Source organism: Actinomadura monticuli, from assembly GCF_041463655.1.
In the GTDB taxonomy this organism is placed as follows: Bacteria; Actinomycetota; Actinomycetes; order Streptosporangiales; family Streptosporangiaceae; genus Spirillospora; species Spirillospora monticuli.
On sequence record NZ_JAXCEI010000001.1, the window covers coordinates 283062 to 339851 of the forward strand.

General features: G+C 71.3%; 47 protein-coding genes, 1 tRNA gene, 2 rRNA genes, 2 pseudogenes and 1 riboswitch (2 of these 53 running past the window's edge). Of the genes and pseudogenes, 18 read left to right on the forward strand and 34 right to left on the reverse strand.

The window, feature by feature from the left end:
• From SM611_RS01360 to SM611_RS01390, 7 genes and pseudogenes are all read right to left on the reverse strand, one after another.
• Window positions 1-1791 (reverse strand): 23S ribosomal RNA (locus SM611_RS01360) (it extends 1275 nt beyond the left edge of the window).
• 416 nt (window positions 1792-2207) lie between these two features.
• A 16S ribosomal RNA gene (locus SM611_RS01365) occupies window positions 2208-3725 on the reverse strand.
• Together the 16S and 23S rRNA genes form the textbook arrangement of a ribosomal RNA operon.
• A 1150-nt stretch (window positions 3726-4875) precedes the next feature.
• Window positions 4876-5382, reverse strand: a complete 507-nt coding sequence (locus SM611_RS01370; RefSeq protein ID WP_371947401.1) for a phospholipid scramblase-related protein — start codon at window positions 5380-5382, stop codon at window positions 4876-4878.
• 574 nt (window positions 5383-5956) lie between these two features.
• Window positions 5957-7960, reverse strand: a pseudogene (locus SM611_RS01375) (DUF4132 domain-containing protein); the annotation flags it as partial.
• A 66-nt stretch (window positions 7961-8026) separates the two neighbouring features.
• Entirely contained in the window at window positions 8027-9658 is a 1632-nt protein-coding gene (gene groL / locus SM611_RS01380; RefSeq protein WP_371946913.1) for a chaperonin GroEL, read from the reverse strand.
• A 473-nt stretch (window positions 9659-10131) separates the two neighbouring features.
• Window positions 10132-11109 carry a hypothetical protein gene (locus SM611_RS01385; protein WP_371946914.1) on the reverse strand — a complete coding sequence of 326 codons (978 nt, stop codon included), beginning with the start codon at window positions 11107-11109 and terminating at the stop codon, window positions 10132-10134.
• A 549-nt stretch (window positions 11110-11658) separates the two neighbouring features.
• The gene (locus SM611_RS01390; RefSeq protein ID WP_371946915.1) at window positions 11659-12006 is read right to left on the reverse strand and encodes a hypothetical protein; all 348 of its coding nucleotides are present in this window, start codon (window positions 12004-12006) and stop codon (window positions 11659-11661) included.
• 134 nt (window positions 12007-12140) lie between these two features.
• Between SM611_RS01390 and SM611_RS01395 the strand changes: the two genes are divergently transcribed.
• A complete protein-coding gene (locus SM611_RS01395; protein ID WP_371946916.1) occupies window positions 12141-12398 on the forward strand; it encodes a hypothetical protein in 258 nt (85 codons plus the stop codon).
• A gap of 24 nt (window positions 12399-12422) precedes the next feature.
• Here the strand turns inward: SM611_RS01395 and SM611_RS01400 are convergent, their stop codons facing one another.
• The 4 genes from SM611_RS01400 to SM611_RS01415 all read right to left on the reverse strand — a co-directional run bounded on the left by SM611_RS01400 (window position 12423) and on the right by SM611_RS01415 (window position 15665).
• On the reverse strand, window positions 12423-12827 hold the full coding sequence (locus SM611_RS01400) for a DUF5959 family protein (RefSeq protein ID WP_371946917.1): 405 nt from the start codon (window positions 12825-12827) through the stop codon (window positions 12423-12425).
• 92 nt (window positions 12828-12919) lie between these two features.
• A complete protein-coding gene (locus tag SM611_RS01405; protein WP_371946918.1) occupies window positions 12920-13195 on the reverse strand; it encodes a MoaD/ThiS family protein in 276 nt (91 codons plus the stop codon).
• Window positions 13196-13208: 13 nt separating this feature from the next.
• On the reverse strand, window positions 13209-14453 hold the full coding sequence (gene thrC / locus SM611_RS01410) for a threonine synthase (RefSeq protein ID WP_371946919.1): 1245 nt from the start codon (window positions 14451-14453) through the stop codon (window positions 13209-13211).
• Window positions 14454-14469: 16 nt separating this feature from the next.
• A riboswitch (SAM riboswitch) is annotated at window positions 14470-14611 on the reverse strand.
• A gap of 115 nt (window positions 14612-14726) precedes the next feature.
• Complete coding sequence (locus SM611_RS01415) at window positions 14727-15665, reverse strand: cation diffusion facilitator family transporter (protein WP_371946920.1); 939 nt, start codon at window positions 15663-15665, stop codon at window positions 14727-14729.
• 145 nt (window positions 15666-15810) lie between these two features.
• Here SM611_RS01415 and SM611_RS01420 point away from each other — a divergent pair, with 145 nt between their 5' ends.
• The gene (locus SM611_RS01420; protein WP_371946921.1) at window positions 15811-17310 is read left to right on the forward strand and encodes an alpha,alpha-trehalose-phosphate synthase (UDP-forming); all 1500 of its coding nucleotides are present in this window, start codon (window positions 15811-15813) and stop codon (window positions 17308-17310) included.
• A gap of 87 nt (window positions 17311-17397) precedes the next feature.
• Here the strand turns inward: SM611_RS01420 and SM611_RS01425 are convergent, their stop codons facing one another.
• Entirely contained in the window at window positions 17398-18420 is a 1023-nt protein-coding gene (locus tag SM611_RS01425) for a sulfotransferase family protein (RefSeq protein WP_371946922.1), read from the reverse strand.
• 151 nt (window positions 18421-18571) lie between these two features.
• Complete coding sequence (locus SM611_RS01430) at window positions 18572-19123, reverse strand: RNA polymerase sigma factor (RefSeq protein ID WP_163061338.1); 552 nt, start codon at window positions 19121-19123, stop codon at window positions 18572-18574.
• Here SM611_RS01430 and SM611_RS01435 point away from each other — a divergent pair.
• Window positions 19117-21273 carry a serine/threonine-protein kinase gene (locus SM611_RS01435; RefSeq protein WP_371946923.1) on the forward strand — a complete coding sequence of 719 codons (2157 nt, stop codon included), beginning with the start codon at window positions 19117-19119 and terminating at the stop codon, window positions 21271-21273. The two genes, SM611_RS01430 and SM611_RS01435, sit on opposite strands and share 7 nt — an antisense overlap.
• 181 nt (window positions 21274-21454) lie before the next feature.
• Window positions 21455-22075, forward strand: a complete 621-nt coding sequence (locus tag SM611_RS01440) for a PadR family transcriptional regulator (RefSeq protein WP_371946924.1) — start codon at window positions 21455-21457, stop codon at window positions 22073-22075.
• Window positions 22076-22126: 51 nt separating this feature from the next.
• On the opposite strand, the gene SM611_RS01445 is transcribed toward SM611_RS01440, so the two are convergent.
• The 3 genes from SM611_RS01445 to napA form a co-directional block, all read right to left on the reverse strand.
• On the reverse strand, window positions 22127-23308 hold the full coding sequence (locus SM611_RS01445; RefSeq protein ID WP_371946925.1) for a hypothetical protein: 1182 nt from the start codon (window positions 23306-23308) through the stop codon (window positions 22127-22129).
• 179 nt (window positions 23309-23487) lie between these two features.
• Window positions 23488-24309 carry a trehalose-phosphatase gene (otsB, locus tag SM611_RS01450; protein WP_371946926.1) on the reverse strand — a complete coding sequence of 274 codons (822 nt, stop codon included), beginning with the start codon at window positions 24307-24309 and terminating at the stop codon, window positions 23488-23490.
• Between the two features lie 19 nt (window positions 24310-24328).
• Window positions 24329-24667: a nucleoid-associated protein NapA gene (gene napA / locus SM611_RS01455; RefSeq protein WP_371946927.1), complete on the reverse strand. Its 339-nt coding sequence runs from the start codon at window positions 24665-24667 to the stop codon at window positions 24329-24331.
• Window positions 24668-24992: 325 nt separating this feature from the next.
• Here napA and SM611_RS01460 point away from each other — a divergent pair, with 325 nt between their 5' ends.
• On the forward strand, window positions 24993-25685 hold the full coding sequence (locus SM611_RS01460; RefSeq protein WP_371946928.1) for a MarR family winged helix-turn-helix transcriptional regulator: 693 nt from the start codon (window positions 24993-24995) through the stop codon (window positions 25683-25685).
• A gap of 127 nt (window positions 25686-25812) precedes the next feature.
• Here SM611_RS01460 and SM611_RS01465 read toward each other — a convergent pair whose 3' ends face one another.
• The 4 genes from SM611_RS01465 to SM611_RS01480 all read right to left on the reverse strand — a co-directional run bounded on the left by SM611_RS01465 (window position 25813) and on the right by SM611_RS01480 (window position 30477).
• Window positions 25813-26100, reverse strand: coding sequence for an SHOCT domain-containing protein (locus tag SM611_RS01465; RefSeq protein WP_371946929.1), 288 nt, complete (start codon window positions 26098-26100; stop codon window positions 25813-25815).
• 110 nt (window positions 26101-26210) lie between these two features.
• The gene (locus SM611_RS01470) at window positions 26211-28298 is read right to left on the reverse strand and encodes a S8 family peptidase (protein ID WP_371946930.1); all 2088 of its coding nucleotides are present in this window, start codon (window positions 28296-28298) and stop codon (window positions 26211-26213) included.
• A gap of 230 nt (window positions 28299-28528) precedes the next feature.
• Window positions 28529-30193 carry a monocarboxylic acid transporter gene (locus SM611_RS01475; RefSeq protein WP_371946931.1) on the reverse strand — a complete coding sequence of 555 codons (1665 nt, stop codon included), beginning with the start codon at window positions 30191-30193 and terminating at the stop codon, window positions 28529-28531.
• Window positions 30190-30477, reverse strand: coding sequence for a DUF485 domain-containing protein (locus tag SM611_RS01480; protein WP_371946932.1), 288 nt, complete (start codon window positions 30475-30477; stop codon window positions 30190-30192). The genes SM611_RS01475 and SM611_RS01480 overlap by 4 nt, the downstream gene beginning before the upstream one ends.
• 173 nt (window positions 30478-30650) lie before the next feature.
• Here SM611_RS01480 and SM611_RS01485 point away from each other — a divergent pair, with 173 nt between their 5' ends.
• The gene (locus SM611_RS01485) at window positions 30651-31772 is read left to right on the forward strand and encodes a beta propeller repeat protein (RefSeq protein WP_371946933.1); all 1122 of its coding nucleotides are present in this window, start codon (window positions 30651-30653) and stop codon (window positions 31770-31772) included.
• Between the two features lie 21 nt (window positions 31773-31793).
• Here SM611_RS01485 and SM611_RS01490 read toward each other — a convergent pair whose 3' ends face one another.
• Both SM611_RS01490 and SM611_RS01495 read right to left on the reverse strand, forming a co-directional pair.
• On the reverse strand, window positions 31794-32078 hold the full coding sequence (locus SM611_RS01490; protein ID WP_371946934.1) for a GlsB/YeaQ/YmgE family stress response membrane protein: 285 nt from the start codon (window positions 32076-32078) through the stop codon (window positions 31794-31796).
• A gap of 30 nt (window positions 32079-32108) precedes the next feature.
• Window positions 32109-32768, reverse strand: coding sequence for a TetR/AcrR family transcriptional regulator (locus SM611_RS01495; RefSeq protein WP_371946935.1), 660 nt, complete (start codon window positions 32766-32768; stop codon window positions 32109-32111).
• A 183-nt stretch (window positions 32769-32951) separates the two neighbouring features.
• Between SM611_RS01495 and SM611_RS01500 the strand changes: the two genes are divergently transcribed.
• Complete coding sequence (locus tag SM611_RS01500; RefSeq protein ID WP_371946936.1) at window positions 32952-34124, forward strand: FAD-binding oxidoreductase; 1173 nt, start codon at window positions 32952-32954, stop codon at window positions 34122-34124.
• Between the two features lie 27 nt (window positions 34125-34151).
• Window positions 34152-35597, forward strand: a complete 1446-nt coding sequence (locus tag SM611_RS01505) for a DHA2 family efflux MFS transporter permease subunit (protein WP_371946937.1) — start codon at window positions 34152-34154, stop codon at window positions 35595-35597.
• Between the two features lie 38 nt (window positions 35598-35635).
• Here SM611_RS01505 and SM611_RS01510 read toward each other — a convergent pair whose 3' ends face one another.
• Window positions 35636-36874 carry a cytochrome P450 gene (locus SM611_RS01510; protein ID WP_371946938.1) on the reverse strand — a complete coding sequence of 413 codons (1239 nt, stop codon included), beginning with the start codon at window positions 36872-36874 and terminating at the stop codon, window positions 35636-35638.
• 177 nt (window positions 36875-37051) lie between these two features.
• Window positions 37052-37594, reverse strand: a complete 543-nt coding sequence (locus tag SM611_RS01515) for a hypothetical protein (RefSeq protein ID WP_371946939.1) — start codon at window positions 37592-37594, stop codon at window positions 37052-37054.
• 190 nt (window positions 37595-37784) lie between these two features.
• Between SM611_RS01515 and SM611_RS01520 the strand changes: the two genes are divergently transcribed.
• Complete coding sequence (locus SM611_RS01520; protein ID WP_371946940.1) at window positions 37785-38672, forward strand: helix-turn-helix domain-containing protein; 888 nt, start codon at window positions 37785-37787, stop codon at window positions 38670-38672.
• A 61-nt stretch (window positions 38673-38733) separates the two neighbouring features.
• Window positions 38734-38806: transfer RNA gene (locus tag SM611_RS01525), tRNA-Thr, on the forward strand.
• 384 nt (window positions 38807-39190) lie between these two features.
• On the opposite strand, the gene SM611_RS01530 is transcribed toward SM611_RS01525, so the two are convergent.
• The gene (locus SM611_RS01530) at window positions 39191-41041 is read right to left on the reverse strand and encodes a DUF8189 domain-containing protein (protein WP_371946941.1); all 1851 of its coding nucleotides are present in this window, start codon (window positions 41039-41041) and stop codon (window positions 39191-39193) included.
• 142 nt (window positions 41042-41183) lie between these two features.
• A complete protein-coding gene (locus SM611_RS01535) occupies window positions 41184-42224 on the reverse strand; it encodes a dipeptidase (protein ID WP_371946942.1) in 1041 nt (346 codons plus the stop codon).
• A 94-nt stretch (window positions 42225-42318) separates the two neighbouring features.
• Between SM611_RS01535 and SM611_RS01540 the strand changes: the two genes are divergently transcribed.
• From SM611_RS01540 to SM611_RS01555, 4 genes are all read left to right on the forward strand, one after another.
• Window positions 42319-42984, forward strand: a complete 666-nt coding sequence (locus SM611_RS01540; RefSeq protein ID WP_371946943.1) for a metallophosphatase domain-containing protein — start codon at window positions 42319-42321, stop codon at window positions 42982-42984.
• A 129-nt stretch (window positions 42985-43113) separates the two neighbouring features.
• Entirely contained in the window at window positions 43114-43683 is a 570-nt protein-coding gene (locus SM611_RS01545; protein ID WP_371946944.1) for a dihydrofolate reductase family protein, read from the forward strand.
• Window positions 43680-44027: a YciI family protein gene (locus SM611_RS01550; RefSeq protein WP_371946945.1), complete on the forward strand. Its 348-nt coding sequence runs from the start codon at window positions 43680-43682 to the stop codon at window positions 44025-44027. The genes SM611_RS01545 and SM611_RS01550 overlap by 4 nt, the downstream gene beginning before the upstream one ends.
• Complete coding sequence (locus tag SM611_RS01555; protein ID WP_371946946.1) at window positions 44024-45298, forward strand: RNA polymerase sigma factor; 1275 nt, start codon at window positions 44024-44026, stop codon at window positions 45296-45298. The genes SM611_RS01550 and SM611_RS01555 overlap by 4 nt, the downstream gene beginning before the upstream one ends.
• Window positions 45299-45335: 37 nt before the next feature.
• On the opposite strand, the pseudogene SM611_RS01560 reads toward SM611_RS01555, so the two are convergent.
• From SM611_RS01560 to SM611_RS01585, 6 genes and pseudogenes are all read right to left on the reverse strand, one after another.
• Window positions 45336-46127, reverse strand: a pseudogene (locus SM611_RS01560) (EamA family transporter); the annotation flags it as partial.
• 108 nt (window positions 46128-46235) lie between these two features.
• A complete protein-coding gene (gene rlmB, locus SM611_RS01565) occupies window positions 46236-47147 on the reverse strand; it encodes a 23S rRNA (guanosine(2251)-2'-O)-methyltransferase RlmB (RefSeq protein ID WP_371946947.1) in 912 nt (303 codons plus the stop codon).
• A gap of 177 nt (window positions 47148-47324) precedes the next feature.
• Window positions 47325-48719 (reverse strand): cysteine--tRNA ligase, encoded by a 1395-nt coding sequence (cysS, locus tag SM611_RS01570; protein ID WP_371946948.1) that lies wholly within the window; start codon window positions 48717-48719, stop codon window positions 47325-47327.
• A gap of 84 nt (window positions 48720-48803) precedes the next feature.
• The gene (locus SM611_RS01575) at window positions 48804-50048 is read right to left on the reverse strand and encodes an RNA polymerase sigma factor (RefSeq protein WP_371946949.1); all 1245 of its coding nucleotides are present in this window, start codon (window positions 50046-50048) and stop codon (window positions 48804-48806) included.
• Window positions 50045-50401 (reverse strand): YciI family protein, encoded by a 357-nt coding sequence (locus SM611_RS01580; RefSeq protein ID WP_371947402.1) that lies wholly within the window; start codon window positions 50399-50401, stop codon window positions 50045-50047. The genes SM611_RS01575 and SM611_RS01580 overlap by 4 nt, the downstream gene beginning before the upstream one ends.
• A gap of 103 nt (window positions 50402-50504) precedes the next feature.
• Window positions 50505-51239, reverse strand: coding sequence for a DUF6585 family protein (locus SM611_RS01585; RefSeq protein ID WP_371946950.1), 735 nt, complete (start codon window positions 51237-51239; stop codon window positions 50505-50507).
• A gap of 214 nt (window positions 51240-51453) precedes the next feature.
• Between SM611_RS01585 and SM611_RS01590 the strand changes: the two genes are divergently transcribed.
• Genes SM611_RS01590 through fahA form a run of 3 tightly spaced genes read left to right on the forward strand, consistent with a single transcriptional unit; the run spans window position 51454 to window position 54774 of the window.
• Window positions 51454-52731 (forward strand): DUF2637 domain-containing protein, encoded by a 1278-nt coding sequence (locus SM611_RS01590; protein ID WP_371946951.1) that lies wholly within the window; start codon window positions 51454-51456, stop codon window positions 52729-52731.
• A gap of 28 nt (window positions 52732-52759) precedes the next feature.
• Entirely contained in the window at window positions 52760-53560 is an 801-nt protein-coding gene (locus tag SM611_RS01595; RefSeq protein WP_371946952.1) for a hypothetical protein, read from the forward strand.
• The gene (gene fahA / locus SM611_RS01600) at window positions 53557-54774 is read left to right on the forward strand and encodes a fumarylacetoacetase (protein ID WP_371946953.1); all 1218 of its coding nucleotides are present in this window, start codon (window positions 53557-53559) and stop codon (window positions 54772-54774) included. The genes SM611_RS01595 and fahA overlap by 4 nt, the downstream gene beginning before the upstream one ends.
• On the opposite strand, the gene ispF is transcribed toward fahA, so the two are convergent.
• Both ispF and SM611_RS01610 read right to left on the reverse strand, forming a co-directional pair.
• Window positions 54771-55232, reverse strand: a complete 462-nt coding sequence (ispF, locus tag SM611_RS01605) for a 2-C-methyl-D-erythritol 2,4-cyclodiphosphate synthase (protein WP_371946954.1) — start codon at window positions 55230-55232, stop codon at window positions 54771-54773. The two genes, fahA and ispF, sit on opposite strands and share 4 nt — an antisense overlap.
• 34 nt (window positions 55233-55266) lie before the next feature.
• On the reverse strand, window positions 55267-55749 hold the full coding sequence (locus SM611_RS01610; RefSeq protein WP_089328581.1) for a CarD family transcriptional regulator: 483 nt from the start codon (window positions 55747-55749) through the stop codon (window positions 55267-55269).
• Window positions 55750-56098: 349 nt separating this feature from the next.
• On the opposite strand from SM611_RS01610, the gene SM611_RS01615 reads away from it, so the two are divergent.
• Window positions 56099-56790, forward strand: partial view of a hypothetical protein gene (locus SM611_RS01615; protein ID WP_371946955.1) — the 5' portion only. 82 nt of this gene lie beyond the right edge of the window; the window shows 692 of its 774 coding nt (coding positions 1-692); it begins with the start codon at window positions 56099-56101; the stop codon falls past the right edge of the window.

Genomic DNA, 56790 nt, shown 5'->3' on the forward strand with positions numbered 1-56790 from the left:
TACACTCGCTAGAGGCTTTTCTCGACAGCATGGGATCACTCACTTCACCTAAAACGGCTCGGCATCAGCTCTCAGGATATACAAGAGACGGATTTACCTATCTCTCTCCCTACAGCCTTACCCCGGGACAACCACCGCCCGGGCTGAGCTACCCTCCTGCGTCACCCCATCACTCACCTACTACCCCCTCGGGTCCCACGCTCCCCGCAACACAGGCCCGAAGGCCCACACCACGGATCGGGTGGTTAGCATCAGAGGGTTCAGCGTTGGCGCATACCAGCGGGTACGGGAATATCAACCCGTTGTCCATCGACTACGCCTGTCGGCCTCGCCTTAGGTCCCGACTTACCCTGGGCGGATTAGCCTGCCCCAGGAACCCTTGGTCATCCGGCGCACACGTTTCTCACGTGTGATTCGCTACTCATGCCTGCATTCTCACTCCCACAGCCTCCACCACTCGATCACTCGGCGGCTTCACCGGCTGCAGGACGCTCCCCTACCCATCCCGAACCTAGTTCGGAATGCCACGGCTTCGGCGGTGTGCTTGAGCCCCGCTACATTGTCGGCGCGGAATCACTTGACCAGTGAGCTATTACGCACTCTTTCAAGGATGGCTGCTTCTAAGCCAACCTCCTGGTTGTCAGAGCAACTCCACATCCTTTCCCACTTAGCACACGCTTAGGGGCCTTAGCCGATGATCTGGGCTGTTTCCCTCTCGACTACGAAGCTTATCCCCCGCAGTCTCACTGCCACGCTCTCACTTACCGGCATTCGGAGTTTGGCTGACGTCAGTAACCTTGTAGGGCCCATCAGCCATCCAGTAGCTCTACCTCCGGCAAGAAACACGCGACGCTGCACCTAAATGCATTTCGGGGAGAACCAGCTATCACGGAGTTTGATTGGCCTTTCACCCCTAACCACAGGTCATCCCCCAGGTTTTCAACCCTGGTGGGTTCGGGCCTCCACACCGTCTTACCGGCGCTTCACCCTGCCCATGGCTAGATCACCCCGCTTCGGGTCTACAGCATGCGACTAAAAACGCCCTATTCAGACTCGCTTTCGCTACGGCTACCCGCCACCGGTTAACCTCGCCACACACCATAACTCGCAGGCTCATTCTTCAAAAGGCACGCCATCACGAACAACACCCAAAGGCGCTGAGGACGCTCTGACGGCTTGTAGGCACACGGTTTCAGGTACTATTTCACGACCCCTCACCGGGGCACTTTTCACCATTCCCTCACGGTACTGATCCGCTATCGGTCACCAGGAAGTATTCAGCCTTACCACGTGGTCGTGGCAGATTCACACGGGATTTCACGGGCCCCGTGCTACTCGGGAACACACCCAAGAGACACCGCAATTTCGTCTACCGGACTCTCACCGTCTACGGTCGGCCTTCCCATGCCATTCGACTATCACGATGCTTTATAACTCTTCGGCCCAGCGGCAGCTGAACCAGGATGGTCCCACAACCCCGCACACGCAACGCCTGCCGGCTATCACACGCGCACGGTTTAGGCTCCTCCGCTTTCGCTCACCACTACTCACGGAATCACAATTGTTTTCTCTTCCTGCGGGTACTGAGATGTTTCACTTCCCCGCGTTCCCACCAACCTGCCTATACATTCAGCAGGCGGCGACACCCCATAACGGGTGCCAGGTTTCCCCATTCGGAAATCCCCGGATCAAAGTCTGGTTGCCGACTCCCCGAGGCATATCGCAGGCTCCCACGTCCTTCATCGGCTCCTGATGCCAAGGCATCCACCGTATGCCCTTAAAAACTTGAACACACAAAACGATCAAAACAAATCGCAGACAAGAACACGATCCAAAGACCGCATTCTCGCCAGAGATGCTCGCGTCCACTGTGCAGTTCTCAAAAAACAACCGGGCCCACCAGCACCGCCACACCCAAAACGAGTGAGGCGGTGTCCGGTCCCGCAGTCCGAGGCCACCAGGCATACGCCCGTTCCCTCAGGACCCAACAGCGTGTCCAACCTGCCAGCCGCCCGGAACTCGTCGTTCCCACTCCCCACAGAACCCGAAGACCCCAGGGGCGGTACTTACCGAGCCGCGCAACCGACAGACTGAATAACCAGTGCTCCACATCTATGAGCAGCCACCTGACGAACATTCGCCGTCAACAGCGGCCACCGACCACGACCCCCCACAAGTGAGGCGGCCTGGCCAGCTGTGCTCCTTAGAAAGGAGGTGATCCAGCCGCACCTTCCGGTACGGCTACCTTGTTACGACTTCGTCCCAATCGCCGGCCCCACCTTCGACCGCTCCCCCCATTACTGGTTGGGCCACGGGCTTCGGGTGTTGCCGACTTTCGTGACGTGACGGGCGGTGTGTACAAGGCCCGGGAACGTATTCACCGCAGCGTTGCTGATCTGCGATTACTAGCGACTCCGACTTCACGAAGTCGAGTTGCAGACTTCGATCCGAACTGAGACCGGCTTTAAGGGATTCGCTCCACCTCACGGTATCGCAGCCCTCTGTACCGGCCATTGTAGCATGTTTGCAGCCCAAGACATAAGGGGCATGATGACTTGACGTCATCCCCACCTTCCTCCGAGTTGACCCCGGCGGTCTCCCATGAGTCCCCACCCGAAGTGCTGGCAACATGGAACGAGGGTTGCGCTCGTTGCGGGACTTAACCCAACATCTCACGACACGAGCTGACGACAGCCATGCACCACCTGTCACCGGCCCAAAAAGGACCCCGCATCTCTGCGAGTTTTCCGGCGATGTCAAGCCTTGGTAAGGTTCTTCGCGTTGCGTCGAATTAAGCAACATGCTCCGCCGCTTGTGCGGGCCCCCGTCAATTCCTTTGAGTTTTAGCCTTGCGGCCGTACTCCCCAGGCGGGGCGCTTAATGCGTTAGCTACGGCGCGGAATCCGTGGAAGAACCCCACACCTAGCGCCCAACGTTTACGGCGTGGACTACCAGGGTATCTAATCCTGTTCGCTCCCCACGCTTTCGCTCCTCAGCGTCAGTACAGGCCCAGAGAACCGCCTTCGCCACCGGTGTTCCTCCCGATATCTGCGCATTTCACCGCTACACCGGGAATTCCATTCTCCCCTACCTGCCTCTAGTCTGCCCGTATCCACCGCAGACCCACGGTTAAGCCGTGGGCTTTCACGACAGACGCGACAAACCGCCTACGAGCTCTTTACGCCCAATAATTCCGGACAACGCTTGCGCCCTACGTATTACCGCGGCTGCTGGCACGTAGTTAGCCGGCGCTTCTTCTGCAGGTACCGTCACGTTAGCTTCGTCCCTGCTGAAAGAGGTTTACAACCCGAAGGCCGTCATCCCCCACGCGGCGTCGCTGCGTCAGGCTTCCGCCCATTGCGCAATATTCCCCACTGCTGCCTCCCGTAGGAGTCTGGGCCGTGTCTCAGTCCCAGTGTGACCGGTCGCCCTCTCAGGCCGGTTACCCGTCGTCGCCTTGGTAGGCCATCACCCCACCAACAAGCTGATAGGCCGCGAGCCCATCCCCAACCGAAAAACTTTCCACCAGCACTCCATGCGAAGGCCGGTCATATCCGGTATTAGACCCAGTTTCCCAGGCTTATCCCAGAGTCAGGGGCAGGTTGCTCACGTGTTACTCACCCGTTCGCCGCTCGAGTACCCCCGAAGGGGCCTTTCCGCTCGACTTGCATGTGTTAAGCACGCCGCCAGCGTTCGTCCTGAGCCAGGATCAAACTCTCCATTAAGGTCCGAAACGACCAACCAGGGGGCGAACCCCAGCCGGCCAAACCTCGAAGAAAATCCCAGCAAAAGCACGACTCCGAAGAGCCGCACATTGCCTCAAAGAAATCCCCACCAACCCCCCGAAAGAGGATGGCCACGGGGCGACCCGGCCAACAGACCGAGCCGATAAAGGCACTGGCTTTTAACACGCTGTTGAGTTCTCAAGAAACGGACACCCACCGCGCTGGATCCGCTTTCGCGTTTCCCGCTCCGGGGCGACTCGCCCTACTTTATCGGATTCCGCCGGCCTGTCAATTTCGACTTTCTCCGATAACGCCCGTCCAATGCCGCTTCCGCGGCACCTTCGAGGCGGTGCAGCTATTTCACCAGATCCGGCCCGATTGTCAAAACCGAGCCCTTTCCGACACCGCCAGCGCACAGCAGACACGGCAAAGCCGCATCGGCTGATTCGTTGATGGTTTCCCGCGGAGTCGGCCGCCGTGAGGCGTCCCGCACTCCCGTGGGGCGAAGTGAACAGTATGCCCACGAGGAAGGAACGTCAAACCGGCTCGCGGGAACGGAACGCATCCGGATCGGTCTGCCGACCGGTGGTGACTGGACGCGACCGGGACATGCCACCCGTTCTACCTCGGTCTTTGCCCGTTTCCGTCCCACTTCGACCGGTCGATCGGCGCAGTGCGGTCCGCGAATGTTTCTTTTCGGCAACGCCGCGTACACGCGGGAAACCTCACGGCTGGGCCAGGTAGCCGCCGACGAAAAGGACCGCCTCGGCGAGCACCCAGGCGAAGGCCGCCACGGTCAGCAGCGCGTCCAGCCGTTCGGGCCGGCGCCGGACGGTGTGGACGGCCCAAGCGGTGAGCGCGATGGCCGCGGCCAGGAGGGCGGCCGGGGACGAGAGCCTCACCGCGTCGTCGAAATCCGCGCCGCATCCCGGGTCGCGGCGTCCGTCCTCGCCGCAGAACGCGGCGTCGCCCCAGCCGCCGAGCGCGGAGAAGAACCAGAGTGCGGCCAGCGCGCAGTTCGCGATCGTCGGAATGGCCGGCGAGATCCGCCAGCTGTTCGCACGCCCCGGCATGGCCTGCACGCACGGAACGTACCTCGGCCCGCGTGAGCCGTGAAGGCCCAGTCGCGGGGCCGCGCCCCGGCCGCGGGTCAGGTGATCTCTTTGGCCTCGTGGAGGTTCATGTCCATGACGATGGCGGTCATGACGGCCATCGTCCGCAATGGCTCGGAGACGGGATCGGCGATCTCGACCGCGTACTTGTCCGCCGTTGTCAGCAGGTGCGTGGCGAGGCCCGCCCATTTCTTGCGCACGTGGGCCACCTTGCTGCCGTCCGCGTCCTTCACCGCGAAGTTGTTGCGCGGTACGTCGACGTCCACCGCTCCGATCAGGGTGCCGTCGTCGTCGTAGATGATGTACCGGCGTCCGACGCGTTCGGTGACGAACGACCCGATCCGCTCGCCGTCCGGCTTGAGGATCTCGGTGTATTCGCGCCCGCTCTCCTTGTCCACCATCAGGAGCGGCTCGCCGTCCGGTGTGGTCACCAGGACGGCGCGGGCGTCCAGGTTCGACTTGCCGGGGAAGAGGCCCCGCATCTCGGAACGGCCTTCGTCGTTCGTCTGCCCGGCGATCGCGAGGACGGTCCCGTCGCCGTCCATCACCTTGTACTGCGATTTCGCGAACGGGCCCCTGCGGGGCTGTTCGACCTTGAGCACCGGGGAGCTGAACACTTCGCTCACGTGTTCTTCCGCCTTCCCGACCCGGAACCGTGGGCCGCATCCGTGGACGTGGCGGCGCGGTGCGCGCGCCGTTCAAGCGGTGATCCTGCCCGGTTCGGGACGGAAGGGAAAGCGCCCCCGCGAACGCCCTGCACGTGCGGCCCTGCCCGCCCCTCGCACGACCTGCGGTTGTGCGGGACGGGCCGCCGGAACGGCGAGGAACATCTGGCGTCCGCGTCCGGTGCCGAGGCGAATCCGGCGCCGGACACGGTGCCGTGTCAGCCCAGCCGGGCGAGATCGGCCAGCAGTTCGGAGGCGGCGACGGCGTCGAAATCGTCCCCGGCGGCCGTGTGAAGCGGACTTCATGGAGCTTCTGCACGGACGCGGCACCTGGGGCGGCGGCCTCGATCCCGGGGCCGAACTCCACCACGACACCGGCGTGCCCGTCCCCGAGTCGGCGGACGATCGAGCGGTAGGCGCCGTTCACGACCGAGCCTCGCTCCCAGCCTCGTCCGAGCAGCCCGAGGATCGCGCCGGCCGGGAACGCGACGCCGTCGAACCGCTCCAGCCGCCCGTTCTCGCGCTCCGCCGCGGTGAGGACGCCCACGTGCCGTCCGAGCTGGGCGAACGGCTGGACGATCTCGTAGTCGGCGAACACCTCGGCCCACGCCGGGACGGCGTCGCCGAGCTCGACCGGGTGCGGCACGCCGATGCGGGCACCGTCCGGGAGCCGCACCGGACCGTCGTCGACGCCGGCGGGCGTGCGGTCCCCGGCGAGCCGGAACGCGGTGTCGCCGGCCGTCCAGACGAGGCGGCGGGCGATGTGCCACAGCAGCGGGTGCTCGACGAAGTAGCGCTCGAACTCGGCGGCGCTCCAACGGCGTCCGGTCACCATCGCGCTCTCGAGCCGCCGGATCTGGTCGCCGGCGATGGCGCGCACGTCCTTCTTCAGCGTGGAGAAGCGCTGGTAGGCGGCGGGTGCGAGCACGTCATCGTCCTTGGCGCCCGGCTTCGGGAGGGCCTTGCGGCGCCCGCCGGACTCGTCGGTCACGAACGGCTTCAGCTCCTCGTCGAACCCGACCGTGAAGCGGCGCGGGCCGTAGTCGAGGACGAGCGTCCCGGCGGCGTCCAACCCGAGGGCGGGGACGAGCCGGTCGGCGAGCTCGTCCGCGGTCAGGCCGCGCGCCCGCGCGGCCGCCGCCAGGCAGTCCGCGGCCAGGCGCCACCGGCCGGGGGCCTTCGCCTGCCGTCCGATGCGGTCGAGCTGGGCCAGCGCCGCGTCGGTGCCGATCCATCCCAGCACCTGCACGGCGTGCTTGTCGGTCCCGGGGGCCGGCCAGTGGCCCGACAGCAGCGTCCCGAGCCGCCGGACGGCGCCGTCGTCGGCCGTCCGGCACAACTGGTCGAGCACCCAGCCGCTGCGGGACGGGGTTCCGGCGGCCAGCCAGCGCTCGAAGATCGCCCGGCCGAACGCGGCCGACGACTCGCGGTCGCACCGGTCGAAGACCTCATCGAGGCCGGAATGCATCGTCAGCGGGCCGTTCCAGCTGAGTCCCGGGCTGAGGACGAGCGCGCCGATGAGGTTGTCCACCGCGTCGGGCGGCAGCACCCGGCCGTCCCGCAGGCGCACCTCCGGCAGGGTTCCCGGGTCCAGCCACGGTGTCTTCCGCGGCTTGACGGGCCTGGTCGCCGGTGCCTTGGGCGTGTCCCCGGAGAGGGCGTGCCGGACGGCCTCGGCGGCGGCGTCGCCGTACGGCCGGGCCGCCTCCACCACCGACCCGGCCCCGTGCGCGTCCGCGATGAGCGAGAGCGCAGCGCGGGCGCGGTCGCGGGGAACGCGCTGTTTGCCCAGCGCGTTCGGCACCAGGAACGGGACGGCCGCGACGCCGTGCCTGGCGAACCGGTCGCGGGCCTTGCCGTTCGCGGATTTCAGCCGGAGCCAGTCGGCCATCAGCAGGGCCGTCTCGGCGTCCAGGAAAGGCATGAGCGCCCAGCCGCAGTGGTGTTCCTTCGCGTTGGGGAAGACCACGTGGCGGGCGTCGAGTCCGAAACGCGCCGGCATCGCGCGCAGGATCGAGAAGTCGGAACCGCGGGTGAGAACGGGCCGCCAGTCGGCGAGCAGCGGCCGGGCGATCTCCTCGGGCGCAAGCCCGAACAGGGAGTTCACCGCCGGACCGTACGTGACGCGCCCCTGCTCGAACTCCCGGGCGACCCCGGCCCAGCCGTCCGCCTCGAAGACATGCCGCAGATCGCGGGTGAGGTAGGGCCTGTCGGGGAGGGACATCAGCCACTGCTCGCGTTCGCCCGGCTCCCACGCGAGGCTCCGCTCCACCGGCGGTTCGAGCCCGGGAACGAGCACGGCCCCGTCCTTCGCGGCCGCCGCGGCCTCCCGGTAGGCGCGGGCTTCCCGCTCCCACGGCGGGTCGACCAGCAGTCGGGGCAGTTCGTCGCTCATCCTGAACCTTCCGGATCCGGGGAAATTCAGGAGTCGGACGCAAACGTTCGAACGCCGGTTCATACGACCAAGAGGGGGCGGCCCCGTGGGACCGCCCCCTCTACATGCCCGTTCGGGCCGAGGACTCGCTCAGAAGTCCATGCCGCCCATGCCGCCGGACGGGTCGCCCGCCGGGGCCGGGTTCTTCTCCGGCTTCTCGGCGATGACGGCCTCGGTGGTCAGGAACAGCGCGGCGATCGACGAGGCGTTCTGCAGCGCGGACCGGGTCACCTTGGCCGGGTCGAGAATGCCCGACTCGAACATGTTGACGTAGTCGCCGGTGGCGGCGTTCAGGCCCTCACCCGGGGTAAGGTTGCGAACCCGCTCCACCACGACGCCGCCCTCGAGACCGGCGTTCACCGCGATCTGCTTCAGCGGCTCCTCCAGAGCGCGCTTGACGATGTTGGCACCGGTGGCCTCGTCGCCCGCGAGCTCCAGCTTGTCGAACGCCTTGGTGCCGGCCTGCAGCAGCGCCACGCCGCCGCCGGGGACGATGCCCTCCTCGACCGCGGCCTTGGCGTTGCGGACGGCGTCCTCGATGCGGTGCTTGCGCTCCTTGAGCTCGACCTCCGTCGCGGCGCCGGCCTTGATGACCGCGACACCGCCCGCGAGCTTGGCCAGGCGCTCCTGGAGCTTCTCGCGGTCGTAGTCGGAGTCGGTGTTGTCGATCTCGGTGCGGATCTGGTTGACCCGTCCCGCGATCTCGTTGGCGTCACCGGCGCCGTCCACGATGGTGGTCTCGTCCTTGGTGATGACGACCTTGCGGGCGCGGCCCAGCATGTCGGTCGTGGTGTTCTCCAGCTTGAGACCCACGTCCTCGCTGATGACCTGGCCGCCGGTCAGCGTGGCGATGTCGCCCAGCATGGCCTTGCGGCGGTCGCCGAAGCCCGGCGCCTTCACGGCCACGGACTTGAAGATCCCGCGGATCTTGTTGACGACCAGGGTGGCCAGGGCCTCGCCCTCGACGTCCTCCGCGATGATCAGCAGCGGCTTGCCGGACTGCATGACGCCCTCGAGGACGGGCAGCAGGTCCTTGTTGGCCGACGCCTTGCCCTGAACGATCAGGATGTACGGGTCCTCGAGGGTCGCCTCCATCCGCTCGGGGTCGGTCACGAAGTAGTGCGAGATGTAGCCCTTGTCGAAGCGCATCCCCTCGGTGAGCTCGAGCTCCAGACCGAAGGTCTGGCTCTCCTCGACCGTGATGACGCCTTCCTTGCCGACCTTGTCCATCGCCTCGGCGATCATCTCGCCGATCTGCGGGTCGCCCGCGGAGATGGACGCCGTCGAGGCGATCTGCTCCTTGGTCTCCACGTCCTTGGCGAGCTTGGACAGCTCCTCGCTGACCCGCTCGACCGCGGCCTCGATGCCGCGCTTCAGCGACATCGGGTTCGCGCCCGCCGCCACGTTGCGCAGACCCTCGCGCACGAGCGCCTGGGCCAGCACGGTGGCGGTGGTGGTGCCGTCACCCGCGACGTCGTCGGTCTTCTTGGCGACCTCCTTGACGAGCTCCGCGCCGATCTTCTCCCACGGGTCCTCGAGCTCGATCTCCTTGGCGATCGACACACCGTCGTTGGTGATCGTGGGGGCGCCCCACTTCTTCTCCAGCACGACGTTGCGACCCTTGGGACCAAGGGTCACCTTTACTGCATCGGCCAGCTGGTTCATGCCGCGCTCGAGACCGCGGCGGGCCTCCTCGTCGAACGCGATCATCTTTGCAGCCATAGGCTCCAGTCCTCCCGGAACAAGGTGGCTTAAAAGGATCGAGCCGACGCCCGCGACGGACGGCCCCCGCCGACGACTGCCATTCCGCCGCCGGACTGAGGCCTCATCGCCCCGACCCAGACTGTGAAGCTGTCACTCTCCACAGTAGAGTGCCAACCGTTTTTTAGCACTCTACCCTGCCGAGTGCAAGCGCCACACATCCTGACCAGGGGAAGGTTCATCTCCCTGTCCAGACCCATTCCCACCTGCGACGGAATCCCGTCAGAACCTCTCACCGGTGTGTCGCCGCACTCCACCCTGCGTGCCCGTCCACCGCCATCCGCGGAACCCGCGCACCGGGGCGAGGCAGGTTTCCGGGGTGGACACACACATCGGCCGCTCCGGACTCGCGTTCGTCGGGAGCGGCCGATGGGCTTGTTCTTGGGACTACCACCCTGGTGAAACCGAACTATTCGCGGATGCTCGGCGGGCTGCTACTGGGCGCCCATCTGGGCGGCGGTGGCACCCTCGACCTCGTCCTGCTCCGAGCCCTCGACCTCGTTGACGACGGTGTTGCCCTTGCCGCCCTTGAGGCTGGTGTTGATGTCGTCGACCTTGACCGACCCGTTCCCGACCTTCGGCGAGGCGTAGGGCGAGCCCGTCACGCTGCTGAAGTTCAGGTTGCCCGGGCCGGACTCGCCGACGAGCGTGTGGCCGTTGTGCCCGATGTTCGAGTGCTTCACCCACTGGGCGAACTTGACCTTGCCGTGGTGCCCGTCCTTGCCGTTCGCGACTCGCTGGTTGCTCTGCTGCGGAGCGGCCTCCTCCTGCTGCGCCGCCTCCTGCTGCGGAGCGGCTTCCTGCTGCGGAGCGGCTTCCTGCTGCGGAGCGGCTTCCTGCTGCGGAGCGGCCTGCTGCTGAGCCTCCTGCTGCTGGGCGGCCTCCTGCTGCGGAGCAGCCTCCTGCTGAGCGGCCTCCTGCTGCTGCGGAGCCTGCTGCTGCGCCTCCAGCGTGTTCTGCTGGACGCCCTCAGCGGACGCCTGCTCGGCCATGCCCTGCTCGGCGGCCTCCGCGGCCTCGCCCTGCTCGGCGGCCTCGGCGGTCTCGCCCTGCTCCGCGGCCTCGGCGGTCGCGGAGCTCTCGGCGGCGTCGGCGCCCTCGCCGGCGTCCTGCTCCGAGCCCTCGACCTCGTTGGCGACGGTGTTGCCCTTGCCGCCCTTGAGGCTGGTGTTGATGTCGTCGACCTTGATCGACTCGTTCCCGACCTTCGGCGAGGCGTGCGGCGAGCCGGTGACACTGCTGAAGTTCAGGTTACCCGGTCCGCTTTCGCTGACATAGGTAGGCCCGTAATGCCCGATGTTCGCCTTGTCGACGGCATAGATGTGAATGTCCGCCATCGCAGAAGGAGCCGCCAGTACGGCGGCTCCCATCGCGATGCCGGTGACCGTCACAGCTCGCGCGATTCGATTCATGCCCTTCCTTCCTGTGTGAACTGCCGGGACCCGACTGGGCACCCACGCCTCACTCTTCCAGGACAGAACTGACTGCAAACCAAAGAGCGGCGATAGGGCTCTACAAGATCAGGGCAGCGAATCGCATATTCACGTAATGGGATCGAGCGCTCTTTGCGGGTGACCAACAACATTTACGGACATTGGCATCCCGGGTGCACGATGCTTGAGCCCTGAGGTTCGGGGGTCGCCGTGGGACGGTCCACAGCCGGCCCGCAGTCACCGCCGAGCGGCTTTACCGACGGACGTCCAGTCGCCGAGGACGCCTGCGCCGAGCCGGAGCGCGGCCATGCCCGGCCGCGTCGGCGAGGATCACCGCCAGCCGGGGAGGGACGTTCTGAGCTGCGCGGACAGTCAGGAGGTCGAACATGTGGAGCCATGCCGGGCAACCGGCGAGGATGCGGAGGCCACCGAAGACGAGCCGCGCTGCGGCCGTCAGGGCCTCCGTGAATGGGAAGCCCGCCGACGACGATAACCGGCCCCACAAAACCGTCACCCGGCGGCGGAATCCTACAAAGCCCGGGTTTGGTCGGCTAGGGCGTCTACCACCTGCGCCACCGCTTCGACCAGGGCGTTGCCTTCCGGGTCACCGAAGACCGCCCACACTTCCCGGTCTTCCTCCTCGACGCCGGTGACGCCGGTGACGGCTGTCAGCGCTTCGGCGATGCGGCAGCGCAGTTCGGATTCGAGAGGTTCCGCGCGGGCGAATTCCATGACCGCGACGCCGACGCTCCACCACGGCCCGTCGCGATGCTTGGAGGCCGATACGCCGCGCAGTTCTGGCTCGTCCGTCTCACGCACCCACTCTTCCGCTATCCCCGAGTCGAGTGGACGAATCTGCCGGATGCCATCGCTCACACAAGGGAGGCTATTACCGGACGACCGTGAATTCCACCGGATCAGGCCGTTGCCTCCTCGGGGCAGACCTGAGGTGGATGGGGGGCGGGACGGCCACCGGACACCATGGCGTCATGTCATCGCGCGGACGGAAAGTGAGCCCTTTCTGGCGGGTCGCCGGAGGGCCGCTCGCGGTCGGCATATCGTGCCTGGTGGCGGCGGCGCTGGTCCTTCGGCTGCAGAGCCCGCCGCCGCCCAACTGCGACTTCAGTTGCGCGATGTCGAGCATCGGGTGGCCGGACTATCTGGCATTGATGCTGGTCGTCTGCGGGCTCGTGGCCTTCTGCGTGTTCGCCTTGATCTGCGTGGTGTTCTGGGTGACGGCGGTCGTCGATTCCCTTCGCGGCCGGTGACGCCACCAGGCTGTTCGGGCCGGGCTATCCGGGGAGAAGCGCGCGGGTGGCGGCCAGGCGTTCGCGGTGGTCGTCGATCCAGCCCTCGGCGACCTCGATGGTGAGTTCCACGGTCACGAGGTAGGCGTGGGAGTCGACCACGGCTACGGTCACGTGGTTGCCGTCCGTTTCGAGGTGGACCTCGGGGGCGCGCTGCCCTTCCCGCCATGACGCCGCGTCGGCGCCCTTGGCCAGGGAGTCGAGGACGTCCTCCCATTCCGCGAGGTCCGCGGAGGTCAGGCGGGTCTTGATGCCGCCGCTGACGAAATAGCTGCCGATCTCGATGACGCCGTTCAGGCCGCGATCGTCCTGGCCCGTGATGCGGAGGACGGCGCTGTTCCCGAGGTCGTCGGCGAGATGGATCGGTTCGACCGTGTCGTGCTCTGTCACCGCGCCATCGTAGGGCCGCCGGCCGGCCCGCGGGCCGGGGGGCGATCACCGGGCCCGGTCCCGGTGCAGTTCCGGGACCGGGCGGGTGGGTGTCAGCCGCCGGCCACCGCGGGGATGATGGAGATCTGGGCGCCGTCGGGGGTCGGGGTGTCGAGGCCGTCGGCGAACCGGACGTCCTCGTCGCCGACGTAGACGTTCACGAAGCGGCGGATCTTGCCGGCGTCGTCCAGGATGCGGGCGGAGATCCCGGAGTAGCTGGCCTCCAGGTCGGCGACGACGGCGCGCAGGGTCGTGCCCTCGGCCTTCACCTCGGACTCGCCGCCGGTGTAGGTCCGCAGGATCGTCGGGATGCGCACGGAAACGCTCATGGTGCTCCTTTTCTCAGGCGAGGCCGGCGGCGCGGAACGCCTCCAGGGAGGGGGCGATGTTCGCGGACGGCGCGACGACCGGGGCGACGGCGTCCAGCGTCTTCAGTCCGTCCCCCGAGTTGATGATCACGGTCTCGGCGGACGGGTCGAGGGTCCCGGCGTCGATCAGCTTGCGGAGCGTCGCGACGGTGACGCCGCCGGCGGTCTCGCCGAAGATGCCCTCGGTGCGGGCGAGGAGGCGGATGCCCTCGACGACCTCGGTGTCGGTGACGTCCTCGACGGCGCCGTTGGTGCGGCGGGCGACGTCCAGGACGTAGGGGCCGTCGGCGGGGTTGCCGATGGCGAGGGACTTGGCGATCGTGTCGGGCTTCACCGGGCGGACCACGTCGTGGCCGGCCTTGAACGCGGCGGAGACGGGGTCGCAGCCGGCGGCCTGGGCGCCGAACACGCGGTACGGCTTGTCCTCGACCAGGCCCAGCTTGATCAGCTCCTGGAACGCCTTGTCGATCTTGGTGAGCTGGGAGCCGGACGCGACGGGGACGACGATCTGGTCGGGCAGCCGCCAGCCGAGCTGCTCGGCGATCTCGTAGCCGAGCGTCTTGGAGCCCTCGGCGTAGTAGGGCCGGACGTTGACGTTGACGAACGCCCAGTCGTCCTGCTCGCCGGCGATCTCGGACGCGAGCCGGTTGACGTCGTCGTAGTTGCCGTCGACCGTCACGAACGTCCCGCCGTACACGGCCGTCGTGATGATCTTCTGCGATTCGAGGTCGGACGGGACGAACACCGCGCTGCGGATCCCGGCGCGGGCCGCCGCGGCGGCGACGGCGTTGGCGAGGTTGCCGGTGGACGGGCAGGCCAGCACCTTGAAGCCCAGCTCGCGGGCGGCGGCGAGCGCGACGGCGACGACGCGGTCCTTGAAGGAGTGGGTCGGGTTGCCGCTGTCGTCCTTCACCCACAGGCTCTGCAGGCCGAGGCTCTCCGCGAGGTTGTCGGCGCGGACGAGGCGGGTCAGGCCGGGCTCGGTGTTGGGCGTGTCCGCCACGTTGGACGGGACGGGCAGCAGCCCGCGGTAGCGCCAGATGTTGCGCGGCCCGGCCTCGATGGCGGCCCGGGTGACGCCCTGGAAGTCGTAGGAGATCTCCAGGGGGCCGAAACACTCCTCGCAGGCGTAGAAGGGCCCGAGGTCGCGGGTGGATCCGCATTCGCGGCAGACGAGCGCGGTCGCGGGTCCGAGGTCTGTGGCAGGCGTGAGTGCCATGAGGGCGAGGCCTTTCTCCCCATCTTCCCTGCGCCACCTTGGTCGCAGGCCGGAGTTGGCACCATCTCCCGGCCGGCCTCGCAGGATCGCGAGCGCGCCATAGCCGGGTGGTTGCCGGGGCTTCGCAGGGCCGGTCCCTCCACCCCTCTGGATGAGCGGTATTCAGTTGTCGAACCACGAGTGGTTTGAACTCGTATGCGTGACTTTACATGAACTGACCGGATGCCAGGCAGCCGCGTCCACCGAGTGAGACGGTACCCGGAGTGGTCTTGATCACGCGGGCGACTCCTTCCGGACGACGCGCTGGGTCGGGTCGAGGAACACGTGCCGGACGATCGGGAGCCGCTCCCGGAGCCGCCGGTCGATGTCCCCGGCGACGTCCTCGGCCTGGTCGGCGCTGATGTCGTCGGAGAAGTGGACCTTGGCGGCGACGAGCAGCTGCTCGGGGCCGAAGTGCATGGTGAGCAGCTCGTCCACGCCGGTCACTCCGGGGGATCGGAGGATCTCCGCGCGGATCTCGCGCTGCGCGGCGGGCTCGGCGGCGCGCCCGATCAGCAGCACCGTGCTCTCCCGGCCGATGAGGAAGGCGAGGCCGACCAGCAGCAGGCCGATGAGGACGGACGCGAGCCCGTCCCAGAAGTCCGACCCGGTGATCTGCCGCAGCACGAGCCCGCCGGCGGCGAGCGCGAGGCCGATCATCGCGGCGCTGTCCTCGAACAGCGCGGTCTTGAACGTCAGGTCGGGCGACCGGCGGACGTGCTCGACGAGGTCGTGCCCGGATTCGCGGGTCTCCTGCCGCGCCTGGTAGAAGGCGCGGATCCAGGACGCCCCCTCCAGCACCGCGCTGAGGGCGAGGACGGCGTAGGCGAGCCAGACCGCCGTCCCGGTGCCGCCGTGGCCGGTCATGGTCAGGATGCCCTCGAAGATCGAGAACCCGGCGCCCGCGACGAAGATGCCGAAGGCGGCGAGCAGCGACCAGACGTACCGCTCGTTGCCGTAGCCGAAGGGGTGGCGGCGGTCGGGGGGACGTTCGCTGCGCCGGAGCGAGGCGAACAGGAAGCTCTGGTTGAGGGTGTCGGCGATCGAGTGGGCGCTCTCGGCCAGCATCGCGCTGGAACCCGCCAGCAAGCCCGCGATCAGTTTCGTGATGGCGAGGATGAGGTTCGCCGCTCCCGCGACGAGCACGGTTTTCCTCGTCTCGGACCTGCTCATGGCGATCGGGTTACCCGACGCGCCTCCGGCTAACCGGCCGGATCCGGCCGGTTAGCCGGAGGCGGGGCCCTGCCGGAACGCGGTCGTGGCGGAAACCACGCGGGTCACTGTAGAGCGCCCCGGTCACAACTGAGACCCTGCCGGTATGAGCCAAGTGCTGGTGGCGTCCAACCGTGGCCCGGTGTCGTTCTCGCTGTCGGACGGCGGCGAGCTCACCATGCGGCGCGGTGGGGGCGGGCTGGTGTCGGGCCTGGCCGCCGTCACGGGCGCCCCACGCGACCCTGGGCCGCCCCGTCCTCCGGAGCCCGCGGTCGCCTCTTCGCCGTCCGGATCCGACCCGGACGTGCTGTGGGTGTGCGCGAGCCTCGGGGAGGCCGATCGGACGGCTGCCCGCCTTTCACCGGACGGCCGCATAGACCAGGCGGGCTACGACACCGGTGGCGCGGCGGTACGGATGCTGGACATCCCGGCGGCCACGTTTCACCGTGCGTACAACGCGGTGGCCAACTCGACGCTGTGGTTCGTCCACCACCTGTTGTACGACACCCCGCGCAGCCCGCATTTCGATGCTCGCGCACGGCGCGACTGGCAGTCCTACGAGGCGTACAACGCGGCCTTCGCCGACGCCCTCGCACGGGACGCGTCCCACGGCGCGAAGGCCGCGATCCAGGACTACCACCTGTCGCTGGCTCCGCGGATGCTCCGCGACCGGCGCCCGGACCTGAAGATCGTCCACTTCTCTCACACGCCCTGGGCGCCGCCCGAGTACTACAGGCTGCTGCCCGACGACATCGGCCGGCAGATCCTGCTGGGCATACTCGGCGCCGACCACGCCGGGTTCCTCACCGAGCGGTGGGCTTCGGCGTTCCTCGACTGCTGCGAACTCGTCCCGGGCGCGCGCGTCGACCGGACGGCCCGGACCGTCACCTGCTCGGGGCACACCACGCACGTGGGCGTCCACGGGCTCGGGGTCGACGAGGCGGCGCTGCGCAAGCGCGCCTCCCAGCCGGACGTCGCCGAACGGGCGCGCGCGCTGAGGGAGCAGGTGGGCGACCGCCAGCTCATCGTGCGGATCGACCGGACGGAACTGTCGAAGAACATCGTGCGCGGGCTCGCCGCCTACCGCGAGATGCTCGTCAACCATCCCGAGTGGCGCGGACGCGTGGTGCACCTGGCGTTCGCCTATCCGTCCCGCTACGACCTGCCCGAGTACCGCGAGTACACGGCGGCCGTCCAGCGGATGGCCGGGCAGATCGCCGACGAGTTCGGCACCGCCGACTGGGACCCGCTGATCCTGCAGGTGAACGACGACTATCCGCGGTCCCTCGCGGCCTACGGCCTGGCGGACGTCCTGCTGGTCAACCCCATCCGCGACGGCATGAACCTCGTCGCGAAGGAGGGGCCCGTCCTGTCGGAGGAGGGCTGCGCGCTGGTGCTGTCGCGGGAGGCGGGCGCGGCGTCCGAACTGTCCGAGGACGCGCTGATGGTCAACCCGTTCGACGTGTCGCAGACGGCGGAGACCCTGCACCAGGCCCTGCTGATGCCCCGCGCGGAGCGCGCCGCGCGCTGCGCCCGCCTGGCCGCCGCCGCGACGGCCCTCCCCCCGCAGCGCTGGTTCGCCGACCAGCTCGCCGCGCTCGGCTGAGCGGCCCCCGGCACGCTTCGGCCGGAAGGAGCACGTAAATGCGGCGTGCCGCCCTTCCCGGGCGATGAGGGCGGCACGCGGCAGGCTTCAGGTGGTGCTCGTGGACGCCGCGGCGGTCAGGCGGCAGTCGACCGGGTTCGGCTCGTGGCGCTGCTTCCAGCGCTCGCGCAGCGCGTCCTTGGCGTGCGCCATGCGGCGGTGGGCGCTGATCCGGGTAAAGTGGGCGAGCTGGGACGCGGGCGGCTTCGGCAGGCCGCTCGGCTCGTAGCCGTACTCGGCGAGCCGCTCGCCGAACGCGGCCTCCGCGAGGCTGATCTCCCAGGGGTCGAGCCGCTCGGCCCACGACCCGATGCGGCCCGTGTTGACGGCGTCGTGCGTCCGGCCGTGCCACCTCTTGCTGGACGGGACGGTCCGCCGCGCGAGGCCCTCGGGGCTCATCATCGCCGGGTCGAAGTCCTCGCCGAGGAACCCGCAGAGCCGCGTCAGCTCGTCGGCCGGGTCGGCGACGAGCCGCTCGTACTGCAGCTCGTAGTAGGTGTCGGGGCCGAGGCGCTGGGCGAGCCGGCGGCCCTGGTCGATCGTCTCGCGCCAGACGGACACGGCATGGTGGACGTCGCCGTCGTACCAGGGCATCTCCAGCAGCGAGGCGACGCAGTCGCGGCCGTCCCGGACGAGATGGACGAACTGCGCGTCCGGGAACATCCGCAGCAGCGCGCCCGCGTGCCGGGCGTAGCTCGGACGCTTGTCGCCCCAGCGCGCCTTCCCGTGCAGCCGCGCGTAGGCGCGGAAGACGGCGCCGATCGCGGAGCCGAGCGTGGGCGGCCCTGCGACGATCTCCTCGACGACCTCGGCGGCGTCCAGGCCGAGCTGCTTGACCTTGGTCGACCGGTCGCCGGTGATCCACTCCGCGAGCGCGCGCCTGTTCTTGCTCTCCGCGAGGTCACCGAACTCGCACCGTGCCGTATACGCGGGGAGGACGAACTTCGTCTCCCCAGGGATCGCGATGCGCGGATGCGAGTGCAGCATCAGCCGCAGCAGGGTCGTCCCCGAACGGGCGCAGCCGAGGACGAAGATCGGGCGGTCGTGGCGGGAGGCCGGTCCTGATGGCATGCACCGCATGCTGGTGCAGACGCCCTGGTCACAGCCCGCGTTCTTGACGCACTGTTACCGGCCGATGACCGACCTTTGACGGCTCGTCCGGTTCCGCCTCGGCGCTGACCGCGGGTGGGCGCGTCCGGCGCGCCCGGCGCGCCCGCCCGGCTCAGGTGTAGGACTCGCCCAGCGTCTGCCGTACCTGCTTGCGCGCCTCGTGGATCCGGGACTTGACCGTCCCGAGCGGCAGGTTGAGCTGCGCGGCGATCTCCGCGTACTCCAGCTGGGACACGTCGCGCAGGACGAGAGCCTGGATGAGGTCGGGCTTGCGGGCCTCCAGATCCTCCATGGCGTCCAGGATGTCGACCCGTGATCCGGCGATGACGCTGGTCCGGCGCGGGTCGGGACGCTGCTGCGGGAGCTCGCCCGCCTGCTCGACCGAGCGCCGCTTCAGCGACCGGTAGGTGGACCTCGCCGAGTTGGCGACGACGACGTGCAGCCAGGTGCTGAACCTCGACCGGCCCTCGAACCGGTGGATGTTCCGCGCGACCTGGAGCAGCGCGTCCTGGCATGCCTCTTCGGCGTCCTGCCGGCAGGGCAGGAACCGCGAACTGTGCCGCAGCACGTCCGGCTCGATCTTGCGGAGGAGTTCGTTGAGGGCGCCCTGGTCGCCCTGGGCGGCCTTCACCGCCAGCTCCTCGGTCCTCTCGTCGAATGCCATGCCGCCTCAATGCTCGTTCGCGGGGCCACCCCGTTTGCTGGGATGATACGGGAGTGTCCTTCCCACCATCTGTAGGCCGTTACCGAATCGATCGCGTCCTGGGTTCGGGGGCGTTCGCCTCTGTGTGGCTGGGGCACGACGACGCCCTGGAGTCGCAGGTCGCCATCAAGGTGCTGAACAGCAATCTGATCGACGATCTGGACGTGCGCAACCGCTTCCTGGAGGAGGCCCGGATCCTGCGCCGCGCCGATTCCGAGCGGCTCGTCCGGGTGCACGACATCGGGGAGCTCCCGGACGGCCGCCCGTACTTCGTCATGTCGTACGCCGACCGCGGGACGCTCGGCGACCGCATGCGCGAGCGGCCACTTCCGGTCAGCGAGGTGGTGGTGCTCGCCGAGCAGATCGCCTACGGCGTGGAGGTGATCAACACCCTCGGGGTGATCCACCGCGACCTCAAGCCGTCCAACGTGCTGTTCCAGTCGACGCCGGACGGCGGCGAGAAGCTGCTCATCGCCGACCTCGGGCTGGCCAAGGCGCTCGCGCACGCGTCCGGGGCGTTCACGCTGCCGGTCGGCACCCCCGGATACATGTCGCCCGAGCAGGCGCGCTTCGGCGGCGGGCTGGACGTCCGCGCCGACGTGTACGGGCTCGGCGCGCTGACGTACCACATGCTCACCGGGCGGGCCCCGGGCCCGGCGCCGGTCAAGTCGCCGCCGAGCGAGCTGCGCGAGGGGCTGCCCCCGGCGTTCGACCAGGTCATCATGCGGGCGCTGGAGGTGGAGCGGGAGAAGCGGTGGCCGACGGCGGAGGCGTTCGCGGAGGCGCTGTCCACGCTGCGGCCCACGACGGCGCCGCCCGCGCCCGTGCCCTCCCCCTCCCCCGCGGCCGGGGCCGGGGCCGGGCCCGGGGCGCAGCCGGCGCCCGTCCCGCGCATCGACGCGGACGCCACCGTCCAGGACTTCTACCGGGACGGCTCCCCGGCGCGCCCGCCGGCGCCGGGTCCCGGGCAGAACGCCGCGGCGGACCAGGACGGCGCGGCCGAGCTGCGGACGCGGTTCGACCAGCCCGCGGAGGACGACGTCCGCACGTCCGAGATGCACGTCCCGCCTCGTCCGCAGGGCGGCGGACAGGCGACGATCGTGGACGATCCGGGCGGGCGCGCCACCCCGTTCGGGCAGGCCGAGGGGCCCACGTCGCCGGACAATGACAACGACCGCACGGTCTCCTACCAGGGGCCGCCGCCGGGCGGCGACAACAAGACCGCGGTGTTCCCGACCCAGCCGCCGCCCCCGCAGGGCGGCGGAGGCCCTCCACAGCCGATGGGCGGCCCTGGGCAAGGCGGACCGGGCGGGCCCCCTGGACCGGGCGGGCCTCCTGGACCGGGCGCACCGGGCGGGCCTTATGGCGGCCCGCCGCCGCCCACGGGCTTCCAGGCCCCTCCCCCGGGGCCCGTCCAGGGTCAAGGCCGGGGGCCGGGCGGCAAGCAGGGCGGCCTGATGGGCCGGATCAGGGGCGGCGGCCCCGGCGGCGGCGCGCCCAAGAAGTTCGTCACGCCGCTCGTCATCACCGTCGTCGTGCTGGCGGTCGCGCTGGTCGGCGGCCTGGCGCTGGGCCTGCTGTTCTCCGGCGGCGACGGCAAGGGCAAGGACGGCGGGAAGACCCCCGCGGTCCCGAAGGACTTCGCCGCGGTCTCCGGCGCCGGGGGCAAGATCAAGACCGCGGTGCCCAAGGCGTGGCCGCTGGACCAGGAGCAGACGTGGACGCCGTCCGCGGTCGGGCTGAACGACGCCCAGCCGCGGCCGGTGCTGCGCGCGACCCCGGGCAAGGCCGCCTTCCTCGGTGACGGCAAGGGCGCGGGCGTCTTCATCGGCGTGACCACGGACGTCCGTCCCGGCCAGTTGCCGCCGCCCGGCGCTGCGAGCCACCCGCAGTGCACGAAGGCGGCGCCGGAGAACTACACGACGCCGGACGGCGCCCTCAGCGGCACGATCACCCGCTTCACCGCCTGCAAGACCGGCACGGTGTCGGTCACCGAGATCGGCCTGAAGGACAAGGCGGGCAAGTTCGGCCTGTGGATCCGGGTCAAGGAGACCGACGAGCGCGACGCCACCAAGGACATCCTCGACAACCTGAAGGTCACCGGCCCCTGACGCCGGGCCGCGCCGGAAGGCGCCCCATCCGCGCGCACACCGCGCCGGCCACCGCGGCCGGCGCGGTTTTTCGTGCTGCGCGACGACCCGTGAGCGGGGTCGTGAACACAGGTGTTGCATCGCGAGCTATTCCGATATATCGTTGATGCATCGCAACCGATCACTAGACAGGGAGACCGCGATGCACGACCAGATGCACGACCACACGATGAGAAGGCGCGGCGGAGGCCGAGGGCCCATGGAGCGCGGGCGGCGCGGTGACGCGTTCGGCCCGTGGGGACCCGGCGGTCCCGGTTCCGGGCCCGGCCCCGGAGGGTTCGGGCCCGGCCACCGCGGACGCGGCGGGCGCGGCCGGCGGACCCGGCGCGGCAACGTCAGGGCGGCGCTGCTGGCCCTGCTCGCCGAGCGCCCCATGCACGGCTACGAGATGATCCAGGAGCTGGACGGCCGCACCGGCGGCGTCTGGCGGCCGAGCCCCGGCTCGGTCTACCCGACCCTCCAGATGCTGGAGGACGAGGGCAAGGTCGGCAGCGAGGAGCAGGGCGGCAAGCGCCTGTTCTCGCTCACCGACGCGGGCCGCGAGGAGGCGGCGGCGCAAACCGTCGCACCCTGGGACGAGGTCACCGAGGCCGCGGGCGAGAACGTCCTGCGCGGACGTGAGGCCATCGGCCAGCTGATGGGAGCCCTTCAGCAGGTGATGGCGGTCGGCAGCGAGGCGCAGAAGGCGCGCGCGCTGGACGTCGTCAACGACGCCCGCCGCCGCCTCTACGGGATCCTCGCCGACGACCCCGAAGCCGAGTGAACGCCCCCGAACGGAACCGCCGTGGCCGGTCAGGCCACGGCGGTTTCGCGTTCAGCGCGGGAAGGGCGCCTGCTTGGCGAGCTGGTCGGCCATGTAGAGCTGCTTCCACACGTAGAGGCCCAGGTCCGTGCGCTTGATGCCCTGGTCGACGGGGACGTCCACCGTGGCGCGCACCAGGAACGCCGAACCCGGCGGCAGGTACTTGTCGCCGCCGTCCCCGGCGACCAGTTCGCCGCCCGCGAGCCGGCGCACGACCTGGCTCTTGGTCGGCGGGGTGCACATGTCCTCGGGGACGCCGGCCTGCGGCATGCAGCGGCCCCGCGCGTCCGGCGTGACGAGGTCCCGCTTGAGGAACACGTCGCCGGGGAAGTCGAGGAGGACCTTCTCGCCCGTCGGGTTGCTGAGGATGTACTCGATGTAGGCGAACGACGTCCCGGACGGCGGCGAGGACTGGGACGACGTGACCACGCCGTCGCTCACCCCGTCCGTCACCGCGGCGATCTTGTACTTGGACCCGTCGGCGGTGCCGACCGTGATCGGCGCACCGGCCTTGGGCAGGGCGCCGTCCGCACCCGGCTGCTGCTCGCCGCCCGCCGGCGCCGTACCCGTCCCGCCGCCGTCGTCGCCCGAGCCGGGTGTCAGCAGGAGGCCGATCGTGACGAGACCGGCCAGCACCAGGACGCCCGCCGCGACGAGCCCGCTGCGGCGTCCGGCGCGCCGGCGCTCCTGCCGTTCCCGCTCCCGTTCCCGCGGGCCGATCCGCACCTGCACGCCGCTCGTCTCCCGGACCCCCATCGGCCCGGTCGTGGACGAGCGCCCCTCGCGCCGCGAGTAGGCGTCCTGCGCCTCGGGCACTCCGGCCCACGCGGCGTCTCCGACCCGCGCACCGCCGAGCGGGCGGCCCGGCTCGGGCGGCGGGGAGGCGGGACGTCCCGGCCCGGTCGAGGCGCCGGGCACGCGGAGGGTCTGCGGCAGGCCCCCCGGCTGCGGGAGACCTCCCGATCGCGGGACGCCGGGTTCGGCGGGCGCCGGCGGCGGTGTGCCCCACGCGCTCGGCGGCGTCTCGGCGGCGGGCGGCGCCTGCACGATCGGACGCGTCGGCGCGCCCGGCGGCACGGGTGCGCCCGCGGGACGGACGGGCGTGCCCTCCCGGGGCGTCGCCTTGGGAAAACCGTGCGCGGGCGTGTTACTGATCCCGCCCGGACGGCGCGGGACTCTCGGTTCCGTGTCCACCGTCAAGCCTCCCCATGTCCTCGCGCGGCCGCCCCGTGGACCACACTTACCGCAATCGAGGATATTTTGGCGTAATTGGACCCTTAGTCCACACGCGCCCCCAGAGTCTCGCGAGATACGACAAATGAGGTCATGACTCTTGTCACACTCCGATAACCCGGGCGCCCCCGCCGCGCGGCTCAGGACGGGTGGTCCACCAGCACGCTCAGAAGGTCGACCACGCCGGCCGGCCCGTCGACCACCACGTCGGCCCGCTCGGCGAGCGCGGTGACCTCGGCGGAGCCGCTGCACACCAGCACGCCCGGCACGCCCTCCGCGCGCAGCGCCTCGACGGCGTCGAACGCGGCCAGGTCGCCGAGGTCGTCCCCCGCGAACAGCACGGCGGACGGGCGGGCGCCGAGGTCGTCGACGAACGCGCGCAGCGCCTGTCCCTTGTCCATGCCGGGCGGGCGCAGTTCGAGGACGAGGCGGCCCGGCTCCACGACCAGCCCGGTCCGCTCGGCGAGCGCCGCGAGGATGCCGCGCAGCCGTTCGAGCGCGACCTCCGGCTCGGCGCAGCGCCGCGTGTGCACGGCGAGCGCCTGCCCCTTGTCCTCGACGAAGGTCTCGGGCGGGGCGCCCGCCGCGGCGAGGACGCCGGGCAGTTTCGCGCGCGCCTCGGCGACGCCCGGCGGCGGCTCCGGCTCGGTCAGCACGCCGGACTCCCAGCGTTCGAGCCCGTACTGCCCGAGGACGACCAGCCCGTCGATGCCCGCGAGGCCGCCGTACTCGACGGCCACCGCGGCGGGACGTCCCGTGATGATCACCAGCCGGCCGACCAGCGGGGCCAGCCGCGCGAGGGCGGGGGCCGCGCCGGGATGGGCCCGGGCCGAGGCCGGATCCTCGACGATCGGCGCCAGCGTGCCGTCGAAGTCGAAGCCGAGCACGGCCCCGGCCGGGTTCTCGCGGATCGCGTCGAGGCCGCCGGCACCGGCGGCCGTCACAGAGCGGGGAGAAGTCACCTGACCCAGTGTGGTCAGATCACGGCCGGATGCCGAGTCGGCGCGCGGCGCGGCTGCGTTGCCGCTGTGTCCGCATCCGGCGGAGGCGCTTGACGAGCATCGGGTCGCACTCGAGCGCCTCGGGTCGGTCGATCAGGATGTTCAGGAGCTGGTAGTACCGCGTCGCCGACATGTCGAACAGCTCGCGGATGGCCTGCTCCTTGGCTCCGGCGTACTTCCACCACTGCCGCTCGAAGGCGAGGATCTGCCGTTCGCGCTCGGAGAGGTGGTCCGCCGGGAAGGCGGCGTCGTCGGCTCCGCCCTCCTCGTCGGGCACGCCGTCTTCGGTCAGGGGTCGCGGGGGTCGGCCATCGTCCATGCTTCCGTCCTGTGGGGGGACGTCACCGCGGGGGTCACCGGGGGCGTTCGCCGCTCGCATCAGGTCCCCTCTGTGGTTACTGATCCCGGGTCGTCCGGGTTCGGGCGGGTGCAATGCTACGCGTCCGGGCCGACAAGTTCCGGCGGTTCGACGGGAACGGGGACCGGTGGTTCAGTGCATCACATCGCGCTTCACCTGGGACTCTTTCGCGCCGTGTGTCTCATCGCGAACGGCTGTCCCGGTGGCCCCGAAAACATGCACACTACATGCGTTACAGTGGGGAGTTCCGCACGTCCGGCGTCCGACACGCGAACGGAGACCCTGCATGGCGACGGAGACCCCCGCCACGGGACGGACCGCCGAGCCGGACGCGCCGGTGCCGCCCGAACCGCACGCGGAGGCCGGATCGCCCACCGAGGCCGGATCGCACGCGGAGGCGGAGCCACCCGGAGATGCCGAGCCGCAGGGCGACCCCGCCCTCACCGACATCGGGACGGCGCTGTTCCATCTGCGCCGCGTCTGGGCCAAGCCCGACCTGATGAAGCGGATCCGCGCCCAGACCTCCGCCGGGCCGGACGGACGGCCGCTGCAACTGTCCAACCTCATGGTCGTCAACGCCGTCGCCGCCCTCACCGCGGTCGTCGCGACGGAGCGGCCCGAGCGCGGCGCCCGGCCCTGCGAGGTCACGGTCGGCGCCGTCGCGGAACGCCTGGAGATCGACCCGTCCACCGCGAGCCGGCTGGTCGGCCACGCCATCGACGCCGGGCTGGTGTCGCGCCGCCCGTCCCCGGTCGACGCGCGCCGCGCCAACCTCGGGCTGACCGAGGCCGGGCTGCGCGTCAAGCGGGTCGCCGACCGGTTCCGCCGCGCCTACCTCGACGCCCTCATGGCCGGCTGGACGGCGGACGAGCGCGCCGAGTTCGCCCGGCTCCTCACCCGGTTCGCCGACGCGGCCGCCCATGCGCCGGAGTACTCCGACGGCATCGGCCGGATCTTCGAAGAGGCCGCCGCCGACTGATCCACACACACCTCTCGCACCCCCGCACCCCGATCACCCCGCGCACGGCATCGGCCCCGCTCATGGCTCTGACCGGCGCCGGTGGCGGGCGCCGGTCAGAGGCCGCCGGGCAGTCCGGCACGGCCGGTCAGTCGGTGTTGAGGGTGGAGGTGCGCCTGAGGTACTCGTCCTCGTCGATCTCGCCGCGGGCGAAGCGCTCGGCCAGGACGGAGCGCGCCTTGGCGAGCGGGTCGCTCGCCGCGGCGGACGCGGTGCCGCTCGTGCGGCGGCGGATCAGGTAGAACACCGTCCCCAGGACGGCCAGCCAGAACAGGCCGAACGTGATGGGGAAGACCGGCCAGAAGGCGGGCGCGTCCCCGTCGCCCCAGCCGCCCGGGTGCATCGCCGCGGCCTGCGCCGCCAGTGTCGTCAACATGGTTCATCGACCCTTCCTGTGTGCGGATACGTCGATGCTCGGCGACGGGTCAGGGGGGCCGCATCGGCCGGCCGGAGGCACTCCCGCTACGCCCGGCGGAGTACCGCCGATCACCACCAGGGCGGCCGGTAGTCCTCGTCCTCGGCGGGGCGGGGGCCCCGCGAGCGGTCGCCGCGCGGCTCGTCGCCGGCCGGATCCGGCGGCTCGGCGGGCGGTTCGGCGCCGGCCGGGCCTGCGGGGCCGGACGTCGGGACGGCCGGGAACGCGCCCGTGGCCTCCTCGTCCAGCGGAGGTACGGGCGGGGGCGGCGCGTCGTGCGGCGGTTCCGGGGATACCACGGAGGGGGGAGCGGCCGTCTCCGGCTCGTCCGGCAGGCCGAGGGCGCCCCGGCGGAACGCCTCCCAGTCGTCGTCGTCGAGGGCGTCGTCCGCGGCGGCGACGTGCCGGCCGCTGGCGTGGTGCCCGTTGAGCAGGTCGTGCCCGTTGCCGGACGCGTGCCCGTTCGCGCCGTTGGACGTGAACTCGCCGGGGACGAACGGGCGCATCCCGTGCCGCATGCCCGGATGCTGCTTCGGCTCGATGGGCGGCGGCAGCGGCTCCTCGGCGGGGCCGGGGCCGGGGCCGGCGTCCGCGAACCAGGACGAGGGCTCCGCCGCGCCCTCGTCGGCGGGCTCGAACGGGCGGGCGTCGACCGGGTCGGGCGGGGTCTCCAGGGGCGGCCCCTGGTACGCCTGCGTGTTCTGCCAGAGCGGAACGTTGACCGGCGCGAAGCCCGCGTCGCCCCCGGAGGGGCCGGACCCCGCCGGGCCGGACGCCACGGAGGCGGGTTCGCGCGCCGCCGCGGGCGCCGCCGGCAGGCCGTAGTCGGGGACGGCGTCGCTCTCCTCGGCGTCCTCCTCCGGGCGGCGCCGCTGCCGCCAGCCGAGCACGACGCCGAGGACGACGAGCAGCCCCCCGCCGCCGAGGACGAGCGGGAGCAGGACGCCGGAGTCACGCTCGGGGGACTCCGCGGCCGGCGCGGGCGTGGGCGTGGCGGCCGGCGGCGGCGCCTGCACCGGCCCGCTGGAGGTCTTGTTGATCTGGTGCGCGGCGTACAGGGTGCGCAGGGCGTCGACCGTCCCGCGGCAGCCGGCCCAGCCGGTGGGGTGGCCGCGGCGGGCCGGGGAGCCCTGGATCAGCGCCTGCCTGACCTCGGCCGGGGTGAGCTTGGGGTAGCGGGACCGGACGAGCGCGGCGACCCCGGCGACCATCGCCGACGACGCGCTCGTGCCCGTCCCGATGACGTAGCCGTTGCTGGCGTCGGCGCTGACGATGTCGACGCCGGGCGCGCAGAGGGTGGCGCCGGAGCGCCGGTTGCTGTCCTTCCAGAGGCGCAGCCGGCTGTCGAGGGCGCCGACGGCGATCACGCCCGGGTACGCGGCCGGGAAGTTCTTGCGGTTGGCGCCGGACCCGTCGTTGCCGGCGGAGGCGATCAGCACGACGCCCTTGGCGAGCGCGTACTTGATCGCGCTCTCCTGCGACTGGGTGCCGTTGTAGAACTGGCGCCCGCCGCCGAGCGACATGTTGATGATGCCGGCGCCGTGGTCGACGGCGTAGCGGATGCCCTGGGCGACGGCGTCGTGCTCGCCGGTGCCGGTCTGCTGGCCGTTGTCGCGCCGCAGCGGGTCGTCGTTCTCCAGCGTGACGCGCACGGACAGGACGTTGCTGAGCGGCGCGACGCCCATCATCCCCTGCGCCAGCCCGGGGCCGTGCCCGTGCCCGGAGACGATGCTCGCCATGGACGTCCCGTGCAGGCCCCAGTAGCGGGTGCCGGGGCGCCGGACGCCGCCGGTGAGGTCCGGCCCGTCGACGACCTGGCCGGTGAGGTCGGGATGGTTCTTGTCGACGCCGGTGTCGAGGACGGCGACGGTCACGCCGCGCCCCTTGGAGTACTTCCACGCCTTCTGCGCGTGCAGGACCTTCAGGTGCCACTCGCGGGTGCGGATCTGGTCGGTCGGCGCGCCCACGAGCGCCCCGGCCGCCGCCCCGCGCACGGCCTGCTGCCGCGACGCCTCCCCGCCGGAGACCATCGCGGCCGGCACGGCCACGGCGGCGCCGAGCGTGAGGACGGTGAGGGCCGCGGTCGTCCGGGCGCCGAACCGGTGCGGGGTGCGGGCCGGTCGGGTACGCCCCGGACGGCGTCGACCGGCTTCGGACACGCCGCCGCACCTCCCTCCGGCACACCGCCGCGCTCCACGGCGGGTGACATTCTGCCACGCGAACCGCACCTCGCCCGGGCAGTCGGCACATTAGGGCACGGTCCCGGACAGTGTGGATCTTCCCTGCCGCTCTTCCCCGCCAGACGTTCTCTACTCATCGGTAACGGGGCGGGCGGCGGAATGTTAACCCGCTCACACCGGCGCGGGTCAGTGCGGGCCCCGCTCCGGTGTCAGTGCGAGCCCGCTCCGGTGAGCGCCCGGACGGAGAGGTCGTCGTAGCGTTCGGCGTCGGCCTCGTCGCGTCCGAGGAGGGTCCCGGCGACCGCGCACGCGAACCCGATCGGGATCGACACGAGGCCCGGGTTCTCCAGCGGGAACACGTGGAAGTCGACGCCGGCCGGGAACAGCGACAGGCTCTGGCCCGTCACCGGGTCGACCTTCCCGGACACGACGGGCGAGAAGAACACCAGCACCAGCGAGCCGGCCAGCCCGCCGTAGATCCCCGCGACGACCCCGGCCGAGTTGAACCGCCGCCAGAACAGCGACAGCACGATCGCCGGGACGTTCGCCGCCGCCGCCATCGCGAACGCCAGCGCGACCAGGAACGCGACGTTCAGGTTCCGCGCCACCACCGCGAGGACGATCGCCAGCGAGCCGACGAGGAACGACGCGAACCGCGCCACCGCCACCTCCTGCGACTCGCGCGGACGGCCGAACATGAGCACCTGGCCGAAGTAGTCGTGCGCGAGCGACGTCGACGACGCCAGCACGAGCCCCGACACGACCGCGAGGATCGTCGCGAACGCGACCGCGCCGATGAACGCGAGCAGGACGTCCCCGCCCAGGTGACCGCCGATGTGCTCGCCCACGGCCTGGGCGAGCTGCGGGGCGGCGGTGTTGCCGGACGGGTCCTGCGCGACGATCGCCTGCCGTCCGACCAGGGCCGCCGCGCCGAAGCCGAGCGCGAGCGTCATCAGGTAGAAGGCGCCGACGAGGCCGATCGCCCACGACACCGACGTCCGCGCGGCGCGCCCGTCCGGGACGGCGAAGAACCGGCTGACGATGTGCGGCAGGCCGGCGGTACCGAGCACCAGCGCGAGCGCGAGGCTGATGAAGTCGAGCTTGTTGACGATCGTCTGGTACGCGTCGCCGGAGACGTCCCGGCCGTACTGCTGGCCGGGGCGCAGGAACGCCTCGCCCTTGCCGCTCGCGTCGGCGGCCGAGCCGAGCAGCGCGCTGACGTCGAACCCGAAGCGGCCGAGCACCAGCGCGGTCAGCACGACCGCGCCCGCCATCAGCAGCACCGACTTGATGATCTGCACCCAGGTGGTCGCCTTCATCCCGCCGCATGCCACGTAGAAGATCATCAGCGCGCCCACGGCGACGATCGTGACCGTCCTCGCGGTGCCGGCGTCCATGCCGAGGAACCGCTCGCCGCGGTGGATGCCGAGCAGCAGCGACACCAGCGCCCCGGCCCCGACCATCTGGGCGAGCAGGTAGAACACCGACACCGTGACGGTGGACAGGGCCGCCGCGCGCCGCACCGGCGCCTGCCGCCGCACCCGCCGCGCCAGGACGTCCCCCATCGTGAACCGGCCGGCGTTGCGCATCATCTCGACCAGCAGCAGCGCGAGCAGCCACGCCACCAGGAAGCCGATCGAGTACAGGAACCCGTCGTAGCCGTTCAGCGCGATGATCCCGGCGATGCCGAGGAACGACGCGGCCGACATGTAGTCGCCGGCGAGCGCGACCCCGTTCTGCGCGCCGGAGAACGTCCGGCCGCCCGCGTAGAAGTCGTCGGCGCCCCGCGTGTTCGCCCGCGCCCAGATCGTGATGCCGAGCGTTAACAGGATGAACGCGACGAAGAGCCCGAAGGTGAGCGTTCCTCCGGTCACCGCAGCTCACCTGCCAGCGGGTCGAGCCGCCGCCGCGCGTAGGCCGCGTATCCGGCGGCGAGCGCGAACGTGGAGACGAACTGCAGCAGGCCGAGCAGCAGCGCGACGTTGACGTGCCCGGCGACCGGCCGCGCCATCAGCCCGCGGGCGAACGCCGACAGCCCGACATAAATGAAATACCACCCCAGGAAGACGGCGGTGAGCACCGCCGCCGCCCGCCGGAACCTCTTCCTGAGCAGGAGGAACCTCTCCTGCCCCGCCACCGGCGCAAGTCCGCCCACCATCTGGCCTCCCCATGACCCGACGTGACTCTCCGCATCGATTCGAGTGCACTATGAGATCAAAGATTCGGGCCGGGCAGGACCTGTTTGGCGAGATGCGGACGGGACGGTCTCGCGCGGGCCCTCCAGAGGATCAGGGTCGTGACATGACCAGTGTTTGCTGGCATGGTTGGGGCGTGAAGCGCGCACTGACCCGGCTGACCCTGTTCGCCGCCGCCGCGGCCGCGATCGCTGCCGCGTCCACGGCCGTACCGGCCGCCGCCCAGGTCTCGTCCCCCGCCGCCGCGCCCGCCCGGGCCGCGACCGGGGAGTGGCGCCAGGTCGGGCTGCCCTTCCTCTGGCCCAGCGCGGGCCTGATCGACGTCTCGGCGGCCGGTCCGTCCGATGTGTGGGTGGCCGGCCTGCAGGGCGCCTTCTGCATCCCGCAGATCGCCTCGTGGGGCTGCTACGCGAAGAGCGACGGCAACCCGGTCGTCCGCCGCTGGAACGGTTCCGGCTGGCAGGAGTACCCGCTGCCAGGCTGGAGCGGCAACGGCCTGATGACCGCGGTCGGCACCGCGGCGCCCGACGACGTCTGGGTGTCCTCGCTGGGCTACTACGAGCAGGAGAAGTACCTGGCCCACTTCGACGGCAGCGCCTTCACCGAGATCCAGCCGCCCATGCCGAACACCCCGTACAGGGTCTTCTCGGGAGCCGCCGGCACCTGGCTCTCGTCCGGCAGCGGCGTGTCGAGCCTCTACCGCTGGACCGGCGGCGGCTGGCAGGACGCCGAGGGCACCGGCCTCGGCTACGCCGTGGACGTGCGGGCGCGGACGGCCACCGACGCGTGGGCCGTGGGGAGGGGCGAAGACGGAAAAGCCGGCGCGGCCCACTGGGACGGCCAGTCCTGGCAGCCGGTCGGCTACCCGGCCGACGATCACACGCTGCACCGCGTCCTGCCGATCTCCGCGAACGACGTCTGGGTCTCCGTGGAGAACGCCTCATACGTGACCCACTGGGACGGCTCCGCCTGGTCGCAGGTCGACCTGCCGAGCGGGGTCGCGTCCGTCAAACTGGCCGTCGACGGCTCGGGGACCGTGTGGGCGGGCGGCTATGAGTTCGTCACGGTCAACGGCTACTCCAAGCGCAGGCCGGTCCTGCTGTCGCGCGTCGGCGGTACCTGGCGGCGCACGCCCGTGTCCATGCCGTGGGGCGCGGACGAGATGGAAGTGGCCGCACTGGCCACGGTTCCCGGGACGGGCGCCCTGTGGCTGGTGGGCAACTCCTCGACCGGTCCCGTCGTCCTCACGAAGGACTGACCCGGAGCACGGGACGGGCGGTCAGCGCGGGACGCGGCGGTGTCTCCGGCGCGCCTGGAAGCCGGCCACGAGGGCGACGCCGATCATCGCGAGGCCGACCTGGAAGACGAGCTCGATCCAGTCGATCCCGTTCGTGGTGGCCACACCGACCTTCTGCGCGATCGCCGTCCCGACGATCGCGGCGACGATGCCGACGATCACGGTCATGAGGACGCCGATCGGCTGACGGCCGGGCAGCAGCAGCCGGCCGAGCGCCCCGATGATCGCGCCGACGACGATCGCTGTGATGAGCCCCGTAATGTTCATGCCGTCCCTGTGCCCATTGGGGACGGCCTCTCACCTGGGCTGACGGTCTCCCATGGAGTCGAGGTCGCCGAAGGTCAGCGCCGGGCCGCCGAGCTCGCCCGGCCGGGCGGCGGCGGTGCGCAGACCGTCGATCAGCAGGTCGAGGTGCCGGTGCGCCAGTTCCTCCCCCATCTCCCGGGGCAGCGGGCCGGGCAGCGGGCGCGACAGGCGGACGAGCATCATCCCGACGTCGCCGTGGGTGACGTCCGGCCTCAGGTCGCCGTCGCTCTGCGCCTTGGCGACCAGGTCCTGCATGACGGTCACGCCGTCGGCACGGACCGCGGCTATCTCCTCGTCCTCGAACGGGATCTCCTCCAGGAGGACGGGGAAGACCGCGCCGATGCGGATGTCCAGGACGCGGTGCATGTAGCGGACGAGGGCGGCGAACGCGGTCGGCTCCTCGTCCCGCGCGCGCTTGACCTCATCCGTGGTGCGCTCTAGGGCGTCCAGAGCGACCGCCCTGGTGAGGGCCTCCCGGTCGGGGAACCGCCGGTAGAGCGTGGCGATGCCGGTGCCCGCACGCTTCGAGATCTCCTCCAGCGGGGCGCCCGGCCCCTGTTCGACGAAGACCTCTCCGGCGGCGGCGAGGATGCGCCTGCGGTTGTCGCGCGCGTCGGCCCGCAGCGGACGCTCCTTCGGCTTCTGCCCCATGGATCCGAGCCTAGCAAGCATGTGGAGGAACATCCTCCATTCCTTTTAATCACGAATCTTGACTATCAAGAACGTTGACCATAGCGTCCCGTCGAGGAAAGTTTCGCATCTAAGTGGAAAAAAATCCTCCAGTCAGTGCTACGGTGCGAATAAGTGGAGAGAGAACCTCCGGAAGGAGTCGCCATGAACGCCTCGACCGCCACCCGCACCGCCGGACCGCTGACCGTCGACGCCACCGGGCCGGCGGACGTCCGCGCCGCGATCCTCGCGTCCCGCGAGCGGGGCCTGCCGCTGACCGTCCAGGCCACCGGGCACGGCACCGTCGTCGCGCCGGACGAGGGGCTGCTGCTGAAGACGTCCCGCATGTCCGGCGTGCTCGTCGACCCGTCCCGCCGCGTCGCCCGCACCGGCGCCGGCACCCGCTGGAGCGACGTCATCGCCGCCGCCGCGCCGCTCGGGCTCGCCCCGCTGTCCGGCTCACACGCCTCCGTCGGCGTCACCGGCTACACGCTCGGCGGCGGCGTCGGCTGGCTGGCCCGCCGCCACGGGTTCGCCGCCGACCACCTGCTGCGCGCCCGGCTCGTCACCGCCGACGGCCGCCACCTGACCGCCGACGCCGACCACCACCCCGACCTGTTCTGGGCGCTGCGCGGCGGCGGCGGCAACTTCGGCGTCGTGACGTCGCTGGAGTTCCGGCTGCACCCGGTCACGTCGGTCTACGGCGGGGTCGCGCTCTTCCCGATCGAGCGGGCCACCGACGTCCTCACCCGATTCCGGGACGAGTCGGACATGCGTCCGGACTCCCTGTCGGTCTCGGTGGCGCTGACGAACCACCCCGAGCACGGCCGGGTCGTCGCCGTCCGCGCGGTCTACGCCGGTCCCGCCGAGGACGGGGCGCGGGCGCTGCGCTCACTGCGCCAGGCCGGCGGGACACCCCTCCACGACGACTTCCGGACGATGCCGTACGCCGGGACCGAGTCGCTGGGCGGCACCCCGCCGCGCCATTTCCACCTGCACGCGGATCTTCCCGACCCGCTGATCGCCGCGATGGTCGCGAGCGGCGCGTCCGGGATCGAGCTGAAGCACTGGGGCGGCGCGATGGCCCGTCCCGCACCGGACGCGGGCCCCGTCGGGCACCGGGACGTCCCCTTCTCGCTCACCGTCGACGGCTCCGACGCCGACGACGCCGCCCTCACGCCGTACGCGACCGGCGGCTCGTTCCTGAACTTCCTGCACGACCCGTCCCGCACGGCGACCGCCTACACCCCGGGCGACCACCGGCGGCTGCGCGAGGTCAAGCGCGCCTACGACCCGCAGAACGTGTTCCACCGCAACCACAACATCCAGCCCGCCTGAAAGTGCAAGGAATGCGAGGAAACCGCCATGACCACGCTCACCGCACCGGCCCCCGCGCAGGGGCTCGACCGCAGGCTCGTCACGCTCGGCGTCGTGGTGGTGCTCGGCGCCATCATGTCGATCATCGACGCGACCGCCGTCAACGTCGCCACCCGCACCCTCGCCGCGGACTTCGGCGCCTCGATCACGTCCGTCCAGTGGGTGCTGACCGGCTACATGCTGGGGCTCGCCGCCGTCATCCCCGTCACCGGCTGGGCCACCGAGCGGTTCGGGGCCCGCCGCGTCTGGATCACCGCGCTGCTGCTGTTCCTGGCCGGTTCCGCGCTCGCCGGCCTCGCCTGGTCCATGCCGTCCCTGATCGCCTTCCGGGTCGTGCAGGGGATCGGCGGCGGGATGATCATCCCGGTCGCGCAGACGATCCTCGCGCAGGCCGCCGGACCGTCCCGGATGGGACGCGTCATGGGCTTCATCGGGATGCCCATGCTGCTCGGCTCCGTCGCCGGACCGATCGTCGGCGGGCTGATCATCTCCACGGCCGGCTGGCGCTGGATCTTCCTCGCCAACCTGCCACTGGGCGTCATCGCCGTCGTCGCCGCGCTGCGCCTGCTGCCCCGCTCGGCCACCCGCCCCGCGTCACTGGACGTCCGGGGCCTGCTCCTCCTCTGCGGCGGAGTGACCCTGTTCGTCTACGCCACCACGGAGGCGGGACGTCCCGGAGGGCTCGACGACCCGCGCACCTGGACGATCGCCGGTGCCGCCGCGCTGCTGATCGCGCTGTACGTCCTGCACGCGCGGCGCGGCCCCGCGCTGATCGACATCGCCCTCTTCCGGAACCGCGGCTTCGCCGCCGCGGCCGTGACCAACGTCGTCGTCGCCGTCGCCCTGTTCGGCGTCCTCGTCCTGCTGCCGCTGTACTGGCAGGTCGTGCGCGGCCACGGCGCCCTCGCCACCGGCCTTCTCCTGACACCGCAGGCCCTGGGCGCCGCCGTCGCCATGCCGCTGGCCGGACGCCTCACCGACCGCCTCGGCGCCGGTGTCGTCGTCCCCACCGGCATCGTCCTCGGCCTCATCGGAACCGCCGCCTACACCCAGCTCAGCGCGGACACACCGGCCGTCCTGCTGGCCGTCGCCCTCTTCGTGCTCGGCCTCGGCCTGGGCGCGACGATCATGCCGTCGATGGCGGCCGCCTACCAGGCCCTGCCCCGCGAGGTCATCCCCCGCGCGACCAGCGCCATCAACACCCTCCAGCGGATGGGCGCGTCGGTCGGCACCACCGCGCTGGCCGTGATCCTGCAGCGCGAGATCACCGCCCGGACGCCCGGCCTGGCCGCCCTGGGCCCGCTCCCGGACGCGACCCGCACGGCCGTGGCGCCCGAACTGGCGACCGCCTTCGGCCACGCCTTCTGGATCGCGCTGGCCATAGCGGTCATCGCCCTGCTCCCGGCACTCCTGCTGCCCCGCGCCAAGGCGTGACCGCCACCGCGGCCCGGGCCCCGCGCGGGCTCGGGCCGCTACCTGCGGGAAACGCGCATGGGCACCGCCCCGGCAGGACGGTACGTGATCTCCGCCCGGCTCGGCACGGTCACCCCCGGCACCAGGTCCAGCCGATGAGTGCGGCTGATGGCCGCCAGCACGAGCGTCGTCTCCAGCATCGCGAACCCGGCGCCGACACAAATACGCCTCCCGCCCCCGAACGGCAGATACGCATACCGATGACGCTGCTGCTCCCCCATGAACCGCTCCGGCTGGAAACCCTCCGGATTGGGCCAGACATCCGCGTTCCGATGAATCAGATAAGGCGGGACGGCGATGGTCGCCCCCGCCGGAACCGGCACTCCCGCCACGTCATCGTCGCCGACGGCGTCGCGCTCGATCGTCCACGCGGGCGGATAAAGGCGCATCGCCTCCGACAGGACGGCCTTCGTCCACGGCAGCCGATCGACGTCCTCGGCCTTCGGCTTCCTGCCGCCGAGGACGCCGTCCACCTCGTCCTCCAGCCGCTCCCTTGCCGCCGGATACCGGGAGAGCAGCATCAGCGTCCACGCAAGCGAAGCCGCGGTCGTCTCGTGCCCGGCGAGCAGCAGCGTCAGGACCTCGTCCCGAAGCTCCTCCGCGTCGAGCTCTCCGCGCTCCTTGAGCAGATTCAGCAGCTCCCCGCCGTCCGCGCCCTCGACGACCCGCTGCACCATCGCGTCGAGATGCGCGAGCGCACCCCCGAGCCCCGGAACCCGCCGGTAGACCCCCCGTTTCGCCAGCACACCCGGCAGGAACGTCCCGATCACCGCACCCCGCTGGAGGGCCTCCAGCGCCCGCCCGGTCCGCCGCGCCTCCCCCGCGAGCCCACTCCCGAAAAGCGCCCGCCCGACGATGTCGAGCGTGAGCTTCCGCAACTCACCCGCCGCGTCGAGCGTCACCCCGTCCGGCCACCGTTCGACCCCCTCGACGGCCGCCTCCACCATCTGCGGCGCGAACCCGACGACGTGCCGCTGCGAGAACACCGGCTGCACCAGCCTCCGACGCCGCCGCCACGTGTCCCCCTCACTGGTCAGCAGCCCGTCCCCGAGAACCGCCCGCAACGGCCGATACGTGAACGCCTTGACGTAGTTGTCCTGGTTGGCCACCAGCACCCGCTCGGCATGCTCGGGCCGCGACAACAGAAAGAACGCCCGCTCCCGCCCGAACGGCACCCGCACCGCGTCCCCGTACCGCCGGGCGAGCCCGGAGTACGTCCCCATCGGATCCCGAGCCATCCGCCCCCACCACCGGACCGCCTCAACATTCCCCGGCCCGGCAACCCCCGAAGCACCCATGCCCTCACCGTAAATCCGGGAGTCACCTGCGGCCACCCGCGCCCGAATGTCGTCCGCATGCAGCCGCGGGCGCCCCGAGCCGGCGGGCTCGGGGCGACGGGCCGTGCGGGTTGACGGCTACGGCTTCTTGGTCTCCCAGTACTTCCAGCCCTCCTTGCTGGTCGGAATGTTGGCGAAGAAGGCGTCCAGGAACTGGTCCTTGCAGTTCCCGCGGGTGCGGTACTTCTCGAGCAGCACCCTGTAGCCGATCACGCGGTAGCGGATGTGCCCGTACCGCTTCTTGCTGATCGTGTGCTCGTACCAGTGCCCCACCGTCACGGTGTTGGTCCTGGTCGCGGACTTGGACACATTGGCCTTGACCGTGGCCCACACCGCCCCGATGGATGCCTCCGCGCCGGCCTCCAGCGTCGCGGACTTGGCCCACGAGCGGTCGACCTTTCCGGTGACCTTGCCGCCCTTGCCGTCCACGAAGTGCGTGCCAGGCACCCAGTAGTTGACCTGCTTCTTCGACTTGACCTTGTAGTAGACGTCGGGCGGGCAGCCCTTCGCCGCCTTGACCGGCGCGGCGGGCGACGCGGCATCGGCCACGGCCGGCGCGGCGCTCGTGACGAGCGCCGCCGCGGTGACCAGGCCGAGCCCGATCGCGTGGAACCGGGTCATCTGCACTCCTCTTGGTGTGTCCGACGCGGGAAAGCCGATGCGCTTTCCCGCCGCTTGCCGCAATGACGGGAATCCCCCTGTGCCGCCATCGCGGCCGGCGTCACGCATTCAAGTCGCCCTGATCATGAAGTTGCACCCATTCGAGCGTTCGGGATGGACCCGAACGCCGCCGCCCTGCCACACTCTGCGCGTGCACAAAGACGACGCCGAACCGGCCCTCACCTCGGTGACCACCGAGGAGCAGTTCGTCGTGGCGCTGCGCAGGCTCCGGGAACGCAGCGGCCTGACTTACAAGGAGATCGAACGGCGCACCACAGCCGAAGGCGGGCTCCCGCTGCCCGCGTCCACCCTCGCCACGGCCCTGCACCGCAACACCGTCCCCCGCCGCGAGATAGTGGCGACCCTCGTTCAGGTATGCGGTGCCGACGCGACCCCGTGGCTGGCGACCAGGGAACGCCTCCTCCACCCCATGCCGCCCGCCCCGCCCGCCCCGCCCGCCCCACCCGAAGACCCCCCGGCACCGCCGGACGACGCCGCCCCAGCGCGCCCCCGCCACCCTCGAACCAGAATCATCGCCGCGGCCCTGGCGGTGTGCGCGATCGCCATCGGCGTCGCCCTCACCCGTTCGTCCCACAGCTCGGACGACGCCTCCTCGCCCGCCCTCCCCGCATCGGGTTCGCCCCTCCAACTCGGGGGCCTCTGCCTCTCCGAGCGGCAGAACGACAAGACCGGGCTCATCTTCCTCGCGGACTGCGATCAGAGCTTCCCACCGCGCCACCTCACGCGGCACGGGACGTTCTGGCGCGTCACCACCCAGCACCCGGAGTTCGGCCCCGGCTGCATGGGAGTCGTCGACGCCTCGTTCAAGCCGGGCACGCCCCTGTCCGACGACACCTGCGACCGCACCCAACCCGACCGCTTCACCCTCCGGACCGTCCCCGGCGGGATCCAGCTACGCCCCCAAGACCGCGATCTCTGCGTCGGCGTGCGAGGAAGGCCCGCCCTCCGCGCCCCCGTGCTCCAACTCCCCTGCGACGACCGTGCCCCCGGCCAGCTCTTCACCATCCCCGCCCGCTAGATCGCCCCACCCCACCCCCGAGCGAGCGCCCGCCGAGTCGACTACGATGCGGGACGAGCCCGCCGGCGTAGCTCAATTGGCAGAGCATCTGTCTTGTAAACAGAAGGTTAGGGGTTCAAGTCCCCTCGCCGGCTCCCACGTCAAAGGCCCCCTCCAACGCCGGAGAGGGCCTCTTTGCTAACAGGTACGGCAGCGAAGTACAGCTACGTGGACGCCTCGCCGCTGTCGTCACCCGGACCCCACGTGTCTGCCGAGCCGCTTGAGCGCCGCACTGGTCTGCTCGCTCGAAACCTCGGTGTCGATCTCCCATGGTCGGGCTGATCTTGCTGTGCTGAAGAATCTGCCTTCTGCCGTGTCTCGCGGAGCTGGAGCGCCGCTGTGCAGAGGGAGGGCAGCGGTATGACGTTCGTGGAGCCGTCGGTCTTGGTCCGCTCCTTGTGGATCAGGCGGGAGCCGACGCGCTGTAGCTGCCGGCCGGGTGGACGACTTGCTTGTTAGCGCGCCTGCGCGCCACAAGCTCAATTTTCGTTCGGAGAGGGAGGGTGTTCGCCGAGGTCTTCCCAGTTGGACCAGTCACCGTCGCGGGCGACCTGCCAGAGATGCCACAGGTGATTGTCCGCGCCACGCACGAAGACTTCGATACGCCCATCCGCGGAATTGTGCGCGGCAGGATCACCAGCAACCATCAGCGGAGCACCGTCCGGAAGCGGACGATGCCTACTCAGATCCTCCCAATTAGACCAGTCACCGTCACGAGCGACCTGCCACACATGCCACAGATGACCGTCCGCACCACGAACGAACACCTCGATACGCCCATCCGCGGAATTATGCGCGGCAGGATCACCCGCGACCACCAGCGGAGCACCGCCCGGAAGCAGGCGATGCCCACTCAGATCCTCCCAATTAGACCAGTCACCATCACGAGCGACCTGCCACACATGCCACAGATGGCCGTCCGCACCACGAACGAACACTTCGATACGCCCATCCGCGGAATTATGCGCGGCAGGATCACCTGCAACAGTGAGCGGGCCGTCAACTGGAGCCGAGCGATATCCGCTCATGTCGTTCCAGTTGGACCAGTCGCCGTCCCGCACGAGCTGCCACAGGTGCCAAAGGCGATCGTCCGCGCCGCGCACGAAGAGCTCGATACGCCCATCCGCGGAATTGTGCGCGGCGGGATCACCGGCGACCGTCAGCGGGGCGCCGTTCGGAAGCGGACGGTGGCAGCTGAGATCCTGCCAGTTGGACCAGTTGCCGTCCCGGGCGACCTGCCACGCATGCCACAGATGACCGTCCGCACCGCGCACGAACACCTCGATACGCCCGTCGGCGGAATTATGTGCGGCTGGATCACCCGCAACCACCAGAGGGACGTCATCCGGAAGGGAGCGATACCCGCTCATATCGTCCCAGTTGGAAAAACCACCGTCCCGCACTACCTGCCACAGGTGCCAAAGATGATCGTCCGCGCCGCGCACGAAGAGCTCGATCCGGCCGTCCGCGGAATTATGCGCGGCCGATTCACCCGGCCCCAGAAGCAGGCCGGTCGGCATGAACAAGGTCGCTTTGGAGGAACCCGCGAAATGGTCGAGAATTTCGCTGACACCGGGCCGTGAATTCGGGTCTTTGGCCAGGCAGTCGCTGACCAGACCGGCGAGGTGGGGAGGCAGCCGGGTCAGGTCGGGGGCTTCGTGGACGATCCGGTGGATGATCGTCCCGGCCGGCCCGGTGCCGAAGGGGCCGTGTTCGGTTGCGGCGAATGCGAGTACCGCTCCCAGTGCGAACACGTCGCTGGGCGGCCCGACCTCTCGTCCGACCGCCTGTTCGGGAGACATGTACCCGGGAGTTCCGAGCGCGGTGGTGGAGGTGTGGGCGTCGTCCAGCGCACGCGAGATGCCGAAGTCGATGACGCGGGGACCGTCGGCCGCGAGGATGATGTTGCCGGGCTTGAGGTCACGGTGGACGAGTCCTTCGCGGTGGATCGCGGCGAGTCCCTCCGCGAGTCCCGCTCCCAGAGCGCTGAGCGCATCGTCGGGCAGCGGCCCATGTCCGCGGACGGCTTGTTCGAGCGACGGGCCCGGGATGAACGCCGTGGCCAACCACGGAGGGTGCGCATCGGTGTCGGCGTCGACCACCTGGGCGGTGTAGAAGCCGCCGACTCGCCGGGCCGCCTCCACCTCCCTGGTGAAGCGGCGCCGGAACCCGGGGTCGTCGGCCAGTTCGTGGCGCGCCACCTTGACCGCGACCGGCCGCCCGCCTGGGGATCGGCCGAGGAACACGAGCCCCATCCCGCCTCCGCCGAGCCTCCCCTCCAGCCGGTATGGGCCCAGCATGCCCGGATCGCCCGGCCGCAGCGGCTCCATCGAGCGACACCTCCCCGCGAAGTACTCATCTCAGAAGGACGAGAGAGATCATCTCAAACGCCTCGTCGTCGGTAGAGGCATTTCGCTGCGCCTCGGGGAGGGCGATAACGGCAGCCGCCGTCGCGCCGGTCGGCTCGGCATGTCAGGCCGGGCGGCCCAGCTCCTTCTGGAAGAGGCGGTGGACGTTCCCGCCCACGATTTGCAGGACGTCCGGCTCCGGGTGGCCGCGGCGGAGCAGGGCCTCGGTGACCAGAGGGAGGCCGCGTGGGCCCTCAAGGCCGGGGACGGTGGCGTTGACGTCGAAACCGGCCAGGGCGCTCATGTCCTCGCAGCAGGGCGGGGTGAGTTCGAGGGTGACCTCGCGGATGAAGTCGGGGCCGAGGCCGACATGGTCGATTCCCGCGACGGAGGCCACGTGCTCGATGTGGTCGACGAGGCGGTCGAGTGTGTATTCGGCGGGGTCGGCGCTGAGGAAGCCCGCGACGAAGTTGACGCACACCACTCCGCCGGTCGCGGCGACGCCGCGCAGCTGGTCGTCGGTGAGGTTGCGGTGGTGGTCGCGCAGGGCCCGGGCCGAGGAGTGGGTCGCCATGACGGGACGGGTGGCGAGTTCCAGGACGTGCTCGACGCCGGTGGCCCCCAGGTGGGAGACGTCGAAGATCACTCCCAGCCGCTCCAGCTCGGCCACCGCTTCGACCCCGGCGGCCGTCAGGCGGCTGCCGGTGGCGTCCTCGCCGCTGCCGTCGGCCAGCGGAGTCCGCCCCCAGTGCGCGATCGAGGCCACCCGGACGCCCAGGCGGTGCAGGGTGGAGAACAGTTCCACGTCCGCGTCCACGCCGGGGGCGCTCTCCAGGGCCAGCACCAGGGCGATCTTCCCGTCCGCGAGGGCCTGGTCGATCTCCTCCCCGTCCCGGCACAGGCTCACCTCGTCGGCGTTGCCCTCGGCGAGCACGTGGGCGGCCTCGACCATCCGGAGGGTTTCGCGCAGCGCCCCCTCCGGCCGGAACCCGTCGTCGATGAAGACGGGCAGAACCTGAAGGTCCACGCCTCCGTCGCGGAGCTGGGGCAGCCAGCGCTCCCGAAAGAACCGGGCCCACGACGCGGGTGGCCGTGCCGCCACCGCCATCAGCAGGTCGTTGTGGGTGTCCGCGACTACGGCCCGGCGATGGAGCTCAATGGACATCTCGGTTCCCTTCCGCACCAATAGGCGCAGCCTAGGGTCATCACGGGCGTGCCGGCGATCGTTTTGGCGGGGTGGGGGTCAGTACGGTTGGGTTATGCGGATTGTTGCGGTCGCCGATACGCACACCTTTCATCGCGACCTCGCCGTCCCTGACGGGGATGTCTTCGTGCACGCCGGTGACCTCTGCCGCCGCGGCAAGGACCTCGGAGAACTCGTGGACGCCGCGGACTGGATCCGTGACCTTCCGCATCGGACGAAGGTGGTCGTCGCGGGCAACCACGACTGGATGTTCCTGGACGAGCCCGAACGTGCACGCGCCGTCCTGGCCGAGCGCAGCATCCGCTATCTGGAGGACAGCGGGACGGAGATCCACGGCGTCACGTTCTGGGGCAGTCCCTGGCAGCCGGAGTTCAACGAGTGGGCGTTCAACCTTCCCCGCGGGCTGCCCCTCGCCGAGAAATGGGCCCTGATTCCGGACGGGGTCGACGTCCTGGTGACGCACGGGCCTCCGCTCGGGATCGGTGACGCGCACGCCCACCCCGGGCGCCACGGTTGCGAGGATCTGCTGGCACGGGTGCGCCAGGTCCGTCCCAAGCTGCACGTGTTCGGTCACATTCACCAGGACGGGGGCCTCTGGCGCCACGGGGAGACGACGTTCGCCAACGTCACCACGTGGGAGTGCGAGCGCGGGCCCACCGTCGTCCGGCTGGAGCCCTCGGGCGCCGTGGGCGAGATCGTGCCCCCGGCACGAGCCTCCTGAGTCGGGCGGTCGGCGCCTGCCATTGGCGGCGCGGGCGGGCATCGCCCCAGATTCTTCTGGCGCCGAGTGTCGATTCTCCCGGCGGACGTTCGTGTGGAGGGTGAGAGGACGTCCGAGAGGGAGAGTGTCATGGGGAAGATCACGCTGGTCGAGCATCTGTCGCTGGACGGGGTCATGCAGGCGCCCGCGGCGGCGGACGAGGACACGCGGGACGGGTTCGCTCGTGGCGGCTGGGCCGTCCCGGGGAATGACGAGGTCATGGGGGGTGTGCTCGGCACGAGGATGGGCGGGGACGGGGCCCTGCTGTTCGGACGGCGGACGTACGAGCAGTTCCACGGCTACTGGCCGCGGCAGACGGACGGGAACCCGTTCACCGAGGTGCTGAACAAGACCACGAAGTACGTGGTCTCGCGGACGTTGCGGGAGCCGCTGCCCTGGACGAACTCGGTGCTGGTCGGCGACGTGGGCGACGTCGCGGGCATCGAGGAGGGGCTGACCGTGCTGGGGAGCGGGGTGCTCGCGCGGGAGCTCATGCGGCGGGGGCTCGTCGACGAGTGGCTGCTGATGGTCCATCCGGTGGTGCTGGGCGCGGGACGGCGGCTGCTCGACGGGGTGGCGGCCGATCTGCGGGTCGCGGAGTCGGTGACGACGCCCGCCGGGGTAGTGATCGTGAGGTATGAGAAGAGGGAGGAAGCATGAAGCTCTACGCGCTCAACATGATCCAGCCGGTGGGGGATCCGCCGCCGCCCGAGGTGCTGGACAAGATCATGGCGGAGATCGCGGAGATCCGGCACGATCTGGACCGGCAGGAGTCGTGGGTGTTCGGGCGGGGCTTCCACGGTCCCGAGGCGAGCACCGTGGTCCGGTGCCGGGGGGACGAGGTCGTCGCGACGGACGGGCCCTGGACGGAGGGCAAGGAGCACATCGGCGGGATCACCATCATCCAGGTGGAGGATCTGGACGCGGCGCTGAAGGTCGCGGCGCGGTTCTGCAAGGCCACGGGGCTGCCGATGGAGGTGCGGCCGTTTCAGGGCGAGGTGTGATCGACGAGGTGTTCCGGGCGGAGCACGGGCGGGCGGTGGCCGTGCTGGTCCGGGTCTTCGGCGATGTCGACGTCGCCGAGGACGCGGTGCAGGACGCGTTCGCTGAGGCGGTCCGCAGGTGGCCGTCGGACGGGACTCCGCCCAGCCCGGCCGGGTGGATCATCACGACGGCGCGGAACAAGGCGATCGACCGGCTGCGCCGGGAGGCGGCGCGGGACGGCAAGCAGGCGCAGGCGCAGGCGATGATGCTGAACGAGGGCGGTCCGGTCGAGACGGGCGCCGTGCCCGACGACCGGCTCAGGCTGATCTTCACGTGCTGCCATCCGGCGCTGGGGCCGGACGCGCGGGTCGCGTTGACGCTGCGGCTGCTCGGCGGCCTGTCGACGGCGGAGATCGCGCGCGCGTTCCTCGTGCCGGAGGCGACGATGGCGCAGCGGCTCGTCCGGGCGAAGGCGAAGATCAGGGACGCGCGGATCCCGTACCGGGTGCCGGACGAGGCGGAGCTGCCGGGACGGCTCGCCGGGGTGCTGGCCGTCGTGTATCTCGTGTTCAACCAGGGGTACGGCGGGCGCGAGGAGCTGGGCGCGGAGGCGATCAGGCTGGGCCGGGTCCTCGCCGAGTTGCTGCCGGACGAGCCGGAGGTGCTGGGGCTGCTGGCGCTGATGCTCCTCGTGGAGTCGCGCAGGCCCGCTCGGCTCAGGGGCGGCGAGATCGTGCTGCTTCGTGATCAGGATCGCGGGTTGTGGGATCACCGGCTCGTGGCCGAGGGGCAGGCGCTCGTCCGGCGGTGCCTGGAGATCGACCGGCCGGGGCCGTACCAGATCCAGGCGGCCGTCAACGCGGTGCACAGTGACGCGGCGACGGCCGCGGACACGCGCTGGGACCAGATCGTGCGGCTGTACGACCAGTTGATGGCCGTGGCGCCCACGCCGGTGGCGGCGCTCAACCGGGCCGTGGCGGTGGCCGAGGTCGAGGGCCCCGGAGCCGGTCTGGCGCTGGTGGCGGAACTCGACCTCGGCCGGTACTACCTGTTCCATGCGATCCGCGCCGACCTGCTGAGGCGGCTGGGACGGGACGCGGAGGCCGCCGAAGCGTACGACGCGGCCATCGAGCGGACGGAGAACGACGCCGAGCGCGCCTTCCTCAGGGAGCGGCGACTCGGCCTGCGGGTGTGCGGGGGGTCAGACCCGCCGCGGGATCGGCGCGACGGGGCGTCGCGGGCCTCCGTCCGAACGACTGCCCGGCCACCAGGGCGCCCAGGGCGATCGTGAATCCGGCGATCTGCCAGAGCGTGAGCGTCTGGCCGAGGATCAGCAGGCCCGCCATCGTCGCGACCAGCGGGTTGGTCAGGCCGAGCAGGGAGATGGACGTCGGGGCGAGCCGGTCGATGCCGCGGAACCACAGCGCGTACGCGATCGCGGTGCCGACGATGCCGAGGTAGGCGAAGCCCAGCGCGTTCTCGCCCGTGACGGACGAGGGGACGCCCTCGGCGGCGAGCGTGACGGGCAGCAGGGCGAGGCCGCCGACCGTGAGCTGCCAGCCGGTCATGACCAGCGGCGACTCGGGGCGCCCCCACTTCTTGGCGAGGACGATCGCGGCGGCCATGAGGGACGTCGCGGTGAGCATGGCGGCGATGCCGAGGGGGTCGAGGCGGGCGTCGGCGGTCAGGGTCAGCAGCGCGACGCCGCCGGTGCCGGCGATCGCCGAGTACAGGACGGCGCGGGCGGGGCGGACCCGCAGGACGCCGAGCGACAGCAGCGCCACGACCAGCGGCTGGACGGACCCGATCGTGGCCGCGACGCCGCCCGGCAGCCGGTAGGCGGCGAAGAAGATCAGCGGGAAGAACGCGCCGAAGTTCAGCATGCCGAGCACGATCGTCTTCCACCACCAGTCGCCGTGCGGGAGGCGCCGGTTGGCGGCGAGCAGGACGAGGCCGGCGGGCAGGGCGCGCAGGGTGGCGGCCAGCAGCGGACGGTCGGCGGGCAGCAGCGTGGTCGTGACCACGTAGGTGGTGCCCCAGCTCGCGGGTGCGAGGGCGGCCAGGGCCAGGTCGGACGCGTGGTGGCCGCGCTGCGACCCGGATGCCGCGATGGTGGTCACGGACAGTCACCTCACAGGGGGATCTCAACGGAGTACCCGGCGACGCAGGTACATGAACGTCAAGTATCTGAACGTTGAGATTATTCCCGTTGAGGCGACTCGCCGGGATCAGGCGCGGCGGCGGCTGATCTCGTAGAGGGCGATGCCCGCGGCGACCCCGGCGTTGAGCGACTCGGCCCGGCCCGGCATCGGAATCGTCGCCAGCATGTCGCAGGTGTCGGCGACCAGGCGGCCGAGCCCCTTGCCCTCCGAGCCCACGACCAGCACGAACGGGCCGGACGCGAGCTCCAGGTCGGCGACGGTCACGCCGCCGGCCGCGTCCAGGCCGGCGACGAAGCAGCCCGCCTTCTGGTACGCCTTCAACTGCCGCGCCAGGTTCGTGGCCTGCGCGACGGGGCACGTCGCGAGGGTGCCGGCGGACGACTTCCACGCGCCCGCGGTGACCCCGGCGGCGCGCCGCTCGGGCACGACCACGCCGGCCGCGCCGAACGCGGCGGCCGAGCGGACGATCGCGCCGAGGTTGCGCGGGTCGGTGATCCCGTCGACGGCGACGATCAGCGGGGACGTCCCGGCGAGCAGGTCGTCGGGGTGCGCGTACCGGTACGGCTTGACCTGGAGCGCGATGCCCTGGTGGACGGCGCCGTCGGTCAGCCGGTCCAGCTCGTTCTTGCCGGTCTCCAGCAGCGGGACGCGGCGGTCGGCGGCCAGCTGGATCGACTCGCGGACCCGCTCGTCGGTGCTGGACATCACGTAGAGCGCCGTGCCGGGGACCCCCGCCCGCAGCGCCTCCACCACCGGGTTGCGTCCCGTGACCAGCTCGGGGACCTCGCCGTTCGCGCGCCGCGCACCGGCGGGACGCCCGCCCGCGGCCGGGGCGGCCGCCTTCGGGCGCCCGCCCGGGCCGAGCGTCTGCGTGCCGGTGCGCTTGGCGCTCTTCACCGCGCGCGCCTTCTGGCGCTTGCCGTGCCAGTGCCGGTCCTCGGCCTTGGGGGTCGGTCCCTTGCCCTTGCGCTTGGCCATTCTCGGTTACGCCCCTCGCGACGATTGCGTGCTCGCTCGCCCTCGCGGCTGCCGGGCGGCTCAAGATCTCAGCGGGACGGCACAGTGGCGAACGGCCGAACCCCCGCGAACATCCGATTTTATCCGCCCGCGGAGCCGCCGCGCGCACAACGCCGGCCGCGCGGCGAACGGCGTCCGTCAGCCGCGCTTCAACTCCCAGCGCGGGCCCTGCGGGGTGTCCTCGACGAGGACTCCGGCTTCCGCCAGGCCGTCGCGGATGGCGTCGGCGGACGCGTAGTCCTTGCGCGCCCGCGCAGCCTGCCGCTGCTCCAGGGCCACGGAGACGAGCGCGTCCACGACGGGACGGAGGTCTTCCTCGCCCGCCCGGCTCCACTGCGGCGACAGCGGGTCGATGCCGATGACGTCCGCCATGGCCCGCACGTCCGCCAGGGCGCGGCGCGCCTCGTCGTGGTCGCCGGACGCGAGGGCGCTGTTGCCCTCCCGGACGGTCTCGTGCAGCACCGCCAGCGCCTGCGGGACGCCCAGGTCGTCGTCCAGGGCCTCGGCGAACGCGGACGGCACCGACGAGGGCTCGACCGCGCCCACCACCTCCGACGCCCGCGTCACGAACCCCTCGATCCGCTGGTAGGCGGAGACGGCCTCGGCCAGGGCGGCGTCGGTGTAGTCCATGAGGGACCGGTAGTGCGCCGAGGCCAGGTAGTAGCGCACCTCCACCGGACGGGCCTTGCCCAGCAGATCGGGCAGCAGGACCACGTTGCCGACCGACTTGCTCATCTTCTCGCCGTCCACGGTGAGGAGCCCGTTGTGCAGCCAGTAGCGGGCGAACCCGTCACCGGCGGCGCGCGACTGGGCGATCTCGTTCTCATGGTGCGGGAAGATCAGGTCGACGCCGCCGCCGTGGATGTCGAACGCCGGTCCGAGGTACTTCGTCGCCATCGCGGAGCATTCGAGATGCCAGCCGGGACGCCCGTCGCCCCACGGCGTCTCCCAGGACGGCTCGCCCGGCTTGGCGCCCTTCCAGAGCGCGAAGTCGCGCGGGTCGCGCTTCACCTCCTCGTTGGGGGTGTCGCCGGTCGGCCGCATGTTGTCGAGACGCTGGTTGGACAGCGCGCCGTACTCGTCCGCCCAGGACTTGACGTCGAAGTACACGTCGCCGCCCGCCGCGTAGGCGTGGCCCTTCTCGATGAGCCGGCGGATCAGCACGATCATCTCCGGGACGTGCCCGGTGGCGCGCGGCTCGATCGTCGGCGGCAGGCAGCCGAGCAGGTCGTAGCCCTGCGTGAACACGCGCTGGTTGCCCTCCGCGACCGCGAACCACGGGACGCCCCGCTCCGCCGCCACCGCGATGATCTTGTCGTCGACGTCGGTGACGTTGCGCGCGAACGTCACCTCGTAGCCGGACGCGCGCAGCCAGCGCAGCAGGACGTCGTAGATGACGCCCGAGCGGAGATGCCCGATGTGCGGTGACGCCTGCGGGGTCGCGCCGCACACGTACATCCCCACGCGGCCCTCTTCGAGGGGCTCGAACGCGCGGACGCTGCGGGTGCCGGTGTCGTAAAAGCGCAGACTCACAGGGCCCAGGCTATTGGATCGGCGAGCGACCGCGCCGCGCATTACACGGTGCGCACCCGCGCGCCACCGGATCGTGCCCGCGCGTCACGCCCCCGCCTCCCCGGTGAGCCGGGACGCCCGGGATTCGAGGTAGCGGCGTTCGGGCAGGCTGGTCGTGCCCCGCGCCGCCTCCCGGTACGCCTCCCGCGCCGCGCCGCGGTCCCCGGTCATCTCCAGCAGGTGGGCCCGGACGGCCGCGAGCCGGTGGTGCCGCGCCATGCGCTCGTCGCCGTCCAGCGTCCGCAGCAGGCCGAGGCCCGCGGACGGGCCGTCCACCATCGCCAGCGCGACCGCCTCGTTCAGCGTGACCATCGGATTCGGGGCCAGGTGCGCCAGCAGCCGGTACAGCGCGAGGATCTGCGGCCAGTCGGTGTCCTCCGGCCGGCGCGCCTCCGCGTGGACGGCGGCGATCGCGGCCTGCAGCTGGTACGGGCCGGGCGGCGACCAGGTGAGCGCCTCGGTGACCAGCGCCGTGCCCTCCTCGATCGCGTCCCGCCGCCAGAGCGTCCGGTCCTGCTCGGTGAGCGGGATCAGCAGCCCGCCGCGTCCCGTCCGCGCCGGCCGCCGCGCGTCGGTGAGCAGCATCAGCGCGAGCAGGCCCGCGACCTCGCCGTCCCCCGGCAGCAGCGCGCGCAGCGCCCGTGTCAGCCGAATCGCCTCCGCGGTCAGGTCGGTGCGCTGCAGTTCGGGCCCGCCGGACGCCGTGTAGCCCTCGTTGAAGACCAGGTACAGCACCTGCAGGACGGCCCGCAGCCGCTCGTCCCGCTCGGCGGCCGGCGGCATCCGGAACCGCGCCCCGGCCGCCTTGATCTTCTGCTTGGCCCGGCTGACCCGCTGCCCCATCGTCGCCTCCGGGACGAGGAACGCCCGCGCGATCTGCGCCGTGGTGAGGCCGCCGACCGCCCGCAGCGTCAGCGCCACCTGCGAGGACGGCGACAGCGCCGGATGGCAGCACAGGAACAGCAGGGTCAGGGTGTCGTCGCCGTCGTCCGGCGGATCCGCGGCGAGGGGCGGCTCGGCGGGCTCCCGCGCGGCCACGGCTGCCTCCCGGTCGCGGCGCGCCCGCTCGCTGCGCCACTGGTCGGTGAGCCGCCGCGTCGCGACGGTCAGCAGCCAGCCGCGCGGGTTCTCCGGGACGCCCTCCTCCGGCCACTGGACGGCGGCGGCGAGCAGCGCCTCCTGCACGGCGTCCTCGCAGGCGTCGAACGCGCCGTGCCGCCGGACGAGCGTGCCGAGGACCTGCGGCGCGAGCGTGCGCAGCAGGTCCTCGACGGCCGGGGGCGTCCTCACACGTCCGTCTCGGCGCCGGTCATGACCGCCCGGACCTCCATGTGCCCGCCGTACCGGACGTCCGGCCAGCGCTTGGCGATCTCGACCGCCCGCTCCTCGGTGTCGCAGTCGACCGTGAGGTAGCCGGCGAAGTGCTCCTTGGCCTCAAGGAACGGCCCGTCGGTGACGGCCGGCTGCCCGTCCCGCTCCCGGACGACCTTGGTGGCGGACGGGTCGGCGAGGCCCTCGCCGCCGACCCACTCGCCCGACTCCCGCAGCTCCTTCATGATCGCGTCGACCTCGCCGAACAGCGCCTCGCGCTCGGCCTCCGTCAGCTCCGCGACGAAGCCCGGACGGTTGTAGATCAGCAGCATGTACTTCACGGTGTTCTCCTGTTCGGTCGGACGGCCGGCGGCCGCTCGGCACAACACGATCGGAGCCGCGGGCCCGTTCTCGACATGCCCCGCGAGAAAATCCTCATAGGGACTCGGCCAGGTCCCGGACGCGGTGGCACAGCACCGCGAACGCCAGCGCGTCCGGCATCTGGGAGGCGACCGCCACGAGGTCCGCCCGCCCCGTGCCCGCCCGTACCGCCACCATGCCGTTGTCGATCACCACGTCGTGGACGGCCTTCCACGGCAGCCGATCGCCGTCCTTCCCGACGCCGTCCAGGTCCACGGTGAACGGGCCGAGCCGCACGGATTCCCGCGCCCGCACCGCCGCCAGGTACCGCGGGACGATCCGGGCCGTCACCTCCGCGACCGCCACCCCGAGCACCTGGACGTCCGGGATGTCGTCTTCGAGGCGCAGCACGCCGCCGTCGGCGGCCACGACGGTGAAGCACCACCGGGCCCGCTTCCCGCCGCGCCGACCGGAGACCGTGACCGAGACCAGCTCGTCCCACGTGTAGCCGGCCTCGCCGCCGGGCCCCGCGACCGACAGGCCGCGGGCGTACAGGCGCGCGACGCGGTTGCGGACGCGCGGGCGGTCGCGTCCGGCGATCCAGCCCGCGGCGGCGGCGTAGCCCATGGAGAGCAGCAGCGCCGGGACGCCCACCCACCAGACGCGGTCGTCCAGGTAGACGACGGCCGCCGGGACGAGCGCCAGCGACGCCAGGCACAGCAGGCACAGCCACGCCCACGTGCGGCGTCCCGCCGCCCGGCCGTCGAACGTCCGGATCGGGTCGCCCAGCCGATCATGAGGCGCCGGCATGCCGCGCTACCCGGCCGTTCGGGTCCGCGTTCCCTGCACGAACCAGCCGTACGGCATCGCGCCTCCCTTCGGGATGTCGACGTCCATACCGTACGACTCCTCCTTTATGGTGCGCAGCGACAAGTGATCACCAAGAAGTTGCGGTTCGCCGCCGTCCCGGCTGGTTAATCTCGGCGGAGGACCCTCAGGCGCCCATCCCCCGGAACGAGAATCCATGCCATCTGATCGCACCCGGCCGTCCTACACCCGCGTCCAGCGCCGGCTGCTCACCGCCCTCGCCGGCCTCGTCGTCGCCGCGCTCGCGGCGGGCGCGTACGTGCTCACCTACGACGTGCTCCGCGAACTCGCCCTCGCCGGCCGGGTGAGCCGCCGCTGGGCGCCGCTGTACCCGGCGATGGCCGATACCCTCGTCGCGCTGACGATCCTGTCGCTGGTCGTGACCCGGGGCGCCCGCTGGTGGACGCGGCTGCTCCGCTGGGCGCTGCTGCTCGTCCTGGTCGCGGGCGGCGCCGCGGCCTCCGTCCAGCACTCGCTCCGGGGCTACGGCCCGCTCCCGGACGACGCCGTCCGCACCGGGGTGGCCGTCGCGCCGCACGTCATGCTGGTGATCGCGATCTGGCTGTGGCTGACGATGTTCAAGCAGATCCGGGTGGCCCGTCCGTCCGCCGAGGAGGCCGCGCCCGTGGACACCCAGCGCGGCCACGTGAAGGTCCTGGAGCCCGCCGCTCCCCCGCTCGCCCTTGAGGCTCCCGCCGGCGCCGAGCCGCGCGCCCCCGCCGCGGCCGAGGAGCGGGAGGAACTCATCCCGTTCCCGCTGGAGCCCGCCGGACCCGCCGAACCGGAGCCGAGCGGGCCCGAGTCCCCCGGGCACCGGGCCGCCGGGTACGAGCCGGAGACCCCCTGGCCCACCGTCCCGGACGGCATCGCCCAGCAGTGGAGCGAGCCCGAGGACGAACCGGACGCGCCCGAGCCCGCTCCACGGCAGCCGCGCGAGGAGGAGACCGCCGGGCAGGGGCACGCCGGGTTCGAGGACGTCGAGTACGGGGGAAGCCTGTCGTCCGAGCCGGAGCCGCCGCCGCTGGACGCGCTCCCCGAGCCGCGGCGGCCGCTCGACGCGCTGCCGACGCTGCTGCCGACCGACGTCGAGCTGGTCCGGAGCCGCGACCGGGAGGAGCCTGAGGAGCGCCCGGTCGCGTCGACGACCCGTCCCGACATCGTGCTTCCCGAGCTCGGGGGCACGGACGAGGACCTCCCCGGGCCCGGGAGCGCGGACGAGGACCTCCCCGGGCCCGGGGGCGCGGACGAGGACCTCCCCGGGCCCGGGGGCGCGGACGAGGACCTCCCCGGGCCCGGGGGCGCGGACGAGGACCTCCACGACCCGCCCGCCGCCGACCGCGCCGAGGACCCCAACGCCGGCGACGGCCCGGCCGGCGGCTGGAACCCGCCGCCGTCCGGCAACTTCCGCAGCGGTCCCACCCCGCCCGCCGACTAGCCGGACCGGTCCGGGGTAGTGAAGCGGCATGAGCGCCCTCCTCGCTCGGCTCTTCGACGACGCCGCGCTCTTCCCGCCGGATCGCGCCCCCATGGACGAGGCCCTGCCCGCCCACCGCGACGCCGTCCGGGACCCGGTCGCCGGGCGGCTGCTGTGCCCCGCGTCCCGGTTCGCCGAACTGCGGACGCATCTCGTCCCGGAGGACCTTCTCGACCTCGTCCTCGTCGCCGACACCGGGATCGACGGGCTGCCGAAGGCCCTCGACGCCGTCCGCGCCGAACCGCGCGTCAGGCCGTGCGCGGTCGAGATCGCCGTACCGGAGGACGCCGACCAGGCGCGGGCCGTCGCCGTGACGCTGGCGCGGCTGCCGTCCGACGTCCCCGCGCGCATCGGGGTGCGCCCCTCGCCGGGCTGGCGGGAGGCCCTGGACCGCGTCACCGCCGCCCGCGAGCGCGGCGCGCCCCTCGGCGCCGCGACCGGGGCCGTGTCGGCGCCGTTCATCGCGGCCTGCGCCGAACGCGGCCTCCGCTTCACGTGCGCGGGCACGACGGGCCGCGCCGCCCGGCACGCGTCCGGCCACGGGTTCCTGAACGTCCTGCTGGCCGCCGCGCATGCCGCCGCCGGGGAACGCGACCTCCAGCGGACGCTCGAACGCACCGACGCCCCAGCGCTCGCCGCCGAGGTCCGGGCGATGCCGGACGGCCCCGGGGAGGCCGCCCGGGGCCTGCTGGAGGCTGTCGAGGTCCGCGATCTCGCCGTGCCCCGTGCGGATCTGCGCCGCCTGGGCCTGATCGAAACGCCGGACGCGGGGGAAGATATGGCTCCATGACGACCGTTTCGTGGGTTGACGTCGATGAGGACGCCGGGTTCGGCATCGAGAACCTGCCGTACGGGGTGTTCGCGCGTCCCGGGGAGATGCCGCGCGTCGGCGTGGCGATCGGCGACCGCGTCCTCGACCTGGCGGCGATGTCCGCCGCCGGGCTGGTGGAGGACCGCCACTACTTCGCCTCGGGTTCGCTGAACGCCTTCATGGTGGCGGGACGTCCCGCCTGGCGGGCGAACCGCGACCGGGTGACCGAGCTGCTCACCGACGCGTCCTACCGGGGCCGGGTGGAGCCGCACCTCATCCCGGTCTCGGACGTGGAACTCCTCCGGCCGTTCGAGGTCGCCGACTACGTCGACTTCTACTCGAACGAGCACCACGCGGCGAACGCGGGCCGGATGTTCCGCCCGAACGCCGACCCGCTGACGCCGAACTGGAAGCGGCTGCCGGTCGCCTATCACGGCCGCGCGGGCACCGTGTACCCGTCGGGCACGCCGATCATCCGGCCGTACGGGCAGCGCCGCACGCCGGGCGACCCGGAGCCGTCCTACGGGCCCTCACTGCGGCTCGACTTCGAGGCCGAGGTCGGCTTCGTGGCGGGCGTCCCCTCCTCGGCCGGACGCGGCGTCCCCACGAGCGCGTTCCGCGACCACGTGTTCGGGTTCGTGCTCGTGAACGACTGGAGCGCCCGCGACATCCAGGCCTGGGAGTCGCAGCCGCTGGGGCCGTTCCTGGGGAAGTCCTTCGCGACGTCGGTCTCCTCCTGGGTCGTGCCGGTCGCGGCCCTCGAAGCGGCCCGGGTGACCCCGCCCGTCCAGGATCCGGCGCCGCTTCCCTACCTGAGGTGCGACGATCCGTGGGGCCTGGACCTGCACCTGGAGATCCAGATCAACGGGCAGGTCGCGGCCCGCCCGCAGTTCGCGTCGATGTACTGGACGCCGCCGCAGCAGCTGGCCCACGCCACGGTGAACGGCGCCCCGCTCCGCACCGGCGACCTGTTCGCGTCCGGGACGGTCTCCGGCCCCGAACGCGGCCAGCGCGGCTGCATGCTCGAACTCAGCTGGAACGGCCGGGAGCCGCTGGAACTCCCCGACGGCACGAAGCGCACGTTCCTGGAGGACGGCGACACGGTGACGATCCGCGCCCAGGCCCCCGGCGCCGCCGGCTCCCGCATCGCCTTCGGCGAGGTGACGGGCACCGTCCACCCGCCGCAGCCCTAGACGACCAGTGCGGTGGCCACGGCGGCCAGCCCTTCGCCCCGGCCGGTCAGCCCCAGGCCGTCCGTGGTGGTGGCCGAGATCGTCACCGGGGCGCCGTTCAGGGCCTCGCTCAGGATCTTCTCGGCCTCGGCCCGGCGCTTGCCAATCCTGGGACGGTTGCCGATGATCTGGATGGCCACGTTGCCGATGATGAAGCCCGCTTCGGCGACGCGGCGAGCCACCTCGCGCAGGAGGTCGGGGCCGGACGCGCCGGACCAGCGGGGATCGGACGTGCCGAAGACGGCGCCCAAATCACCGAGCCCGCACGCCGACAGGAGGGCGTCGCAGGCGGCGTGCGCGGCGACGTCGCCGTCGGAATGGCCGGCGAGGCCGTGGCCTTCGCCGGGCCAGTCGAGACCCGCGACCCGGAGCGGGCGCGGGGAGGACGAGAACGGGTGGACGTCGGTTCCGACGCCCACCCGGGGAAGCCGCTCGGTCAACTCGGTCGGCCGCTCAGCTGGCCAGGACCTCGTCGAGCAGGGCCTCTGCCTTGTCCTCGTTGGTCTTCTCGGCGAGCGCCAGCTCACTGACCAGAATCTGGCGTGCCTTCGCGAGCATCCGCTTCTCACCGGCGGACAGACCGCGCTCCTTGTCGCGCCTCCAGAGGTCGCGGACGACCTCGGCGACCTTGTTGACGTCGCCGGACGCGAGCTTCTCAAGATTCGCCTTGTACCGGCGCGACCAGTTGGTGGGCTCCTCGGTGTAGGGTGCGCGAAGCACCTCGAACACCTTCTCCAGCCCTTCCTGGCCGACGACGTCCCGGACGCCCACGTCCTCGACGTTCTCGACCGGGACCCGCACTGTCAGGTCACCCTTGTCAACCTTCAGAACCAGATAGGTCCTGTCCTCACCCTTGATGGTGCGAGTCTCGATGGCCTCGATCCGAGCAGCCCCATGGTGGGGGTAGACGACGGTGTCGCCGACCTGGAAAGTCATGTGACAAGTACCCCTTCCGCTAGAACCAGGGTAGCACGGAAACGAGCATGGCTGAACCGGCCTTCCAGACATATGCGCAGGTCAAGCCGCATATTGGGGTATTGACAAAGCCCTTTAATGGTGCATCGGCGTCCAGTTCCCCGCACTCAGTGTAGCCGGGAGATCACCCTGGTCCTCCCAGAACGCCATTACCTGTAAGACGACCCCGGTTACAAGCATCCGTCCCGCCATGCCCGCGGATGGGTTCCATACTGGAGGTGAGCATGCCGGGCGGCGCGGGTACGAAGCGCCCGGAAGGGTCCGAACAGGACGGCGGCCCGTGGCACGCGACCCGGGAGGGAGGTGGCGCGTGAGGCCGGACGGCGGCGACCCGGAGCCTGACGACTACGGGCTTCCGCACGTTGACGTCGTGGTGCCCGACGACGCCCGCGAACTCGAACGCGACATGGCCGCCTACCACCGCGAGAGGCGGCGCCGCCGGCGCAGGCGGCGGGTGCGGCGGCTGGTCCGCCCGGTGACCCGGTTCGGCGTCGCCATCCCGATCATCGCGGGCGCGCTGCTGATCGCGCTGCTCAGCGGCGTGCTCATGACGGCGTTCGGCCCCCGTCCCGTGCCCCGTCCGACGGGGGCGCAGCTCGCGCCGCGCCCGTCCGCGAGCCCCGGCAAGATCGGCGGCCTGCTGCCCGACGGGCGGGTCGGCCTCGTCCCCGACGGCCGCACCCCCACCCCGCTGCGCGACCTGCGCCCCGGCGTGATCGGCGTCGTCCCGCCCGCGTACGAGTGCGAGAGCGTGGTCGCGGAACTCGCCACCAGGACGCGCGAGTACAAGCTCAACTTCTGGCTCGTCGCCGATCCGCGCCCGGCCGGCGACCGCAAGCCCACGTCGCTGAAGGCCCTGAAGGCGTGCGCGGGCACCGCCCACGGCGGGACGCCGCTGATCCTGGAGGACCGGGAGGGCGTCCTCGCCGCGGCCTACGCCCCCGAGCCCGGCACGATCGGCCCGACCGGCAGCGGGCTCACCGCCGTGTTCGTGCAGCCGGA

Excerpts from the sequence above, each read along its gene's own strand:
- SM611_RS01370 (WP_371947401.1), bottom strand. The coding sequence starts at position 5,382 with ATGGACGGCGACGGGACCGTCCTCGCGATCGCCGGGCAGACGAACGAC.
- groL (WP_371946913.1), bottom strand. The coding sequence starts at position 9,658 with ATGGCTGCAAAGATGATCGCGTTCGACGAGGAGGCCCGCCGCGGTCTC.
- SM611_RS01385 (WP_371946914.1), bottom strand. The coding sequence starts at position 11,109 with ATGAATCGAATCGCGCGAGCTGTGACGGTCACCGGCATCGCGATGGGA.
- SM611_RS01405 (WP_371946918.1), bottom strand. The coding sequence starts at position 13,195 with ATGAGCGTTTCCGTGCGCATCCCGACGATCCTGCGGACCTACACCGGC.
- thrC (WP_371946919.1), bottom strand. The coding sequence starts at position 14,453 with ATGGCACTCACGCCTGCCACAGACCTCGGACCCGCGACCGCGCTCGTC.
- SM611_RS01415 (WP_371946920.1), bottom strand. The coding sequence starts at position 15,665 with ATGAGCAGGTCCGAGACGAGGAAAACCGTGCTCGTCGCGGGAGCGGCG.
- SM611_RS01420 (WP_371946921.1), top strand. The coding sequence starts at position 15,811 with ATGAGCCAAGTGCTGGTGGCGTCCAACCGTGGCCCGGTGTCGTTCTCG.
- SM611_RS01425 (WP_371946922.1), bottom strand. The coding sequence starts at position 18,420 with ATGCCATCAGGACCGGCCTCCCGCCACGACCGCCCGATCTTCGTCCTC.
- SM611_RS01435 (WP_371946923.1), top strand. The coding sequence starts at position 19,117 with ATGCCATGCCGCCTCAATGCTCGTTCGCGGGGCCACCCCGTTTGCTGG.
- SM611_RS01430 (WP_163061338.1), bottom strand. The coding sequence starts at position 19,123 with ATGGCATTCGACGAGAGGACCGAGGAGCTGGCGGTGAAGGCCGCCCAG.
- SM611_RS01440 (WP_371946924.1), top strand. The coding sequence starts at position 21,455 with ATGCACGACCAGATGCACGACCACACGATGAGAAGGCGCGGCGGAGGC.
- napA (WP_371946927.1), bottom strand. The coding sequence starts at position 24,667 with ATGGACGATGGCCGACCCCCGCGACCCCTGACCGAAGACGGCGTGCCC.
- SM611_RS01460 (WP_371946928.1), top strand. The coding sequence starts at position 24,993 with ATGGCGACGGAGACCCCCGCCACGGGACGGACCGCCGAGCCGGACGCG.
- SM611_RS01465 (WP_371946929.1), bottom strand. The coding sequence starts at position 26,100 with ATGTTGACGACACTGGCGGCGCAGGCCGCGGCGATGCACCCGGGCGGC.
- SM611_RS01480 (WP_371946932.1), bottom strand. The coding sequence starts at position 30,477 with ATGGTGGGCGGACTTGCGCCGGTGGCGGGGCAGGAGAGGTTCCTCCTG.
- SM611_RS01490 (WP_371946934.1), bottom strand. The coding sequence starts at position 32,078 with ATGAACATTACGGGGCTCATCACAGCGATCGTCGTCGGCGCGATCATC.
- SM611_RS01495 (WP_371946935.1), bottom strand. The coding sequence starts at position 32,768 with ATGGGGCAGAAGCCGAAGGAGCGTCCGCTGCGGGCCGACGCGCGCGAC.
- SM611_RS01500 (WP_371946936.1), top strand. The coding sequence starts at position 32,952 with ATGAACGCCTCGACCGCCACCCGCACCGCCGGACCGCTGACCGTCGAC.
- SM611_RS01505 (WP_371946937.1), top strand. The coding sequence starts at position 34,152 with ATGACCACGCTCACCGCACCGGCCCCCGCGCAGGGGCTCGACCGCAGG.
- SM611_RS01510 (WP_371946938.1), bottom strand. The coding sequence starts at position 36,874 with ATGGCTCGGGATCCGATGGGGACGTACTCCGGGCTCGCCCGGCGGTAC.
- SM611_RS01515 (WP_371946939.1), bottom strand. The coding sequence starts at position 37,594 with ATGACCCGGTTCCACGCGATCGGGCTCGGCCTGGTCACCGCGGCGGCG.
- SM611_RS01530 (WP_371946941.1), bottom strand. The coding sequence starts at position 41,041 with ATGGAGCCGCTGCGGCCGGGCGATCCGGGCATGCTGGGCCCATACCGG.
- SM611_RS01535 (WP_371946942.1), bottom strand. The coding sequence starts at position 42,224 with ATGTCCATTGAGCTCCATCGCCGGGCCGTAGTCGCGGACACCCACAAC.
- SM611_RS01540 (WP_371946943.1), top strand. The coding sequence starts at position 42,319 with ATGCGGATTGTTGCGGTCGCCGATACGCACACCTTTCATCGCGACCTC.
- SM611_RS01545 (WP_371946944.1), top strand. The coding sequence starts at position 43,114 with ATGGGGAAGATCACGCTGGTCGAGCATCTGTCGCTGGACGGGGTCATG.
- SM611_RS01550 (WP_371946945.1), top strand. The coding sequence starts at position 43,680 with ATGAAGCTCTACGCGCTCAACATGATCCAGCCGGTGGGGGATCCGCCG.
- rlmB (WP_371946947.1), bottom strand. The coding sequence starts at position 47,147 with ATGGCCAAGCGCAAGGGCAAGGGACCGACCCCCAAGGCCGAGGACCGG.
- SM611_RS01580 (WP_371947402.1), bottom strand. The coding sequence starts at position 50,401 with ATGCTGCTGATCTACAACCGTCCGGGCTTCGTCGCGGAGCTGACGGAG.
- SM611_RS01585 (WP_371946950.1), bottom strand. The coding sequence starts at position 51,239 with ATGCCGGCGCCTCATGATCGGCTGGGCGACCCGATCCGGACGTTCGAC.
- SM611_RS01590 (WP_371946951.1), top strand. The coding sequence starts at position 51,454 with ATGCCATCTGATCGCACCCGGCCGTCCTACACCCGCGTCCAGCGCCGG.
- SM611_RS01595 (WP_371946952.1), top strand. The coding sequence starts at position 52,760 with ATGAGCGCCCTCCTCGCTCGGCTCTTCGACGACGCCGCGCTCTTCCCG.
- fahA (WP_371946953.1), top strand. The coding sequence starts at position 53,557 with ATGACGACCGTTTCGTGGGTTGACGTCGATGAGGACGCCGGGTTCGGC.
- SM611_RS01610 (WP_089328581.1), bottom strand. The coding sequence starts at position 55,749 with ATGACTTTCCAGGTCGGCGACACCGTCGTCTACCCCCACCATGGGGCT.